Source organism: Aquimarina litoralis, assembly GCF_019295435.1.
GTDB lineage: Bacteria > Bacteroidota > Bacteroidia > Flavobacteriales > Flavobacteriaceae > Aquimarina > Aquimarina litoralis_A.
Map to the genome: position 1 here is coordinate 1 of NZ_WEKL01000042.1, position 45,220 is coordinate 45,220.

The 45,220-nt window shown below is 32.4% G+C and carries 43 protein-coding genes; 19 read left to right on the forward strand and 24 right to left on the reverse strand.

The genetic code is table 11. From position 1 onward, the window contains the following. Window positions 1-845: TonB-dependent receptor (locus GBO31_RS18185; RefSeq protein WP_219009893.1), on the reverse strand; the 845-nt coding region annotated here is incomplete at its 3' end. A 243-nt stretch (window positions 846-1,088) separates the two neighbouring features. On the opposite strand from GBO31_RS18185, the gene GBO31_RS18190 reads away from it, so the two are divergent. The 5 genes from GBO31_RS18190 to GBO31_RS18210 all read left to right on the forward strand — a co-directional run bounded on the left by GBO31_RS18190 (window position 1,089) and on the right by GBO31_RS18210 (window position 5,375). Beyond that, window positions 1,089-2,228 (forward strand): sensor histidine kinase, encoded by a 1,140-nt coding sequence (locus GBO31_RS18190; RefSeq protein WP_219009894.1) that lies wholly within the window; start codon window positions 1,089-1,091, stop codon window positions 2,226-2,228. Window position 2,229: 1 nt separating this feature from the next. Further along, window positions 2,230-2,988 carry a LytR/AlgR family response regulator transcription factor gene (locus GBO31_RS18195; protein WP_219009895.1) on the forward strand — a complete coding sequence of 253 codons (759 nt, stop codon included), beginning with the start codon at window positions 2,230-2,232 and terminating at the stop codon, window positions 2,986-2,988. A gap of 20 nt (window positions 2,989-3,008) precedes the next feature. Beyond that, a complete protein-coding gene (locus GBO31_RS18200; protein ID WP_219009896.1) occupies window positions 3,009-4,034 on the forward strand; it encodes an SDR family oxidoreductase in 1,026 nt (341 codons plus the stop codon). Window positions 4,035-4,128: 94 nt separating this feature from the next. Further along, a complete protein-coding gene (locus GBO31_RS18205; RefSeq protein WP_246615915.1) occupies window positions 4,129-4,665 on the forward strand; it encodes a DUF2306 domain-containing protein in 537 nt (178 codons plus the stop codon). Between the two features lie 239 nt (window positions 4,666-4,904). Further along, the gene (locus tag GBO31_RS18210; protein ID WP_219009898.1) at window positions 4,905-5,375 is read left to right on the forward strand and encodes a hypothetical protein; all 471 of its coding nucleotides are present in this window, start codon (window positions 4,905-4,907) and stop codon (window positions 5,373-5,375) included. Window positions 5,376-5,445: 70 nt separating this feature from the next. On the opposite strand, the gene GBO31_RS18215 is transcribed toward GBO31_RS18210, so the two are convergent. After that, window positions 5,446-5,877 (reverse strand): Hsp20/alpha crystallin family protein, encoded by a 432-nt coding sequence (locus GBO31_RS18215; RefSeq protein WP_219009899.1) that lies wholly within the window; start codon window positions 5,875-5,877, stop codon window positions 5,446-5,448. A gap of 211 nt (window positions 5,878-6,088) precedes the next feature. After that, on the reverse strand, window positions 6,089-6,490 hold the full coding sequence (locus GBO31_RS18220) for a TerB family tellurite resistance protein (RefSeq protein ID WP_219009900.1): 402 nt from the start codon (window positions 6,488-6,490) through the stop codon (window positions 6,089-6,091). A gap of 103 nt (window positions 6,491-6,593) precedes the next feature. Here GBO31_RS18220 and GBO31_RS18225 point away from each other — a divergent pair, with 103 nt between their 5' ends. Together GBO31_RS18225 and GBO31_RS18230 are read left to right on the forward strand one after the other, a co-directional pair. After that, window positions 6,594-6,860 carry a DUF1456 family protein gene (locus GBO31_RS18225; protein WP_219009901.1) on the forward strand — a complete coding sequence of 89 codons (267 nt, stop codon included), beginning with the start codon at window positions 6,594-6,596 and terminating at the stop codon, window positions 6,858-6,860. Window positions 6,861-6,938: 78 nt separating this feature from the next. Continuing rightward, window positions 6,939-8,546 (forward strand): class I SAM-dependent methyltransferase, encoded by a 1,608-nt coding sequence (locus tag GBO31_RS18230; protein WP_219009902.1) that lies wholly within the window; start codon window positions 6,939-6,941, stop codon window positions 8,544-8,546. A 50-nt stretch (window positions 8,547-8,596) separates the two neighbouring features. Here GBO31_RS18230 and GBO31_RS18235 read toward each other — a convergent pair whose 3' ends face one another. After that, on the reverse strand, window positions 8,597-8,929 hold the full coding sequence (locus tag GBO31_RS18235; protein WP_219009903.1) for a hypothetical protein: 333 nt from the start codon (window positions 8,927-8,929) through the stop codon (window positions 8,597-8,599). A 320-nt stretch (window positions 8,930-9,249) separates the two neighbouring features. Here GBO31_RS18235 and GBO31_RS18240 point away from each other — a divergent pair, with 320 nt between their 5' ends. Then, window positions 9,250-12,498, forward strand: a complete 3,249-nt coding sequence (locus GBO31_RS18240) for a S41 family peptidase (RefSeq protein ID WP_219009904.1) — start codon at window positions 9,250-9,252, stop codon at window positions 12,496-12,498. 195 nt (window positions 12,499-12,693) lie between these two features. On the opposite strand, the gene GBO31_RS18245 is transcribed toward GBO31_RS18240, so the two are convergent. The 8 genes from GBO31_RS18245 to GBO31_RS18280 form a co-directional block, all read right to left on the reverse strand. Then, entirely contained in the window at window positions 12,694-13,206 is a 513-nt protein-coding gene (locus GBO31_RS18245; protein WP_219009905.1) for a PAS domain-containing protein, read from the reverse strand. Window positions 13,207-13,302: 96 nt separating this feature from the next. Then, a complete protein-coding gene (locus GBO31_RS18250; RefSeq protein WP_219009906.1) occupies window positions 13,303-15,717 on the reverse strand; it encodes a TonB-dependent receptor domain-containing protein in 2,415 nt (804 codons plus the stop codon). Continuing rightward, window positions 15,698-17,059, reverse strand: a complete 1,362-nt coding sequence (locus tag GBO31_RS18255; protein ID WP_219009907.1) for an HTTM domain-containing protein — start codon at window positions 17,057-17,059, stop codon at window positions 15,698-15,700. The genes GBO31_RS18250 and GBO31_RS18255 overlap by 20 nt, the downstream gene beginning before the upstream one ends. A 20-nt stretch (window positions 17,060-17,079) precedes the next feature. Continuing rightward, window positions 17,080-18,195 carry an imelysin family protein gene (locus tag GBO31_RS18260; protein ID WP_219009908.1) on the reverse strand — a complete coding sequence of 372 codons (1,116 nt, stop codon included), beginning with the start codon at window positions 18,193-18,195 and terminating at the stop codon, window positions 17,080-17,082. Window positions 18,196-18,299: 104 nt separating this feature from the next. Next, window positions 18,300-19,532: a DUF4856 domain-containing protein gene (locus tag GBO31_RS18265; RefSeq protein ID WP_219009909.1), complete on the reverse strand. Its 1,233-nt coding sequence runs from the start codon at window positions 19,530-19,532 to the stop codon at window positions 18,300-18,302. Window positions 19,533-19,700: 168 nt separating this feature from the next. Then, window positions 19,701-20,159 (reverse strand): heme-binding domain-containing protein, encoded by a 459-nt coding sequence (locus GBO31_RS18270; RefSeq protein WP_219009910.1) that lies wholly within the window; start codon window positions 20,157-20,159, stop codon window positions 19,701-19,703. Between the two features lie 15 nt (window positions 20,160-20,174). Next, complete coding sequence (locus GBO31_RS18275) at window positions 20,175-21,041, reverse strand: hydroxymethylglutaryl-CoA lyase (protein ID WP_219009911.1); 867 nt, start codon at window positions 21,039-21,041, stop codon at window positions 20,175-20,177. Window positions 21,042-21,090: 49 nt separating this feature from the next. Beyond that, complete coding sequence (locus GBO31_RS18280) at window positions 21,091-21,717, reverse strand: LysE family translocator (protein ID WP_219009912.1); 627 nt, start codon at window positions 21,715-21,717, stop codon at window positions 21,091-21,093. A gap of 132 nt (window positions 21,718-21,849) precedes the next feature. Between GBO31_RS18280 and GBO31_RS18285 the strand changes: the two genes are divergently transcribed. After that, window positions 21,850-22,761 (forward strand): spondin domain-containing protein, encoded by a 912-nt coding sequence (locus tag GBO31_RS18285; protein WP_219009913.1) that lies wholly within the window; start codon window positions 21,850-21,852, stop codon window positions 22,759-22,761. On the opposite strand, the gene GBO31_RS18290 is transcribed toward GBO31_RS18285, so the two are convergent. Then, a complete protein-coding gene (locus tag GBO31_RS18290; RefSeq protein ID WP_219009914.1) occupies window positions 22,762-23,799 on the reverse strand; it encodes a quinone-dependent dihydroorotate dehydrogenase in 1,038 nt (345 codons plus the stop codon). It lies immediately after the preceding gene. 98 nt (window positions 23,800-23,897) lie between these two features. Between GBO31_RS18290 and pepT the strand changes: the two genes are divergently transcribed. After that, window positions 23,898-25,133, forward strand: a complete 1,236-nt coding sequence (pepT, locus tag GBO31_RS18295) for a peptidase T (RefSeq protein ID WP_219009915.1) — start codon at window positions 23,898-23,900, stop codon at window positions 25,131-25,133. A gap of 131 nt (window positions 25,134-25,264) precedes the next feature. Further along, complete coding sequence (locus GBO31_RS18300; RefSeq protein ID WP_219009916.1) at window positions 25,265-26,143, forward strand: mechanosensitive ion channel family protein; 879 nt, start codon at window positions 25,265-25,267, stop codon at window positions 26,141-26,143. 71 nt (window positions 26,144-26,214) lie between these two features. Here GBO31_RS18300 and yajC read toward each other — a convergent pair whose 3' ends face one another. From yajC to GBO31_RS18320, 4 genes are all read right to left on the reverse strand, one after another. Continuing rightward, a complete protein-coding gene (yajC, locus tag GBO31_RS18305; RefSeq protein ID WP_219009917.1) occupies window positions 26,215-26,514 on the reverse strand; it encodes a preprotein translocase subunit YajC in 300 nt (99 codons plus the stop codon). Window positions 26,515-26,519: 5 nt separating this feature from the next. Next, entirely contained in the window at window positions 26,520-26,999 is a 480-nt protein-coding gene (locus GBO31_RS18310; protein ID WP_219009918.1) for a DUF1573 domain-containing protein, read from the reverse strand. A gap of 49 nt (window positions 27,000-27,048) precedes the next feature. After that, on the reverse strand, window positions 27,049-27,960 hold the full coding sequence (nusB, locus tag GBO31_RS18315) for a transcription antitermination factor NusB (protein ID WP_246615916.1): 912 nt from the start codon (window positions 27,958-27,960) through the stop codon (window positions 27,049-27,051). Between the two features lie 162 nt (window positions 27,961-28,122). Next, a complete protein-coding gene (locus GBO31_RS18320) occupies window positions 28,123-29,220 on the reverse strand; it encodes a Glu/Leu/Phe/Val family dehydrogenase (RefSeq protein WP_219009920.1) in 1,098 nt (365 codons plus the stop codon). A gap of 141 nt (window positions 29,221-29,361) precedes the next feature. Between GBO31_RS18320 and GBO31_RS18325 the strand changes: the two genes are divergently transcribed. From GBO31_RS18325 to GBO31_RS18340, 4 genes are all read left to right on the forward strand, one after another. Continuing rightward, the gene (locus tag GBO31_RS18325; RefSeq protein ID WP_219009921.1) at window positions 29,362-31,119 is read left to right on the forward strand and encodes an ABC transporter ATP-binding protein; all 1,758 of its coding nucleotides are present in this window, start codon (window positions 29,362-29,364) and stop codon (window positions 31,117-31,119) included. Between the two features lie 78 nt (window positions 31,120-31,197). Further along, window positions 31,198-31,587: a PUR family DNA/RNA-binding protein gene (locus GBO31_RS18330; RefSeq protein WP_219009922.1), complete on the forward strand. Its 390-nt coding sequence runs from the start codon at window positions 31,198-31,200 to the stop codon at window positions 31,585-31,587. Between the two features lie 104 nt (window positions 31,588-31,691). Further along, window positions 31,692-34,205: a M14 family metallopeptidase gene (locus GBO31_RS18335; protein WP_219009923.1), complete on the forward strand. Its 2,514-nt coding sequence runs from the start codon at window positions 31,692-31,694 to the stop codon at window positions 34,203-34,205. A gap of 36 nt (window positions 34,206-34,241) precedes the next feature. Beyond that, entirely contained in the window at window positions 34,242-34,610 is a 369-nt protein-coding gene (locus GBO31_RS18340) for a hypothetical protein (RefSeq protein ID WP_219009924.1), read from the forward strand. Here the strand turns inward: GBO31_RS18340 and GBO31_RS18345 are convergent. Together GBO31_RS18345 and GBO31_RS18350 are read right to left on the reverse strand one after the other, a co-directional pair. Then, window positions 34,599-35,465 (reverse strand): alpha/beta fold hydrolase, encoded by an 867-nt coding sequence (locus GBO31_RS18345; protein ID WP_219009925.1) that lies wholly within the window; start codon window positions 35,463-35,465, stop codon window positions 34,599-34,601. The two genes, GBO31_RS18340 and GBO31_RS18345, sit on opposite strands and share 12 nt — an antisense overlap. Window position 35,466: 1 nt before the next feature. After that, on the reverse strand, window positions 35,467-35,931 hold the full coding sequence (locus GBO31_RS18350) for a DUF962 domain-containing protein (RefSeq protein ID WP_219009926.1): 465 nt from the start codon (window positions 35,929-35,931) through the stop codon (window positions 35,467-35,469). Between the two features lie 91 nt (window positions 35,932-36,022). Here GBO31_RS18350 and GBO31_RS18355 point away from each other — a divergent pair, with 91 nt between their 5' ends. Further along, a complete protein-coding gene (locus GBO31_RS18355) occupies window positions 36,023-36,580 on the forward strand; it encodes a thioredoxin family protein (protein ID WP_219009927.1) in 558 nt (185 codons plus the stop codon). Window positions 36,581-36,586: 6 nt separating this feature from the next. On the opposite strand, the gene GBO31_RS18360 is transcribed toward GBO31_RS18355, so the two are convergent. The 5 genes from GBO31_RS18360 to GBO31_RS18380 form a co-directional block, all read right to left on the reverse strand. Then, on the reverse strand, window positions 36,587-37,108 hold the full coding sequence (locus GBO31_RS18360; RefSeq protein WP_219009928.1) for a YfiT family bacillithiol transferase: 522 nt from the start codon (window positions 37,106-37,108) through the stop codon (window positions 36,587-36,589). A gap of 6 nt (window positions 37,109-37,114) precedes the next feature. Beyond that, window positions 37,115-37,840 carry a hypothetical protein gene (locus tag GBO31_RS18365; protein ID WP_219009929.1) on the reverse strand — a complete coding sequence of 242 codons (726 nt, stop codon included), beginning with the start codon at window positions 37,838-37,840 and terminating at the stop codon, window positions 37,115-37,117. Between the two features lie 338 nt (window positions 37,841-38,178). After that, a complete protein-coding gene (locus tag GBO31_RS18370) occupies window positions 38,179-39,111 on the reverse strand; it encodes a peptidylprolyl isomerase (protein WP_219009930.1) in 933 nt (310 codons plus the stop codon). Window positions 39,112-39,251: 140 nt separating this feature from the next. Then, the gene (locus GBO31_RS18375; protein ID WP_219009931.1) at window positions 39,252-40,049 is read right to left on the reverse strand and encodes a tetratricopeptide repeat protein; all 798 of its coding nucleotides are present in this window, start codon (window positions 40,047-40,049) and stop codon (window positions 39,252-39,254) included. Continuing rightward, window positions 40,046-40,612 (reverse strand): RNA polymerase sigma factor, encoded by a 567-nt coding sequence (locus tag GBO31_RS18380; RefSeq protein WP_219009932.1) that lies wholly within the window; start codon window positions 40,610-40,612, stop codon window positions 40,046-40,048. Before GBO31_RS18380 ends, GBO31_RS18375 begins: the two co-directional genes overlap by 4 nt. Before the next feature lie 103 nt (window positions 40,613-40,715). Here GBO31_RS18380 and GBO31_RS18385 point away from each other — a divergent pair, with 103 nt between their 5' ends. The 3 genes from GBO31_RS18385 to GBO31_RS18395 all read left to right on the forward strand — a co-directional run. After that, complete coding sequence (locus tag GBO31_RS18385) at window positions 40,716-41,282, forward strand: hypothetical protein (RefSeq protein WP_219009933.1); 567 nt, start codon at window positions 40,716-40,718, stop codon at window positions 41,280-41,282. Window positions 41,283-41,371: 89 nt separating this feature from the next. After that, window positions 41,372-44,050 carry a CHAT domain-containing protein gene (locus tag GBO31_RS18390; RefSeq protein WP_219009934.1) on the forward strand — a complete coding sequence of 893 codons (2,679 nt, stop codon included), beginning with the start codon at window positions 41,372-41,374 and terminating at the stop codon, window positions 44,048-44,050. Then, window positions 44,047-45,220 (forward strand): tetratricopeptide repeat protein (locus GBO31_RS18395; RefSeq protein WP_219009935.1); only part of this gene is annotated, 1,174 nt, incomplete at its 3' end. The genes GBO31_RS18390 and GBO31_RS18395, both read left to right, overlap by 4 nt.

The window sequence follows — 45,220 nt, forward strand, 5'->3', positions numbered from 1 at the left end:
ACTAGTGAATATCTTCCTGCCACTAAAAAAGAACCATTGTTTTTTCCTAAAGGTCCTTCTGCCATTGCTTCAATTCCAGTGAAGATTCCAACTTGTCCTGTATATTCGTAATCATCTTTATTTCCTTTTCTAAAACCAAGATCGAACACACCTCCAATTGCATTTCCATATTCTGAAGGAAAAGCAGACGTTATAAAATCAGAGTTTTTTAGCAAATTAGGATTTAAGGCAGATACAGGTCCGCCAGTAGTACCTAATGTACTATAGTGATTTGGACTAGGAATAGGTACTCCTTCTAATCTCCATAGTAATCCCGTTGGCGAATTTCCCCGAATCACCACATCATTCCTGCTATCATCTGGCGCTGAAACTCCCGCAAAATTTGCCGCTAACCTACCGACATCACTTCTACCGCCTGAAAAACGTGTTACTTCTTCTAAACTGAATTGCCTGGCAGATACCGAAGTAAGTTTATTAATTGCTCTTGACTTATTTGTATCCGAAGTAATAATAACTTCATCTAAGCTATCAAAGGCTTCTGTTAACGAAACATTTACCACAGCATCTTTACCTGAGGTTACTACAATATTAGGTAATGTAATAGACTCAAAACCGATATAGCTCACTCTAATTATTTGCCTTCCTAGTGGTACATTTTCTAATGTGAAATACCCATCTAGGTCTGTAATAACACCTTTAGTTTCTGATGTATTTAATAATTCTACAGTAGCTCCTATTAATGGTGTTTCGGATTGTTTATCAACTACAAGCCCTTTAATAGTTCCTGTTTGCGCACTGAGGAAGGAAATACATAAAAATGTATACAATAACATTAATTTTTTCATCGATTTCTATTTTTTTAATTGTCAGACAGAATTTGCTACTAGTTATAGCCTATCTCATAGTCCTTTTTGATTTTACTCAAATCTGCTAACTTCATTGCAATGACCAAAACCAAAATCGAAGAGTCGTTATTTTTACTTTTGAAGTGTGTAAAACCCACTTTGAAGTCATTTCTCAGGAATATTTACGCGATTTTTCAGGTAAAATGATGTTTACGACAATTCAGACTGTTTTTTGACAATTCGATGAAAACTGATCCCGTAATTGATCCTTTGTTATGTATCTTTAACCATACTATTACATTTTATATGCTCAAAACAACTACTATAAAGAAATTAGGAATACGCTTTCTTATCATCAATGTGATATACTTTTTAATAAAGCTTACGATCGTTCATGATGAAAAAGATTCCATTTTTGATGCGCCAGGCGTATTCTATTATTGTAGTGCTTTTTTTCTATTTATGCTTGCCTGGGAAAGCAATGATTGGTTAGTAAGAAGACAACAATCCAAAAATGGTGGAGGACTTGATTTTAAACAAGGAATACAAATATTAGTTGTTAATCTTGCTATATGTCTTCCCGTTTCTGCGCTGGTATATTATTTAGCCATTTTTCAGTTTGATCAGATTTGTCAAATCGATGCTGATGATCCATGGTTACGATTTAGAATTGACTTTTTCAGAGCTGCCATTCTAGGGTTTGCTCTCATTATCTTCAACCTCTTTTATCATTCTTTACAACAGAAAAAGGAAATGGAAAATAAAATGAATGATATGCAGAAAGAAATTATGACCTCTAAATATAAATCTCTAAAGAATCAAATTAGTCCACATTTCTTATTTAACAGCCTAAATACCTTAACTTCTTTGATGTATGAAGATAGAGATTTAGCCTCTGATTTTGTTTCCAGATTAGCTACTTGTTATCGCTATATTTTGGATAATCGCGAAGAAGATCTGGTAAGTTTAGAGAAAGAACTTAGTTTTTTGGACTCTTTTATATTTATGATGAATGTAAGACATGAAGGAGCTCTTAGCATTACAACGCATATCTCTGTAAATCCAAAGGATTTTGTAATTCCCACACTTTCGTTACAAATGTTAGTAGAGAATGCATTAAAACATAATTACTATTCCAAGGAAAAGCCTTTAGAAATAAGTATCATTTCTGTTGAGAATTCTAGTTTGGTTGTTCAGAATAATCTACATGTTAGAAAGCGAAAAGAAGAATCCACAAAATTAGGTTTAAAAAACATAGAAAAAAGATATTCTTTCTATACAAATCAAAACGTAAATATAGAAACTCAAAATGGGTACTTTAAAGTAACCATTCCATTACTACCCAAAGACATAAAAGAAGTATCTATTGTAAAAGTATCCTAAGATGACAGCTGTAATTGTAGAAGATGAAAATTTTGCCTCCAAACGATTGGCATCTTTAATAGAAGAACTGGCTCCAGAAATTAAAATTATTGGGCAGATTACTTCTGTAGAGAATGGACGACAATGGTTTGATAATAATCCAATACCAGATTTGATATTTCTGGATATCCAACTAAATGATGGATATGGTTTTGATATTTTGGATATGTTAGAAGATCATCCACCAGTTATTTTTACTACTGCTTATAACGAATACGCTATTAGAGGGTTTAAATACAATGGATTGGATTATTTATTAAAGCCTATTGATAAAAACGATCTCGGTAATGCATTAAATAAATATCGAAAAACAAAATCTTCTAATGAAACCATTTTTGATGAGCAAAAACTAGCAACCATCAAAAATCTATTTAATAAAGAATACAAAAAGCGATTTATGATAAAGGTCGGCAATCAGTTCAACACTTTTAGTGTAGAAGACATTGCTTACTTTAAATCAAATGAAGGACTGATTTTTTTGCATTCTCATACAGGACAACAATACCCCATCGAATATTCCATAGATCAATTAGAAGAAATCTTGGATCCTGTACATTTTTTTAGAATCAATCGAAAATTTATGGTTTCTGTAAAATCTGTCATAGAAATTCACAGCTACTTTAATAGTAGACTACTTTTAAAATTGAAACCTCAGGAAGATGAACAAATTATTGTTTCTAGAGAAAGAACCTCGAATTTTAAAAAATGGTTAGACCTCTAATTTTATAAAAAACATTCAAAATGAACACTAAAAAAGTATTGTTAACAGGAGTTACTGGATTTTTAGGATCACATACAGCTATACAATTATTAAATAGAGGTTATAAAGTATTAGGTACCTTAAGAAATTTAGAACGTGCCTCTGAAATTAGAGAAGTTATAGCCCAAAAAACTACTCATATTGATAATTTAGAATTCGCTGAGGCAGATTTGTTAGATGAAGAAGTATGGAATGACCTGATTAGCGAAGTACAAGATATCATTCACATTGCATCTCCTTTCCCAAGAGAGTTACCTAAAAATGAAAATGATCTTATTCTTCCTGCAAAGAATGGAACCTTACATATTTTAAAAGCAGCCTCAAAGCATGGATTAAGGAGAGTTGTTTTAACATCATCATCAGGAGCTATTATCTATGGAAAGGATAAGTCTGACAGAAAAAATATATTTGATGAAAATAACTGGACGGATATCAGCAATACATTAGATTCTACGCCTTATTTTAGAAGTAAAACCATTGCTGAAAAAGCAGCTTGGGATTTCATAAAAAATGATACTAGCGGTTTAGAATTAACAACAGTATGTCCTGGAGCAATATTAGGACCTATATTAGAAAAGGATTTTGGAACTTCTGCCAATATAGTCATTAAAGCTTTGGACGGTAGTTCTCCTGCTATTCCGAGAATAGGTTTCGATATGGTAGATGTTCGATCTGTTGCTGATTTACATATCAAAGCATTAGAAGCTCCTGAAGCTGCAGGCGAAAGATTTGTATGCTCTGCAGGCTACGTGACTTTTAAAGAAGTAGCCAATATCTTAAGAGAAAATTATCCTAATAAAAAAGTACCAAAATTTACTTTGCCGGATTTTGCAGTTCGTTTATTTTCTAATATTGACAAAACTATTAAACCTATCTTAATTGACTTAGGTACAGAACGTAAAGTAAGTAATAATAAAGCTATAAAACTTTTAGATTGGAAACCAATTCCAGTAAAAGAAGCTATTTTAGCGTGTGCCGAAAGTGCGATAAAACTCAGTTTGGTTTAATATGCAAAGAGGTATTAAAATTTTATTCATCATATGCTGTATTCTAATCGGCTTATACCCTTTTGCTTACTTTTTTGTAAATCGCGAATTTGGCTTGCTTAGTACTAAAAGCACAGAACTTTTATTAGATAACATATGGAATATTGCCTTTTATCTTCATATTATTTTAGGTGGGATCTCATTACTAATTGGATGGATACAATTCAGTGAAAAAATAAGAGCTACCAACATTAAATTGCATAAAATTTTTGGTAAAATCTATGTAATCTCTGCGTTGATCAGTGGATGTGCCGGAATATATATTGGCTTTTTTGCTACCGGAGGTTTGATTGCTTCTTTAGGTTTTATCAGCTTGGGAATCATATGGACAATGACTACTTATTTTGGATATGCACACATTCGAAAAGGAGCTGTCCAAAAGCATGAAAAGCTAATGTATTTTAGTTTTGGAGCTTGTTTTGCCGCCGTTACTTTAAGAATTTGGTTACCAATTCTTACTATTTCATTTGGTGATTTTATAATTGCCTATAAAATTGTTGCTTGGTTATGTTGGGTACCTAACTTGCTAGTTGCTTACTATTTGCTTTGCAAAAAAGAGCAAAAAAACAACAAAATCAACTTATCAATATAGGTTTGATTTTTAGTTATCTATAAGATTTTTCTTTCAATAAATTACGGGGAAATCTCACAAAATTATATACATATAAGACATACAACTTACTGATTAATTTACTAATTTAGTAGTTCACAAATCATACAGGTTTCAGTAACTCTTCGAAACCAAAACTATATCATTAAATTTTAGGGCTTAGTATTAAAATTACAGCTAATAGACTGTATATAAATTAGTATTAACATAAAACACCCCTAATGAAACTAATTTTACTATCCCTATTTACCAGTGTTTTTGCCATTGGTGAACCCAAAACTAAAATAGTGTCTAATGTAGAAGGCATATTTATTACTTCTACAGATCCTATTTCTGGTAGAACCCTAATGATAGAAGAAGATGAATATTCGGTTTGGGTATATGTATTAAACAAAGATAAGCAAGGAATCGATTTTGACGGATTTCTTTGTTCTGTAGTAGATCCTGAATCTATAACTATAAGTCCGCAAGAGGCTACCAAAAATGGAAATGCTCCTCCGCTAACTACTGATTATGCGAACAAGTTCAGTTACATTAAAAATTTGAAATCAAAAGATATCAAAGTCTATTGGAAACAAAATAGAATTGAAATCAAACTAAAAAAAGAAATTTATCTTATCATGGATTTAGAGGACAAAATAAGTTATTCTAAAGCATTATCAAAAGATTGTTATTACGGTAATAGTTTATAAAATACCAAAAACGCCCTCAAAATGGAGGGCGTTTTACGTAACATTAACTAACTAACTTAAGTCTCACAACTTATGAAATTTCTATTGAGCGCTTCGGCTGTACTTTTGCTTCTTCTTTTTTAGGGAGTGTTACCAATAATACTCCATTATCATAAGAAGCTAAGATATCAGTTACATTTACGGTATCAGGTAAATTAAATGATCTCTTAAATGTGCTATAACTAAATTCTTTTCTCGTGTAATTATCTTTTTCTTCTTTAGTCTCATTTTTTCTTTCTGAAGAAATCGTTAATACATCATTATCTAGTTCTATATTAAAATCTTCTTTCACCAATCCTGGTGCTGCTAATTCGATAACAAATTCGTTATCACTTTCTTTTACATTAACTGCTGGAGTATTGAACCCAATTTTGTGCTCGTTGATACTTCCTCCAAACCAATCTGTATTAAAAATGTCATCAAAAATAAATGGTAATCTGTCTGCTCTTTTTATTAAACTCATTGTATTTTATTTTTTAAGTTATTCTAGATTTAAATTCAATTAGTATATAGCAATTTGAGTTCCATTGTAATTTTTATGTCATTTTGTCATTTTCGTTATATTAAAAACTGTCATATTGACACCTTATCTTGTTCTGATATGACAAAAACACATAAAAAAACCTCCAGACTTTCATCTGAAGGTTCCTTATAAAGGTTGAGATTACTTTTTTCTAATTATAGAATCTTGTAAAAATAGCAATCAGCTCATTTGGAGGGATCACTTTATTGGGATATTTGTGCATTTCTTTTAAAACAGTATCTATTGCTTCTGGTCGTAGTCCCATATGCAATCCCATTTCTCTTATCTTATCTATTTCTGTAGGACTAGTTTCCTGATCCACATTCATCAATAATACTAATCTATGAAACTGAAGTATTCGTTGCGATTCTGGCTGTAAGTTCTTTTTCTTTGCATTATTTCTTACCAAATATCCAATTTCTTCTTCTGTAACATCCAATTGTGAGGCTACCGCCAAAATAAAATTATATTCTTCATCTTTAATTTCTTTATCTGCTTTTGCAAATTCAATCATTTCAGATAACAAGCTCAATTTCTCCTCCTTAGTATACATATTCTTTTCTAAATTTTAAGGGTACAAATATCTTATAATCATATTTGTTATGAAACATAAAGGATATTTTTCTTGAAGTCAATTAAAAAAGTACCTTTGCGCCATGGGTTTGACAAACAATGACATTTTCAAGAAATTACGAGTAGCTCATAAATTACGTGATGATGAAATCGTAAAAATTTGTGCTTTGGTTGATTTTAAAGTTACTAAAAGTGAGCTAGGTGCTATTTTCAGGAATGAAAATCATCCTAAATATATGGAATGTGGTGATCAGATTCTACGTAACTTCCTCAATGGATTGATCATTCATTTAAGAGGCCCAATGCCCGAAAAAAAATCCGGACCACATTCTCCTAACAAGAAAAGATAAGTTTCTTCTTATAAAATAAATGCTTAATTTGTATGTCTCGATATTATCAATGTACTCAACCATACCAATTAAATATTTATGCTCACAAAACAGGAAAAACAAACATTCCGAGAAGAATTGTTTAGACATTTAGATGGAATTGCCATTGCTCCAGTAGCCTATTCACTTCTAAAAAATGGAATCACGGATTATGTTAGTAATCATTCAGAAGTTTCTGTATCAGAAATCTCAGAACATTTCAAAGGCAATTCCGGATACATCAACGTTGCTTTAAGAATGCTATCATCTCAAGGATGGTTAGATTACAAAATAGCAGATGACATTCCAGTTGTTACTGTTAATGAGAATACGAAAATAGCATTTGATCATTTTCATTTATATGAAGGCGTTGTAGATCTTTTGGAATATTCTGGTAAGTTTCATCATCGAAAATTTGAGCTAGAGCCTTTTCGAAAATTAGAGAAATTATTTCATCAATATCAAAACTCTTTTGATATCACTTTTTCTAAAGATAGCCGCACCAAAACAATACAATCACAGATTTTAAAACATATTGAAGGCATTTTGGTAGGACCTACCATTGTTCATTTAGGTATGGGTGGTATGTTTCATAAATATTTTATGGAAGCATCATTTAGTGCTGATGAATACCATAAGTTTCCAGAAAGTTTCGATACTATTCTTAGTTTTTTAGCCCATTTAGGATGGTTTAGCAAGAATAACGAGAACTACACTTTTACCAGCAAAGGATTATTTTTCGCAAAAAGAGCCACCGCATATGGCGTAACTGTTTCTTACATTCCTATGTTTAGACGAATGGATGAACTTTTGATTGGCGATCCAAACATTTTATGGAACATGGAAAAAGACACTGACGAAACTCATGTAGATCGTGAAATGAATGTTTGGGGAAGTGGTGGCGCGCACTCTACTTATTTTAAAAAGATTGATGAAATTATTATCCGTTTATTTAATAAACCTTTAGATGAGCAACCAAAGGGAATTTTGGATATGGGTTGTGGTAATGGTGCTTTTCTAATTCATCTTTTTGATATCATTGCTACCAAAACATTGAGAGGAAAACACTTGGATGATCATCCTCTATTTTTAGTAGGTGCTGATTATAACAAAGCCGCATTAAAAGTTACAAGAGCTAACTTGATACAAGCAGATATATGGGCAAAAGTAATTTGGGGTGATATCAGTGATCCCGATCTGTTAGAAAAAGATTTAAAAGAAAATTACAATATAGCACTCAAAGATCTTTTGTCGGTTAGAACTTTCTTAGATCACAATAGAATCTGGAGTGAACCCAACACCTCATTAGATGCTCCAAGTAGTTCATCTGGAGCATTTGCTTATAGAGGAAAACTACTGTCTAATAATGATGTGGAAAGAAATTTAAAAGATCATTTCAAAAAATGGGAACCTCATATTGCAAAATTTGGACTCATTGTAATTGAACTACATACCATTCCTCCAGAAATTACTGCGCAACATATAGGAAGTACAGCTGCTACAGCGTATGATGCAACTCATGGGTTCTCGGATCAATATATTTTAGAAATCAGCTCTTTTCTTAAAATTATAAACGAAGTTGGACTGAAAAGTAATCAGGATTATTTTTCTAAATTTCCTAATTCAGATTTGGCAACTGTAAGTATTAATTATATTACTGGGAAATAAAAAATCCCGGGTGATGAATCCGGGATTTTTATTTTTCACATATGTAACTTTTAAGAAGCCACTACTCTCACTGGCATCGTATAAAACTTAATACCTGTAGCTGGCTTTGTCTCTAATTTTTGATAGTTTAATCTTTTTTTGATAAAACCTTCAACCATATTACTATCTGAATCTACAGAAAGCACTACGATCTCACCTTTATTATTTAAGGTAAAAGTAACACTAGCTTCAATTTCATCTTCAACCTTAAACGAAGGATTTTCTAATAATTCTTTAATTTCATTAGTAAAACCTGTTTCAGATTTTGTTGGTTTTGTACTGGCACTTGCAACACTACTGATTGCAAAAGCAACTGCTAACAGCATAACATTTAATTTTTTCATTCTATTCGTTTTTTAATGATTTATGCTAATAAGACGAACCTAAATCAGGGATTGTTACAGCAGTAAAATAGCTTTAACAACAGATTAACAAACTAACAAACAACAGTTTGCGGAATTTATAGTTTCATTAAAACTATTTTTATTGGTAAAAAAATCTGTATATAAGAACGCTAGGATCATATACTTTTATTCCCCATTCATTTTAAAAGGCATATACCGTTAATTATTTTAAAATTTGATTAACAAAATCCAACATATAAAAACTTAAATTCAGCAATTGTACATACAAATCACATAAATTATCATCAATCATAAAGCTTATGAAACAATTAAATTCAATCTTTTACACAGTATTCTTTTTAGCAATTCTGTATTCTTTTAAATCTTATGCCACAGATCCTAAGGATACAAGAATGTTGCATACACCAGCAATTAGTCAATCACATATCGCATTTATTTATGCGGAAGATCTATGGATTGCAAATTCTGATGGCTCTCAACCACGTAGATTAACCATAGATAAAGGAATAGAATCCAATCCAGTTTTTTCACCTGATGGTAAGCACATTGCTTTCAATGCAGAATATGATGGAAATGTGGATGTTTTTATCATTCCTGTAGAAGGAGGTATTCCTAAAAGACTTACCTGGCATCCTATGAGGGATACTACTTTAGGTTTTTCTCCTGATGGTAATGCTGTGCTATTTAATTCACAAAGAGCTATTCATACCAATCGATATTCTAAACTTTATACAGTTCCGGTTGCTGGAGGTTTTCCTACAGAACTAGAAATACCGAATGCTTGGCATGCCACCTATTCGCCTGATGGAAAATATATGGCATATACCCCTATCAGAGAACGTTTTCAGCAATGGAAAAATTACAGAGGAGGTACTACCGCTAATATTTGGTTATTCTCATTTAATGATAAATCAATTGTTAAAATCCCACAGCCAAAAGGAGGAAGCAATGATGTACAACCTATGTGGATCAATGGTAAGGTATACTTTTTAAGTGATCGTAATGGAGAATTTAACTTGTTTTCTTATCAAGTAGCTTCAAAAACAATCGAACAGCTTACTCAATTCGACAAATTTCCTATTATTAATGCAGATTTAGGAGATAACAAAATTATTTTTGAACATGCTGGCTACCTTCATACTTATGACATCAGTACAAAAGCAATTACTAAATTGACTGTAGGAATTGCTACAGATCTTTTAGAATTACGAGAACGATATGTAAATGGCTCTCGGTATGTTCGTTCTGCCGATATATCACCATCAGGAAAACGAGCTGTTTTTGATTACAGAGGAGAAGTGATAACAGTTCCTGAAAGTAAAGGAGATCCAAGAAATCTAACAGAAAGCCCTGGAAGTCATGAAAAATATCCTTCCTGGTCTCCTGATGGAAAACATATTGCCTATTTCTCTGATAATTCAGGAGAATATGAATTACATATCAAATCACAAGATGGTAAAGGAGAGCTTAAAAAATTCACGATATCCGGAACTGGATTTTACGCTTTTACTAGCTGGTCTCCAGACAGTAAAAAAATTAGCTTTTCTGATAATGGAAGAAATTTATACATATTAGATATTGCTTCTAAAAAAGTTTCTAAAATTGCTAATGATGAATACTATGTTCCAGGTCCTTTTAGAAACCTATTTGGTGATTGGTCGAATGATTCTAACTGGATGTTGTATACAAAGATCATCGATTCCAACTTTGAGCAGGTATTTTTATATCATCTAAAAGACTCAAAATCATATCCTATCAGTGATGGATTGAGTAATGCCTCCAATCCCGTTTTTGATCCTAGTGGAGATTACATTTATTTCTTTGCTTCTACAGATGCTGGACCTGTTGTAAACTGGTTTGATCAGTCCAATCAGGATATGAACGCTACTAGTTCTATATACTTAACTACACTTAGAAAAGATATCATTTCTCCTTTTGCCAAAGAAAGTGATGAAGAAGAAACTAAAGAAGAAGAAAAATCATCAGAAAGTGAAGAGGCAGAAAAATTATTAAAAATTGATCTAGATGGTATTCAAAATAGAATAATTGATCTTCCCATACGGGCTGGTAATTATTACGGATTAAATTCTGGTGAAACTAGTAAAATCTTATATGTTTCCTGGAATCCATTAGATCGTTCAGCACCTTCTTCACTTCATCAGTATGATCTAATAGAACGTAAAGATTCTAAGGTGATGGATCTAGATGATTATGTTATCTCTGCCAACGGTAAAAAAATGCTTTACCAAAAAAGAGATACTTGGGGAATCACAGATACAGGAAAAAAACCAAAAGCTGGAAAAGGCATTCTAAAAGTCGATGGCATCGAAGTAAAAATGAATCCAGCTAAAGAATGGAAAAACATATTTGAAGAAGCCTGGAGAATTAATAGAGATTATTTTTACGATCCAGGAATGCATGGTTCTGATTGGAAAGGAATGAAAAAGAAGTATGAACAATTTCTACCACATTTATCCTGCAGAAATGACCTGAATAGAGTAATACAATGGATGTGTAGCGAATTAGCTGTAGGACATCACAGATTACAAGGTGGTGGAGAAAAATTGAACACTCCTAAACAAATTCCTGGAGGTCTATTAGGTGCAGATTATGAAATAAAGAACAACAGATATAGACTTAAGAAAATTTATGGTGGTTTAAATTGGAATCCAAATTTAAGATCCCCTTTAACTGAACCAGGAATTTTAGTGAATGAAGGAGATTATTTATTAGCTGTAAATGGGATCAATCTAGAAAGCTCAACAAATATTTTTAGCGTTTTTGAGAATACTGCCGATAAAATTACAGAAATAACTGTTGGACCTAATGCTTCATATAAAGATTCTAGAATAGTAAAAGTCACTCCTATTGCCAGTGAGTATAGATTACGCAATCGAGATTGGGTAGAAGGCAATCTCAAAAAAGTGCATGAAGCCACTAACGGACAAGTTGCTTACGTATATGTCCCAAACACTGCAGGAGCTGGGCATGAATATTTTAAAAGATATTTCTTCCCACAGGCAAATAAAAAAGCTATTATTATTGATGAGCGTTTTAATGGTGGTGGTCAAATAGCAGATTATTATATCAATCTATTACTAAATCCTTATCAATCACATTGGAATTTTAGGTATGGGAAAGATTTAAAAACACCAAGTGCTTCGATTCAAGGTCCTAAAGTAATGATCATAGATGAAACTGCTGGATCTGGTGGTGATATGTTACCATGGATGTTCCGAAAATTCAAAGTTGGACAAATGGTAGGTAAACGAACTTGGGGAGGTTTAGTCGGTGTTTTAGGATTTCCAGAATTCATTGATGKTGCTAGTGTCACAGCTCCAAATGTCGCAATTTGGACAGAAGATGGCTTCATTGTAGAAAATGTTGGAGTTGCACCAGATATTGAAGTAGATCAATTACCATCTGAAGTGATTAAAGGAAAAGATCCTCAATTGGAAAAAGCTATAGAGGTAGTTTTAAAAGAGTTGAGAAATAATCCACCAAAAGAATATAAAAGGCCACCTTATCCTAAAAGAGCTAGTCATTAAACTGAAACTTTGAAACAAGAGTAGATTATTTATAAACTAAAATATAATAACCAAACTTACACTATTAACAATGTGGGTTTAGGGCAAAACATATTTGTCTTGAACTCACATTTTTATAATAACATATCGTATAATTACAAAAAGAATAATGCTAATAAAAACTAGTTAAACCTGATTGAAAATACCTAGAAAATTCTATGCAGCTTGCTCAAATGCTATATAATTGATTAATCTACCTTTTTTGTCACGTACCGGATATCCCTTGATATGGCATAAGTACGTAGATCTATCTTTTTTATAGTTAACAATGGAAACTTCAAACGGTTCTTCGTTGTCGATAGCAGCACGAATGGTTTTAGATATATTCCTGTCAGTTCGTGTCCCTTGAAACATTTTTGGTGAATTACCTATGACTTCTTCTGGAGTATAACCACTCATTTTCTCAATATTTCGAGTGGCATATACAATTTGTAAATCAGGATTCGTAATTACAATAACGGATTCTTTGTGTACCAACTCATTATGATATACATTCTCGAAATCCCACTTTTTAGTGATCTTATTTAAGTTATCAAGATCATTTTTATAATTATGTAAGCGCCAATTGTGCTCACTATAAAATTCCCAACTCGCAAGTGGCAAAATAAAAGATGGAACAGAATCATAATATTCTGCCATCATATTGTCATATCCTTCAAACTCCTTCATAATGTTGGTTTTGAGCAAATGTATCCATTAAATTGGTAATAGTTAATTGAACAAAAGTTAATTATACAAGTAAACAAACGTTAAATACACTATAAATTACCATTTAAATTGTAATGTAGTATACCATGTTAACGGTTCTGAAGGAATGATTCCTGGTCCAGGATAACCCGTAGCTCTTTGTGTAAAATAACTTTCATCTAAAAGGTTATTAATTCCTGTTTCCAGTTTAAACATTTTATAGGTATACGACAAAGAAAGATCTACAATAGAATATGCAGGTATTGTACCAATAATACCACTTGGACTAGGTGTTGTTGAGTTTTCAGCATCTGAAAACTGCTCTGATAAATATGAATACTGCATAGATGCAAGCAAGTTTTTCCAGCCGAATTTTAATCCTGTTTTTATATTTACATTTGGAACAAATTCTACCTCTCTATCGGTATTATTATATTTAGAATTAACTAGAGAAGTATTTAAAAACCAATTAAAACTTGTTGTTTCATTATTTTTCAATAACAACTTGTTTAGGTTTACATCTACTAAAGATTCTAATCCATACATAGTAGCATCTCCAACATTGGTTCTAAAATTTTTTACACTCCCGTCATCTTGTGCTTGTTGAATTACACCTATTCTGTCATTATAAAACAACCCAAAAAAGCCAATATCATAAGAAACTAAGCTATTTATTTTCCCTCTAAATCCTATATCTGCAGTAAATCCAGATTCATCAGTAATATCAGGATCTACTCTAAAAGAAGGATTTACAATATTAATATCTGAAAAGGTAACAGATCTATAATTTTCTGAAATGTTACCATATATTTCTAAACCATCAAATGGTTTGTAACTACTCCCTAAACCAAGCAAAACAAATGATCTTTCAAAAGTTCGATTATCGGGCATAATTTCATCTCTGATCACATTTCCTGCCAAATCGGTAACAATTGTTCTTGACGCTCCAGCTACTTCAGTTTTTATATACTCAAACCTAAAACCAGGTGTGATAGAAAAAGTATCTGAGAACTTAAAAATATTTTCTCCAAAAACAGCTATATTCTGATTAGGATAATCAAAATCTGATTGAATTGGATACGTTGGAAATTCATCATTCACAAATTCAAAATCCGGACCTGTTCCATTAGATCCTGGTCCTTGTCTTTCGGCATTCTCCGCTTGGTAATATTTTGCTCCAATTAAAAAAATTGACTCTTGATCCAATAAATTATAGCGTGACAAAAATCTAGCTTCTGCCCCAAAGTTCACAAATTCTCCTTCGATTAGATCTCTAGGACTATCCAATTGATCTGGCTGATCTACTCGATTCGTTCTAAAACCTAAAGCTGTTCTAGAAGCATCTAATCCAAATAGATTAATACTTAGATCTGTTTTTTCTGAAAACTTATGATCTAATCGTAAAGAAAATAATTTCCAATCTACTTTAAACCAATTTCGTGTTCTATTGCTTTGACTAGGATCTTCCTCGAATCTAATATCAGAAAGACCACCAGGCTGTTGCGCTAAATAATTTAGATAGGTAAATTCTCCCGTTAATTTCGTCTTATCAGTAAGTTGATATCCTAAATGACTATAAAAATTCCTGGAATCAAATTGAGTATTGGGTCTAAAACCTTCTCCTTCCTTATAATTAAAATAAGTATAATAGCTAAACTTCCCAACTGTTCCACTCAAGCTATTAAAACTATTAAACAAATTATAAGAACCAATGGTCTGACGTGAAACTATCTCTATCTTTTTATTAGGATTAGGTTCTTTCATTTTAAAATTAATCAATCCTCCAAACTGTGTTCCATATTGTAAGGAGGCTGCCCCACGAACTACCTGAATTTCTTGCAACGCTTCCGCAGGAGGTGTATAATAACTTTCTGGATATCCTAGAACATCAGCACTGATATCATATCCATTTTGTCTGGTATTAAAATTTGCTGTACGGTTAGGATCTAACCCTCTTCCCCCTATATTTAATTGCAATCCGCCTACGCTATTCTCATAGATGTTTAGACCTGCTACTTGTGCATAAATTTGTCTTGCATTATTGGAAGCTAAGTTACCTTGTACATTACTTAGTAGCACTACTTCGCTCTTTTTACCAGCATAAATAGCTGTTCCTTCTACGGGTTTTAACTGTTTAAGACCAAAAACTTTTTCTTTACGTTGTGTAACCACAACTTCAGATAATTCTTCTCCCAAAGGTTTTAAAACAAAATTGATTTCTACATTATCCGAAACAGTAATTTGACGTTCTAGAATTTCATAATCAAAACTAAAAACAGACAAATAACAGATACCTTCCTCAACCTCTATAAATTCGAAACTACCATCTCCTCTAGTAATTGTTTGATCTCCAGTAGATCTATTATATACTTCTGCACCTTGAACCGGTTGATTATCTTGATTTTTTACAACTCCTTTAATAGAATACTGCGCTGAAGCTACCGCTGCACTAAATAAAAAAAGCACAACTACTTTACAATCCCTTAATCTCATCCTTAAATGGAATAATCCACGTTTTATGTTTAAATGACTCTTTTTGTTTCCCTAGATCCACATTTGGATCAATATATTGACTGCTTAATCTACCATTAAGCGCTACATAACTTTCTACAAACACCTGTACATTCTGATGACCTTGACTTTCAAAATGTTCTTTGAGATAATGCGCATACTCCAAAATAAAATCAGGCTGTGTTGCCATTTGTTTTTGTTGAAATGGAGTTAAAAAATCATCATTATCTACATAAAATCGTTTCCCTGTCTCTTTATTTACAATCTTAAAATTGGCATATCCAGCTTTTTCCATCAACATTACTCTCCATGAAAAACGATACCCTTCTTCTGTCCAAAACAGTTCTCCTGGATATAGCATGTAACGAAACGGCAAAAGTAACTGGATTACAAAAAACAATCCCAAGATTGGGATTATTATTTTCATCATGTTTTGGGAATAAACAAAGGATTTAGCACTATCCAAATTCGATTTACTCACTGCAAATATTTTGGAGATCCAGCTTATTATCTTATGATGAATATTTGCATCAAAAAAGATGGTAGCCCCTACAATCATTATGTATGGGAACATTCCTATTGGGAAAAGCACTCTGGTTAGCACATGAAACAACACTACAAAACCAAAAGCAACAACTCTTGTTTTTCTATACAACAGAAGAAATGGAATAGCGAGATCATAAATAGCACCAAAATAACTAAATGCATAATGTACCCATTCTTGTTGCATTAGATCTCCAATCAACGGAATATCGTATTTAGAAGGCAACCATATTTTAAGAGGCATTGCATTTACCAACCAGTCTGAATTCAGTTTGGTCAAACCGGCATAAAAATACACAATCCCTAAAAGCAATTTTATAGCATCAACTGTCCAAGTGGGTATTTTTTGATAAGATATTCGGCTAATTTTAGCATCTAAAGAATAATAAGCATTAGCTGGTAAAAAAATCAACAAGAAGCTAAGAACACTTATGAAATAGTAATGATTAAGATAAGTTGTCTTATCCATCAATTCTATATAGGTAAAGCTTAAAAAAAAGGCAATGATCGCTATTCTATATTTAAACCCAAGGGTTATACAGATACTAGAAATAGCACATATAATAAAAACTAGATAGGTATAATTACCAATGGGTTTCACAAAATCGAAACCATAATATGAAAAGAAAAAAGTAGGTTTTACATATAACTTTTCTATCCATCCATAACTCCAAAAACGAATAATACTAATGAACATCATCAAACCAAAAAAAATACGAAAGACTGCAAGTGGTGCAGCCTCCGTATTCTTTTTAAAATATTCACTTAGTCGATAATTCATAGGGTATTCAGAGAATGAGTTTAATCTCCATCCGCATCTACAAAATCAACATTCACCGATATTGCTTGTAACATATCTACTTTAATCAGAACCACATTCTTTTGAAGTTCATCATAGGTGTTAAGCATTAAGCTATTATTTGTTCGAACTTGTTCTGAGAAATCGTTACTTAGATTGGTAGCCGTAGTTCTTGCTACATTAAATTGATTATTAATCAATGTGCTCAAATCCTCACCTTCTTTAATCGTATTTAGAAAATCCAAGTATGTTTTAAGACTTTGACCAGTAGCACTACTAGAAAAATGTTCTCCATTAAAAAAATCTTGTAATGCATCTAAATTGGCATTAAACAACATTTTTGAAATATCTCCCTTGTAAAAACCTTCTACTCTATCCTCTAATGGAGTTCCTGAAAACACACCTGCAGGAATACCAATTTTTCCAGCTCGAAGATGCTTTTCATAATGAAAGATAAAGTCGTTTACTATTCGATCTACAGAACTTGTTGCTGAAGATCCACTGTTATTTACAAAAGTATCTCTATAATTAGTTGTCCAATCTGTAACAACCTGAGATGTCAACGCATCCATTCTATCAACAATATCCGTTAGATAACTTTTATAAGTATCTCCATTCGAAACATCTGCAAATACGGCAACAATATTAGCATCAGAATCTGCAATTCCATTAATCAAATAATCTACCGCTCCAAATCCTTGCTCATCCTGAAGATTTATAGAAGAAAGATCATACATTCCTGAAGAAATATTACTTTCTATATTAGCAGTATTTACAGGATAAACATTCATAAAATTTCTATAGGATATTGCTTCTGCCATACCGATCTCGAACATACTTATTGACTGCCATGAAACAAAAGCACTAAGCCAAGCTTCTCTTAAAGCAACAAGATTAGTTTCGTTCGTGGTAGTTGTAAAATTAGATGCTGCTGTTTTAAAAGCAGACATATCAGAAGAAAAGTTTTGATATGCAGGTACTATAATATTATCTGCTAGATTTTCTAGCATAGCTTCTCTGTCAAAGTTATCTACTGTTACTCCTCCATCATCACTTGATGAGCATGCTACCATTATGAGTGCAAAAACAAACACTGATAAAAACCAAAACTTCTTCATCTTATTTTTATTTATTCTTAATAAATTTTTGCAAATGTAAAAAAAGAGGTTGAATAGTTATTTACGATTCACCTCTTTTTTTTATACTTTATGATTTGTTGATACTAATTTGTACTTCCTGCTTGTGCAACTGTAAAACTAAATTCAGCAGCAATTGTATCTGATAGCGTATCTAAGGTTGCTGGAGTTACATCCCAAAGACCGTTTGTAGCTCCCATTAGTTGATCCAATAAACTTTCTACTTCCGATTTACTAAAGTATGGCTGATTTGTAATCGGATTTCTAGTAAACTGAAGACTATATATGAAACCARATCCTTCTGATAAATCGTGGAAAACACTTGCATAATCTATTGTTCCAGCTTCTAAACCGTTTTTACCCTGCTGTAAGTAATACACTGCTCTTATCCCGATGATCTCAGAAACTTTTTCTCTTACGATCGCCGCTTGCGCATCTCTCACTGTATAATTCTTTGCTACAATCGCAGCTCTACCTAATTTTAATGCATCATAGATCTCAGCAGCAATCCCTTCAAAGTCAGGATCACCTTCTACTCTTCCAATATATTTATTTAGGAAACTATCAGCATCACCAATAGTAGGATTAGGATTTGCAGGATCAGCAGACGCTCCATATAAATATCCATATGCTTCGTCCCACTTATGTTCCATAGTTGTATACACTTGACCATCTGCTACAACATCATTATCATTGTTTGCCACATTATCAGCTTCATCCAAAACAGCGGTTCCTAAATAATTATTTAGTGCTTGGTCTGTCATTAAAGCTCCGATCAAACTTTTTGTAAATGCTTGATCATACTCTAATCCTTTCGCATTTACATAACGCTCTGATCCTCCACCAGCTTCTTGAAGAACACCAGCATTTCCAGAAGTAGCGGTTACTCCCCAATTTGGAAATACTTCATCAATCTGTCCTTTGATCCAAGCATCAAAATCTGCTTTAATTTCGGCTGCATCTGTAGCATTCGAAGAAAAATAATCTCTAGAAGCTGCTGTTTTTCCTCTTACACTTTTATCTGAAGCATTTAGTGCTGGATCATTAAAATCATCAGCATTTTCTTGATGATCAAACATAGCATCAACGATGGCTTCAGTAGTAGCTGTATTTTTAAATTGACCTATAATGGCTTCTGCCATTGCAATCCTTGTAGTTTGTCCGCTAAAGCTTACAGTACTTTGTCCATCACGTTCGAAAACATAGGTTGCTGGTGCTTCCACCTGAACAACTGAAGTATTATCATCATCTGAAGAACAAGAAGCTAAAACGATTGCCCCTGTTACACCTATTACTTTGGCTATATTTTTAAAATTCATTGCTTTTTATTTAGACTTAATTTAAATAGTTAATGTGGTGCAAATATATCCATCCAGAAATATTCTGCAAACTTTATTTGTAATAAATCTAAATAAAATTAAAGTTTTAACAATTTCGTAAAACTAGGCAGGTATTTTAAAAATATATTAGAGAACTAAAATTCAATACTAATTGGGTTTATATTTTTTCCTTAGGTTTTGAACCCAATTGATCAATATTTCTTTTTCGTCATCCTCTAAGTTTCCATGTGTCCAAGTGTATGAATCCAATGGCATTTCTCCTTCTTCTACTTCTTCAATGAGTTCGTCTAATTTATGATCTTTCTTTTTATCTGAATATTGCTCCCATTCAGATACATTAAAATGCTCTTTACCTTCATCAATATGGTGTGATAACCAATAGGATACTGGAGCAATATTTGCATACCAAGGATAGATGGTTTGGTTGCTATGACAATCATAACAGTTGCTTTTCAATATTGCTTGTATTTCTGGAGTTGGTTTTGTTTCTATTTCAAAATAAGCTACAGATTCGTATCCAGCTTCATTTCTATCTGGTCGTATAAATTGCATAATAACCAGTACAACCAATACTAATAGCCCTACTTTTTTTAAGATACTTTTCATTGTGTGATGTGTTAGTTAGTGGTATTTAGTAAATATTTTAGTTGCTTCATTATGAGAAGCTTCAAAACTCATTGTTTTTATATTGGTATCCGCTTTAGCCGTTGTAAAATAAGATAGCATCCTCTCGGTCGGCATGTTACCCGTTAGTTCATCTTTTGCCATCGGACAGCCTCCAAACCCTTGTATAGCACCATCAAACCTTCTACAACCAGCTTTATAAGCAGCATCTACTTTTTCATACCAAGTAGTTGGAGTTGTATGCAAATGTGCTCCAAATTCTATATCTGGGTATTTAGGAATAAGATTTGAATACAGATAATTAATAGTTTCTGGGTTCGAAGTTCCGACTGTGTCAGAAAGCGACAATATCTTCACTCCCATATGACTTAATTTCTCCGTCCACTCACCTACTATCTCCACATTCCAGGGATCTCCATAAGGATTACCAAATCCCATCGACAAATATGCCACTACTTCTTTATTCGCTTTATCTGCCAAGTTTAAAATTTCTTGTAAGGTTTCTACCGACTGTGCAATAGTTTTATGCGTATTCCGCATTTGAAAATTTTCCGAAATTGAAAATGGATACCCTAAGTAGTCTATCTCATTATGCTGAACCGCATCATTTGCTCCACGAACATTTGCAATAATTGCTAGTAATTTACTTTCTGTAGTAGAAAGATCCAATTTAGAAAGTACCTCAGCCGTATCTACCATTTGAGGAATTGCTTTTGGAGAAACAAAACTTCCGAAGTCTATCGTATCAAATCCGCAACGTAATAATGATTGTATATATTGAACTTTTTTTTCTGTAGGAATAAAGTCTTTGATGCCTTGCATAGCATCTCTAGGACATTCAATAATTTTTATTTTTTCAGCCATTTACGAGCCTCTATCTAAAAGAAATTCAATTAAGAGTATAAAAATATGATTATTTTTCAGAAAATAGTATAAAAATTCCAATTCCTATGAAGACAATGATCTGTAGCCATTTTAAGAACAGACCTACTTTGGAGTTATCTCTTACATAATCAGAAATATAGCCAGCTGCTATTGCTATTCCACCAAATACAAGAAAAGATACTAGAATGAATATAAATCCTAACACATAAAACTGAATAACATTGCTTAGCTCTTCACTAAATAAAAAACCAGGAAAAAAAGCCAAAAAGAAAATAGAAACTTTAGGATTCAAGACATTCATTATGAAACCTTGTTTAAATAATTGACCTAAACTTTTCTTTTCCACAGTACTTTCTGAAAACTGAATAGAAGCACTGCCTCTCCAAACTTTGTAAGCTAAAAAAAGAAGATACAAAGCGCCAGCTAACTTTATTATAAAAAATAACACTTCACTTTGTTGGATAATCACTGAAACTCCAAAAGCAACTAAGGTAGTATGCACTAAACATCCAGTCATTAAACCAGCTACAGTAGCTAAGCCATACTTTTTTCCGTTAACCATGCTTTGCATTAAAACGTAGATATTATCAGGGCCTGGAGAAATTGATAATGCTGCTGTTGCAATCATGAAAGTGTATAAAATTTCAAAATTCATTGATTTCGTGTAAGGTTTTGATAAAATAAACGACCCCTCAAAAATATATATTCTTCCAAACAATTTAGGGTAATTTACCATTCAACTGTTTAGAATATATAACACAAATCACTCTAACCAATAACCACACAAATGAAAAAGCTTATACTCAAAACTATTTTCCTATTATTTTGTTTTCACACTTTCGGGCAAACCTCAGCTACATATGATATTGTTTTTACTAGCAACTGGGAATCTCATGGAACACTTCCTGGCAGTGCGCACTTTACGGAATTGGTAGGAGCTACTCATAATTCTAGTGTTACTTTTTTAGAAATGGGAGGTTTAGCTACTCCAGGAATTGAGCAAGTAGCGGAAACGGGAGGTTTTAATGTTTTTGAATCAGAAGTTAATACTGCGATCAATGCTAATAATGCAGATCAATTTATAGAAGGTCCAGATTTATTTTTTAATGGACCTGGCAGAACGATTACGATTAGCAACTTAACTGTAAGTTCTGAGTTTCCATTAGTAAGTTTAGCTTCGATGCTAGCACCAAGTCCTGATTGGATGATTGCTGTAAATAGCGTTTCTTTAATTGATAATGGTGGCCAATGGATTCCAGAAATTACAATGGATTTATTTACTTATGATGCGGGTACAGAAGAAGGAAATGGCTACAGTTTAAATAATAGTCCAACAAATCCTCATGAGCCAATTTCATTAGTGGATCATTCTAATACTCCTCTAATAAACGAAAAAATAGGAACTATTGTTTTTACTCAAAAACAATTAAATGTTCAAGAGTTTAATAATAAAAAAGAGGCGATCACCATATCACCTAACCCAAGTAATGGTAATATTTCTATTCTAAGCGGAAGTTCCACCAATATAAAGGAAATAGAAGTATACAATGTACTCGGTAAACAAGTTAGGCGTTACGATTTTAAAAATAGTAACAATACTATCAATTTAGATTTAACGAATTTAAATTCTGGAATTTATCTAGTACGTCTATTTACCGAAGCTGGAAGAATAGAAACTCAGAAGGTTATCCTACGATAATTATAAACCTTTTGCAATTACTGCTTTATTGATATCTCTTATCAGTTTAGGTCCTTCATAAATAAAACCGGTATAGATTTGTACCAAGCTTGCTCCTGCTTGTAATTTTTCTACAGCATCGGCTGCGCTATGGATTCCTCCTACTCCAATAATTGGAAATGATCTATTACTTTTTTCTGATAAATATTTGATAACAGCGGTACTTTTGTCTTTTATCGGTTGACCACTAAGACCTCCGTTACCAATTTCATCTAATCGCTCATTTGAAACTTTTAATGCTTCTCTAGAAACAGATGTATTACTTGCTATTACACCATCAAGTTTAGTTTCTTGCACCAATTCAACAATTTCGTCTAACTGGTTTGTATTTAAATCCGGAGCGATCTTTAATACAATTGGCTTTTGAGTATCAAAAGTTCTATTTTTCTCTTGTACCGCTTCAATTAATTCTATTAAATAATCTTTATCATTTAGCTTTGCATGACTACTCACATTTGGGCAGCTAACATTTAGCACAAAATAATCCACATAAGGATGTAAAGCTTCAAAACACTGCAAATAGTCTTTTGTATAATCTTCTGGAGAAGTATCAGTATTTTTTCCAATATTTCCACCAATAATAAGCTTTCCTTGATTTTTCTTTAATTGAGTGATTGCAGCTTCAAGTCCTTCATTATTAAATCCCATTCGATTAATAATCCCTTTATCTTCTTTTAACCTAAACAATCTCTTTTTAGGATTTCCAACTTGTCCTTTGGGAGTAACTGTGCCTATTTCGATAAAACCAAAACCAAAATTGGCCAATTCGTTATACAACACAGCATTTTTATCAAATCCTGCAGCTAATCCTACTGGATTTTTAAATTTTAATCCGAAAACCTCTCTATGCAGTCCCGTGCCTTTCACAAAATATCGAGAGCGAATTAAGGAAGAGACAAAAGGAAGTCGAGAAATAAATTTTATCAAACTAAACGTAAAGTAGTGTACTTTTTCTGGATCGAATTGAAATAGAATTGGACGAATTAATGTTTTATACATTCCAATATAGTTTTGGCTGCAAAAATAACTTTATAAAGCTTCTTATAAAAGTATATGAATATGTATTTTTGAAATCTTCAAGTAAAAAATTCCTCGCTATGATTCCTAAAAAACATATTATTGATCGATTTATAAGTTACGTTACTATAGATACAGAAAGTGATCCAAATAGTGATACCACTCCTAGTTCTAAGAAACAATGGGATCTTGCGAATAAATTAGTTGAAGAATTGAAATCCATTGGGTTAAAAGATGTAACTATTGATGAAAATGCATACATCATGGCTACATTACCTTCTAATGTAGATCATGAAGTAGCAACAATTGGTTTTATTTCACATTTTGATACTACTCCAGATTTCACTGGAGCGAATGTAAATCCACAGATCATAGAAAGTTATGATGGTAAGGACATTGTACTAAATGAAAAGGAAAATATTATTCTATCTCCTGACTATTTTGAAGACTTAAAATTATACAAAGGACAAACGTTAATAACCACAGATGGAACTACTCTTTTAGGAGCGGATGATAAAGCTGGAATTGCTGAAATAGTATCAGCAATGGAGTATTTGATACAACATCCTGAGATCAAACATGGAAAAATCCGAGTAGGATTCACTCCTGACGAAGAAATTGGAAGAGGAGCTCATAAATTCGATGTTGAGAAATTTGGAGCGGAATGGGCTTATACTATGGATGGAAGTCAGATTGGAGAATTAGAATATGAGAATTTCAATGCGGCTGGAGCAACGGTTACTATAAAAGGAAAAATAGTTCATCCAGGATATGCAAAAGGAAAGATGATTAATAGTATGTATATCGCTCAAGATTTCATTAACTCTTTACCTCGATTAGAAACTCCTGAACACACCAGTGGTCGCGAAGGATTCTTCCATTTACATACTATGAATGGAGAAGTAGAAGAAACCAAGCTACATTATATTATTAGAGATCATGACAAAGAGCATTTTGAAGCTCGCAAGGAAATGATGTCTAAACTTGGTGATGAATTGAATAGACAATATGGAAAAGATGTTATCAATGTTGAGATTAAAGATCAATATTATAACATGAAAGAAAAGGTAGAACCTGTGATGCATATTGTAGACATTGCTGAAGATGCAATGAAACAACTTGGCATCACTCCGCTTATTAAACCAATTCGTGGCGGAACGGATGGTTCACAATTGAGTTATATGGGATTACCATGTCCTAATATATTTGCTGGAGGTCATAATTTTCATGGACGATATGAATATGTTCCTGTTGAAAGTATGATAAAAGCAGTAGAAGTAATTGTAAAGATAGCAGAGCTTACTGCAAAAAGATAATTCGTACTTTATCGGAATTTTATTTCTTTTGACGATTTTACCGTTTTTTCTGATTTCAAAATAAAAAGTAAATACTGTACATAGTAGTAGATTTATGTGATAACTATTTAATCACTTTAAAAACATAAATCATGCAAACTACAGAAAAAGTAGTAGATACAGCCGTATCTGCTACAACTGAAACCGGAGGTGCCATTATGGATTCTTTAGGAGGTTTTTTTACTTCCATACAAGAAGGAATTGGTCAATATGGATTAAAAATTGTTGGAGGAATTGTTGCTTTAATTATTGGTCTTTGGATTGTAAAAATGATCATGAAAGCCATTAAAAAAGCCTTTGATAAGAGCAATGTAGATAGTACTTTAAAGCCCTTCTTGGTAACTTTGGTTAATTTCTTACTAAAGGTATTATTATTCATCTCAATAGCTGGAATTGTTGGGATTCCTACTGCAACCTTTGCCGCTTTATTGGCTGCTGTAGGTTTGGCTATTGGAGGAGCTTTTAACGGCTCTTTAGGCCATATGGCAGCTGGAGTAATGTTACTTATTTTCCGTCCTTTCAAAGTAGGCGATCTAATTGAAACTGGAGGGAAACTAGGTTTTGTAAAAGAAATTTCAGTGTTTGTAACCATCTTAGAAACTTTCCAGAACAAAACAGAGATTATACCAAATGGTTCGATTACCGCTGGAACTATCACCAATCTTACTACTATCGGTAATTTAAGGGTAGATATGCCATTTGGTATTCAATATGGGACAGACATTGAAAAGGCAAAACAAATTGTATTAGAAGTCATGAAGAATGACGCTAAGGTAATGGAAGATCCAGCACCGAGAGTTGCTGTTAATAATTTGGGAGCCAATGGAGTTGAATTGCTAGCACTACCCTATTCTACTTGCGACGATTATTGGGATGTATACTGGGATACCCGTCAAAAAATTGTTGAAGCTTTAGGAAATGCAGATTATGCTGCTCCTTTACCACAACGAATTGTTACTATGAAATCATAAATTATAGCACTTATGCATAAAAAAAGCGTCGTATTCGAAAATACGACGCTTTTTTTATGATATAACCTTTATTATTTCTTCTTTTCTGCAGGAGGTGCATTTAACTTCTGGCTCATTTCTAAAGAAATAGCAGATTTATCAAATGTTAATTTACCTGATCCTGTTTCAATAATAACGGCATTATTTTTTTCACTGAAGTCAAAAACTTTTCCATGAAGACCACTTTTAGTAACTACGCGATCTCCTTTTTTTAATTCTTCAGCAAATTTCTTCTCCTTTTTAGCCTTTTGCATTTGTGGTCGTATCATAAAAAAATACATAACCACAAATATCAGAAGTATAAAAGGTAACTGTCCTCCTAATGCTTCCATAAATATTACTCACTTACCGGAGTTCCGCTAACTGGTTTAGCTTTTGGAGTTACCATTGCCTTAATTTTAAGGATTTCTTTTCCTGCTTCCGTGTTAGCAGTAATAGTAACTTGTTTGTTTTGAGCATTTGGCTTACCGTTAGAGTTAAACTTCACTAACATTGATCCTGTTGCTCCTGGTGCTACTGGTTCTTTAGTCCACTCTGGCACTGTACAACCGCAACTACCTTTTGCATTTACGATTACTAAAGGAGCTTTACCAGTGTTTGTAAATGTAAATGTATGCTCTACCACATCACCTTCATTGATAGTTCCAAAATCGTGCTCTGTTTCAGAGAAAGTCATTACAGGAAAATCTGTGTTCTTTGCATCACGATCCGCAGCATCTGCTACATTTTCTTCTTTAACTTTTTCTGCTGCATTATCTTTACAAGACATAAATGTCAAAGCAAAAACACCAGCTAAAATTAAGATTCCTTTTTTCATTACTTGGGTTTTTAATTAATTGAGGGTTAAAAATACTATTTTTTTTGAACTACATAAGTCCACGGCCAACTTTATTTAATTTACCGTTTTCTTGATATTCTTTTGATATTTTATCAAGAATTCCATTGATAAATATACTACTCTTTGGAGTACTATATTCCTTTGCAATCTCTAAATATTCGTTAATTGTTACTTTTACAGGTATAGATGGGAACTTTTGGAACTCACAAATGGCCATTTTAATCACTGCTTTATCCAATTCGGCAATTCGATCTTTATCCCAATTTGGAGTCTTACCTTCTATCTCTTTGGCGAATTGAACTCCATTCAACGCAGTTTTTCTAAAAATATCCTTGGCAAATTTTTTATCATCTACATCCTTATAAAGTTTTGGTAACGACATATATTCATCATGCGTTTTCTTTACTTTTCGGAGCATTTTTATAATTCCTGTATTTATTAGAGGAATATCATCAATCCATGTTAGGTTTTTATCCTCTACATACTCATACAACTTTTCATTTGGAGCAATAATCTCTTTGAATACATCTTGAATAAAATCTTTATCTTCTTTAAAAGAACTCATTTTCGTACCCATATAATCAGCATACAGTTCACTACTCTTGATTTCTTTCCAAAGTATCTTTACATATTCATCATCGAGATCCCAACAATTTAATTTTTTGCGATCCATTTCCTCTTTTAATTCTAGATTTTTGTCTAGCAATACAAGGACTTCATTATTAATGAATTTTAAATTAGGATTTTTTTCTTCGGAAGTAGCTAAATGTTTTTTCTGGCTTTTTTCTAAAAACTCAGCGGCATGCTTTCTTATTTCTACCAAAAGCTGAAGGTTTATAAGAAATAAATCATACATCTGATCAATACTAAAAAGCAAAAACTTTTCTTCTTTATCTAAATTATCACTTTGCGTCTGCTCCATAGCGTAGAGTGACTGCATTACTTTAACTCGAATATGTCTTCTGGTTAACATAAGAAATTACAAAGAACATTAATAAAAAGGGGCGAAAGTGGTGTTCACTTTCGCCCTGCAAAAATACTATTATTTTTAATCTACAAGTCCTAAAACTTACTTTATTAAATTGTAAATTTTTGAATCTTATTATTTGTTGTTTTTTCTGGCAGCTATTCTTTCTTCAGCAATGCTCATAGCAGCTGCATTTGTAGTCATTCCTGTAGCTTTTGCTTTATTTAAAATATCTAAAGTAGTATTATAAATATTTTCAGTTTTGGATTTAATTTGTTCTCTACCGTATCCTTCTATCTCTGCATATACATTAATAATACCTCCTGCATTGATTAAAAAATCCGGTGCATATACAATTCCTTTTTCCTGTAATAAAGGTCCATGAATATTTTCCGTCGCCAACTGATTATTTGCAGCTCCAGCAATAACTTTAACTTTCAACTTATGAATAGTATCATCATTAATAGTAGCTCCCAAAGCACAAGGTGCATAGATATCAGCTTCTTCCGCATATAAATCTTTTCCATTATAAATATCTACTCCATAAGCAGCACTTACTTGTTCTAATCGCTCTTGATTGATATCTGAAATAATAACATTAGCACCTTCTTCCGCTGTTAAGCGAACAAGTTCCTCACCTACATGTCCGATTCCTTGTACTAGTATTTTCTTACCTTCAAGATTATCGGTTCCATATGCAAATTTAGCAGAAGCTTTCATTCCCATATATACTCCATAAGCAGTTACAGGTGAAGGATTACCTGCACCTCCTTTTTCTTCAGAGATACCAGTTACATACGGTGTTACTTCTCTAACCGTATCCATATCAGAAGTCTCCATCCCTACATCTTCTGCAGTATAGTATTTTCCACCTAAAGTATGCACAAACTCTCCAAAACGTCTCATAAGAGCTGGAGTTTTTAGAGTCTTAGGATCTCCAATAATAACAGCTTTACCGCCTCCTAAATTTAAACCAGTGATGGCTGCTTTATAAGTCATACCACGTGACAATCTTAAAACATCATTTAGAGCATCCCATTCTGTTTGATAATTGTACATTCTAGTACCTCCCAAAGCAGGTCCTAAAATTGTGTTATGCACACCAATTATTGCCTTTAAACCAGTATCTTTGTCTTGACAAAAAACAACTTGTTCGTGATCATTAAAAGACAATTGGCCAAATACAGGAGCCTCTTTTTTTAATTGATTTGCAGTAAGCACTTCAGTTATCATTATTCAGAAATTTTAAATTGTTATTATTATATAATAGTCAAAATTGAAGCGCTAAAATAATGTATTTTTACGAATTTAAAATTTTTTGTTGTTAAATTTTAAGAATTTGTTAATAATTGAACTTCTAAAAACCAATACTTTATGCGTGCATTACGGCATTTGAATAAGTACTTTTTAAAATATAAATACCGTCTTCTTATTGGGTTGTTCATTACTATAATTGCAAGAATTTTTGCGGTTACAGTGCCTACTTTTATAGGTGATAGCATTGATTTAGTAAGACAATATATATCTGGGCAGATTTCGGATTCAGATGAATTCAATTATATGATGATAATGAATCTCTTATTACTTTTGGGATCAGCAACATTAGCCGGATTTTTTACTTTTTTAATGCGGCAAACATTTATAGTTGTTTCTAGATTTATAGAATTTGATTTAAAAAATGAAGTATTTGAACACTATCAGATTCTGTCTCTTAATTTTTACAAAAAAAATCGTACCGGTGATTTAATGAACCGCATTAGTGAAGATGTTTCTAAAGTAAGAATGTATGTAGGGCCAGCTATCATGTATAGTGTAAACACTATCACGTTGTTTGTAGTAGTTATTGGTTATATGATTAGCATAGCTCCACAATTAACACTATATACTGTTGCGCCTTTACCAATTCTTTCTGTTTCTATTTATAAACTTAGTGTTGCTATACATAAAAGAAGCACTATAGTTCAACAGTACCTCTCAAAATTAACCACATTTACACAAGAATCATTTAGTGGTATATCTGTAATCAAGGCGTATGGAATAGAACCCCAAACCCTTACCAATTTTACTGAGCTATCAAACACCAGTAAAGAAAAAAATATTGATTTAGCAAAAGTTCAAGCCTTGTTTTTTCCATTAATGGTATTACTCATAGGAGTTAGTAATCTTATGGTCATCTATATAGGTGGTAAACAATATATCAATGGTACTATAGAAGATCTTGGAATCATTGTAGAGTTTATCATTTTTGTAAACATGCTAACTTGGCCAGTAGCTACAGTCGGCTGGGTTACTTCTATTATACAACAAGCAGAAGCATCTCAAGTACGAATTAATGAGTTTTTGAGTCAAGAACCTGAAATTACCAATACAATTACAAAATCGACTCCAATAACTGGAAATATTGTCTTCGATAATGTTTCTTTTACATATGATGATACAAATATAACTGCATTAAAAGATATCAGTTTTACCATAAATTCAGGACAAACTATAGCAATTGTAGGGAAAACTGGATCAGGAAAATCCACCATTTTAGATTTACTAGGAAGACTTTATGATGTAAGTGATGGAATAATTAAAGTAGATGATATTCCAATAAGAAAATTAAATCTTATAGATTTAAGATCTTCCATAGGATACGTACCTCAGGATGCATTTTTATTCAGTGATTCTATTAGTAATAACATCAAATTCGGAAAAACTAATGCTACTGATAATGATGTTATTGAAGCTGCTAAAAACTCCGTAGTACATAAAAACATTATTGATTTCAGTAAAGGATATGATACCGTGTTAGGAGAAAGAGGAATCACTTTATCCGGTGGACAAAAACAACGAGTATCCATAGCTCGAGCTATAATTAAAGACCCAGCCATCCTTCTTTTTGACGATTGCTTATCAGCTGTAGACACAGAAACTGAAGAGGAAATACTAAATAATCTTAATAGAATTTCTAAAAATAAGACCACTTTTATCGTAAGTCATCGAGTTTCGACCGCTAGAAATGCAGATAAAATAATAGTATTAGAAGAAGGAAAAATAATCCAACAAGGCACTCATAATCAACTATTAGAGATGGACGGGTACTACAAAGAATTGTATTTAAAGCAGCTTAGCGAAAAAGAAATTTGATATTTTGTTGTACGATTAACAATTTTTTTGGATTTTTGATTCCATCGTAACAGACTAATTAATTAAGAAATAAGGATTATGAGCGATAATGAAATGTTGGATAAAGAGGAAATTTTCTCAAAAGTTTTAAGAGCTGGTAGAAGAACATATTTCTTTGACGTAAGATCAACAAAAGCGGGAGATTATTATCTTACTATTACAGAGAGCAAAAAATTCACTAATGATGATGGATCTTTTCATTACAAAAAACACAAGATCTATTTATACAAAGAAGACTTTAGTGGATTTACAGAAATCTTAAATGAAATGACAGACTTTATCGTGAATGAAAAAGGCGAAGAAGTTATAAGTGAAAGACACCAAAGAGATTATCAAAAATCTTATGATCAAAATCCTGTATCAGCAGTTAGTGAAGAAGTAACTGCCTCTACAGAAAGTTTTACAGATGTAAGCTTTGATGATATATAAGGAATTATAAGTTTTGTTAAACTTATGCAAACCGCTTCAGTCTCTGAAGCGGTTTTTTTTATTTTCGACAGCAAGAAACTCAACAATCGCAGAAACGCACTAATATGAAGTACTTATTTTCTCTCATTCTCTCACTTTTATCACTTTTTTCCTTTTCTCAAAACAATCTTTCTTTAGATTACTATTTACCAAAAGATGTGTCTTATGACCCAAACATCCCTACTCCTCAAAGTGTCTTAGGTTTTGTTCCCGGAAAATGGCATGTTACCCACGATAAATTGGTAGAGTATATGAAAGTTTTAGCAAATGCTTCACCTAGAATTAGCATTGAAGATCGTGGAAAAACTTTTGAAGATAGACCGATTATTCTTTTGACAATAACATCTGAAAGAAATCACCAAAATCTTGAAAAAATTCGAACGCAACACATAGAACTCACTAAAAGTAGTGTTAGTGCTACTGATATTAATTCTATGCCTGCTATAGTATATCAAGGACTTTCTATTCATGGTAACGAACCCAGTGGGGCCAATGCAGGTTTAGTAGCTGCATATTATCTGGCTGCCGCTCAAGGCGCTAAAATCGATGAGCTATTGGATAATACAGTCATTTTATTTGATCCCTCTTTAAATCCAGATGGTTTACAGCGATTTTCTTATTGGGCAAATACTAATAAAAGTAAAAACATAAGTACTGATCCTCAAGATAGAGAGTATAGTGAGGTATGGCCTGGAGGAAGAACCAATCATTATTGGTTTGATATGAACAGAGATTGGTTACCAGCTCAATTACCCGAATCAAGAGCCAGAATAACAACATTCCATAAATGGTATCCTAACATTCTTACTGATCATCATGAAATGGGAACTAATAGCACCTTTTTCTTCCAACCAGGAATACAATCCAGAACACACCCCTTAACACCAAAATTGAATCAAGAACTTACCAAAAAAATCGGAAATTATCATGCAGATGCATTTAACAAAATAGGATCTTTCTATTATACTGAAGAAAATTTTGACGATTTCTATTATGGTAAAGGATCTACTTTTCCGGATATAAATGGAGGAATTGGTATTTTATTTGAACAAGGAAGCTCTCGTGGTCATGCTCAAGAAAGTGACAACGGAATACTTACTTTTCCTTTTACCATTAGAAATCAATTTACTGCAATACTTTCCACCTTAGAAGCTGCGAAATCAATGCGTATAGAATTATTACAATACCAAAATAACTTTTATACTAATGCTCGCAAAGAAGCTGAAAATGGAGCTTATATTTTTGGAAACGAAAAAGATGCCGCTACTACATATCATCTTGCTGAAATCCTAAAAAGACATCAGATATCATTTTATGAATTAAAAAACAACATCTCTTCTGGCGGTAAAAAATTTAAAAAAGGATATAGTTATATAGTACCAAAAAATCAAAAACAAAGCCGTTTGATCAAGGCGATGTTCGAGAAAAGAACCAAATTTCAAGATAGTCTATTTTACGATGTATCTGCATGGACATTCCCCTTGGCTTTTAATCTAGATTACACAGAAAAGATTTCGAATACAGAATTAGGTCCTAAAGTGGTAAACTTAGAATTTAGAAAACCTAAAAATATTTCAAAAAGTAATTACGCATACCTAATGGAGTGGCATGAGTATTATACTCCAGCTGTTTTATATAAAATACTCGACAAAGGTTTAAGAGCCAAAGTAGGAATGAGACCTTTTTCTGTAGAAAATAAGAATTATGATTATGGAACGATTATGATTCCTATTCAAAATCAAAAATTAAATACTGATGAGATTCATTCTTTTTTACAACAACTTGCATCTGAAAATCATGTAGACATCACAGGAGTTTCTACCGGCTTAACCTCTGGAATCGACTTAGGAARTAATCAATTTAGAGCATTGAACTTACCGAAAATAGCATTATTAACAGGAAATGGTATAACCCCGTATGATGCTGGAGAAATATGGCATCTTATGGATCAACGTTACAATATTCCGATCACTAAATTAAATACAGAATCTCTTGAAAGAAGGAGTTTATCAAGGTATACACATCTTATTTTACCGAATAGCTGGAATCAAAGTATGGGTAAAAATGTTGTTGACAAAATAAAAACATGGATCAGAAACGGCGGAACATTGATAGGTTATAGAAATGCAGCTCGATTCTTTAAAAATAATGAGCTTATGAAAATCGAATTTTCGAAACCAGAAAATGATGCCAAAAATATTTCTTTTGAACAAAAAAGAGATTTCTTTGGCGCTCAAGTAATTGGAGGTGCTATTTTCGAAGCAAAAACGGACAGATCGCACCCTATAAATTTTGGTTATAAAAACGAGAAAATTTCCCTTTTTAGAAATACTACATTATTCATCAAAGCAGACAAACAAAGCTATAACAACCCTATCCAATACACTAAATCTCCTTTGTTAAGTGGATATATTAGCAAGAAGAATTTGGATTCATTAGCCAGTACTGTGCCTTTTAGACATCAAAGCCTAGGAAGGGGAAATACAATTTTATTTACAGATAACACCAATTTTAGAGCATTTTGGTACGGAACCAATAAACTACTAATGAATGCAATTTTCTTTAGTGATGAAATGTAATAATTTACTTATCTTCAACACATTAAAACTAAACAAATGAAGAGTAAACTTTTTATAGGATTATCTTTTATTTTTCTATGCGTTGTTGCAATGATAGTTGCTAGACCTGTTCCTATTGTATCTGAAAGTGAAGCGCTGATAGAAGAAGGTATAGTTACTAATATTTATGAAGGTGGAGTAAAAGATATTGTATTTAAACTAGAAAATAATGATAAGATCTTTTATATCAATCGTGGATTAGAACAAGGGCTTGATATTGCATCATTAAAAGAAAAATTAATCGGTAAAAATGTAATTTTTAAATATCCAAAACACTGGACTCCGCTGGATTGGGATAATACTACTAAGCATATCTCTAAAGTTCAAACGAATAATGAGGTTATATTTAATGAATTAAAAAAGTGATACTATAAATTCATTATAATAATGCAAAACCTCATCTGGAGCTTCTGTTTGAGGGTAATGACCTATAGTTTCTAAAATTATTACATCTGCTTTCGGTATGTTTTCTTTATAAAACTCTGCCATATGCTTTCCTGAAATTGGATCTACTCCTCCATCGATTAATCTTTTCGGAATATCAGTATATTGTATAGCTTCTCTCCAACGAATTTTATGGACTTTTCTTTCTTTTAAATATTTAATAAGTTTAGGAATCACATTTTTGCCAGAATTATAAGCTATCGTTTCCCAGAATTCGTCTATTTCTTGTTCACTAGCTTGTGTCTCTTTTCCAAATATTTTTTTAAAGTTTTTAGCCAATGTGTGTCGCCCCATAAAGTGCTTTAACAACTCACCTAAAGGCGTTAATAACATTTTCTGTGTAAACGTCGGAAAGTTTGTTTCTGGAAACATCCCTCCATTCAAAAAGCAAACAGAATTGATATTTAATGGATACGTATTATTCTCCTTTGTTCTAGCTAACATTTCCTGTACAACAGTATCACCATAATCATGTGCTAGGATATGAATTGAAGAGATTTCTTGTGCAAGTAAAAAAGCTTCCCATACATCTACTTGTGCACCAATCGTATAAACAAAATCATTAGGCTTAGAAGAAAAACCAAAGCCCAACATGTCAATTGCATAAACCTCATACCTTTCGGTTAAAGAAGTCCAGATTTTATGCCAATCCCAAGAAGAAGTTGGAAATCCATGAACCAGCACTAAAGAATCTCCTTTTCCCTCTTTTTTATAGAAAATTTGATAATTTTTAAAAGTAAAATATGATCCTGAATTCTTCCAATCCTGTAAATTCATATTATTTTTTTCCAAACATTTTTTGGATCACCCATCCAGGTCCGATCAATAAAAATTGAAGATCTTTAAGAAAAGAAGGTTTTTTTCCTTCTAGTTTATGACCATAAAACTGACCTAGCCAAGCCGCTACAAAGATTCCCAAAGAAACCATCCATAAAGGAGCATATAAGCTTATGTAATAATTAGCAATGATACAGAAGGCAGAAAAAATCAAAATCTGTAATGCCATTTTAATAGATAATCGTACATAAAAAAACAATACAAATAAAAGCACTACAAATGCCCAATTTTCGATAAACTGATTATTTCCAGGAATTATTGAGGCTAGAAAGCCATTCGGAATACTCATTAGAAGTCCTACAATAGAAAAGTAAATTGCTGGAACACAGATAAAGTGAATAAGAATGTTTGTTTTATTTTGGTGGCTCACAGCATACTCAGCAAACCAAGTTTCTAAAGTTCTCATAATTTTATTTTTTGAAATGTAACTAAGATAAGAATTTTTAGACTGATACAGTATAATATTGTAATTTCGAAACTACTAAAAAAATAAGATTATGGCTCGTACACCTTCCAATATGTTACCATTAGGTACTGCAGCTCCAGATTTTAAACTAGTTGATGCTGTTACTAATAATGAAGTTTCACTTAAAGATATTAAAGGTGAAAAGGGAACTGTTATTATGTTTATATGTAATCATTGCCCTTTTGTAATTCATGTAAACGAAGAAATCGTACGAATTGCTAATGATTATCGTGTACAAGGTTTTGGTTTTGTTGCTATAAGTAGTAATGACATTGAGAACTACCCACAAGATGCACCAAAATTTATGTGGAAAACCGCACAAAAAAACAACTATTCATTCCCATATTTGTTTGATGAAACACAAGAAATCGCAAAGGCTTATGACGCTGCTTGCACTCCTGATTTTTATCTTTTTAATGCCGAACTAAAACTTATTTACAGAGGGCAATTAGATGATTCTAGACCTGGCAACGGAATTCCTGTAAATGGTCGAGATCTACGTCAAGCACTAGATGCAGTATTAAGAAATGCTACCGTTTCCGAAATTCAAAAACCTAGTATTGGCTGTAATATCAAATGGAAGGAATAACGAACTCTAGATTGCCTTGTTAGCCACAATCTGAAGGTGTGCTAAATGATGATTACTATGCCACGCATAAATACCTATATCCTCTGCGAGAGAAATCTCCACATCTCCTTCTGGATGGATAAATGATTTTTCTAAATCTTCGCTAGACAGTCCTTTTAAAAAATACACCCATTTAGCATGTAATGCTTTAATTAAATCTAGTGATAGCTCAATCGGTGCGGATTTGGTATCAAAAAGTTCTGCCCATCGATCTTCATAATACGCTTTAATAACCGGCATATCTTCTGTTAGCGCCCATTTAAACCGAATATACCCGTTATGATGACTATCATGGATATGATGAACAACTTGTCTTGCTGTCCAACCACCAGGTCTATAAGGAGTTTCTAACTGTTCTTCTGTAAAATCAACGACTAGTTCTTCAATTTTATTCGGAAGCTCTTCAATATCTTTTATCCAATTAACAATATGTTCTTTTGTGATTTTCTTGGGGCATTCAAATTTTCCGATAGGATATTGAAGATTCATAGGAATTTATTCGACTTTTTTGTAAAAAACTAAATCCGCAGATGCTAATTGTAAATCTTTAACTACCAACTCATTAGCATTTAAAGATTCAATTTCATATTTATAGATATATTGATCCTTTGGAGAAGAGCAATACATCACATTATCTTTTATTTTTACTTTAAGTCTTTTCAGAAATTTCCCATCTCTGAAGTTAAAACGTATGGTTTCCTCAAAAATCATATGCTCTTCCGGAAATTGAACATTCACCCACTTTCCTTGTAATGCTTCGTAAGTATTTCTATTCTTGAATTTATTATCCAGCAAAGACTTCATTCGTAAACTATAAGAGACGAATGTATCTTCGGGTTTTATATTTTTTACTGCATTACCCAAAACTGTCTTCTCAATTTCATTTCCTTTGTCAAAATAATGATTCGATTCATATTTGGTAAAGGCATTCGAGTAATCCATCACCACGAGACCATCTGCATTCTTAGTCTCCATATACTGACGTTGTTTATAATTTACATGAATGAGTTGATCATTCCAGAAATAAAAAACAGTAATAACCATAGCATTAGGCATTCCTATTTTTCTGATAATCTTCTTTAAACGTTCATGCTCATAGTATCCATTAAGTTCAGCGCCATGATCTGCAATTTGATCTAAAAATTCTTCCGGATCCAATGAAAACACATCAGACTCCATATAACTATCTATGATTTCTATCTGATCTTTGATAGCTGCCATTGCAGCGTCATTTTTCTGGGCAAAAGAATAATTTATACAACAAAATGTTAAAAAAACTATTAGTATCCACTTCATAACTATCCAAAATCGGGGTTTCTTTATTGGTTTATTACCTCAAAAAGGGTTGTAAATATCTAAATAATAGACGGGAAAGTTTACTTTTTTTGGTAAAACTTCCAAATTTTAGAAAATAAATTAACATTTGACGCCTAAATTCAAGTGTTAATTATGAGTTAAAGTAGTTTTTTTATGTAGGGTAACCAGAAGGTAGTATATAAAAAAAACCTCTGAACTATTTACTCCAGAGGTTTTTTAATATACTATATTTTAAGAATGCCTTATTTCACTCCCATTAGTTCTACGTCAAATATTAATGTTGCGTTTGGAGGAATAACACCACCTGCTCCATGCTCTCCGTATCCTAATGATGGTGGAATTACGAAACGAGCTTTATCTCCTACTTGCAATAGGGATATTCCTTCATCCCATCCACGGATTACTTGCCCAATACCTAATGAAAAATCAATAGGCTGATTACGCTTATATGAAGAATCAAAAACAGTACCATCTGTCAAGCTTCCTTTGTAATGAACTGAAACAGTTTTACCTTTTTCTGCTTGTGTACCATCACCTTTTTGAATGATTTTATATCGTAATCCGCTCTCAGTTTTATCAAATCCAGCTGCAATCTCTTCTAGCAATTGTTCTGCTGCTTTTTTTGCCGCAGCTTCTCTCTCTGCTTTTGCACCATTAAATTGTCTAAAAGTTTCTACAGCATTAAAGTTTTCTGCCTCTGATCCTACTCTTAGAATTTCCAAAGAATCTATACTATCTCCTTGCGCAATTGTATCTACCACATCTTGTCCTTCCACAACTTTCCCAAAAACAGTATGCTTACCATCTAACCAATCAGTTTTTACATGCGTAATAAAAAACTGACTTCCATTAGTTCCAGGCCCTGCATTTGCCATAGATAATACTCCTGGACCATCATGCTTCAAATCTGGATGGATTTCATCATCAAATTTATATCCAGGACCACCAGCTCCTGTTCCTTGTGGATCACCTCCCTGAATCATAAAATCAGGAATCACTCGGTGAAATTTCAATCCGTTATAATAAGGTTTTCCTTGTGGAATAGCTTGATTTTCCAAGTTTCCTTCTGCCAAACCAACAAAGTTCCCTACAGTTCCAGGTGTTTTTTGATATTCTAAGTTTACCAGAATACTTCCTTTTGTAGTATTAAATTTTGCGTATAATCCGTCTTGCATAACTGCGTATTTTTAAGCTTGTTAAATTTTGAGCTGCAAAGATAGGTAATTGCTTACTGTTTAAGGCATAAAAACAGCTGATTGTTAAGGACTCAAAAGATATAAAGAAGAGGTGAGAAAGCTAAAAACTATTGTTACTATTAATCAATAGCATCGAGCAGTTCTTTGGCCTCTTGGTATTTATAATTACTGCTATTTGCGGTAATCGTATTTAAAACAGTTTTAAGAGCCACTTTGTTCTTTTGTTTTAAAAACACCAAAGCTTTATACCAATCCGCTTTCTTTGCTTGTAGTGTATTGGATTTTTTTAGCAATTCAAATTGTTTCAAAGCATTGTCAAATTTACCAAGCTCAATATAGGAGATTCCATTGTAGATATAACTTAGTGGATCAATAGAAGTTTCTTTTTGATGGTATTCTGAAAAAGACTGTACAGCCTCATTATATTTTTGAGCTTCAAACAATAATTGTGCTTTTTCTAATAAGGTATGATTGTCCTCTCCTCTTGTTACTAATGAAGGTATTTCGTCTAAATGAATATAAGAAGCATACAAATCATCATAGTTATTATCTTTAAAAACAAACAAAGAAACAGTTAACAATACAGCTATGGATGCTGCTATGCCAATAAACCAATACCGCTTATAACTGCTACTAGCATGATTTTCAACCACTACTTCTTGTATCGTAGCTTTTAAGTTAGCGGATTCATCACCTAGAAAAAACGTTTTTAGCTGTTTTGCTTTATCTGTATTTAATATATCAGTATCTTCTTCTACCCATTCTTCATCTCCATAAATTGCAAGCATTTCTTTTTGCAATTTAAACTCTTTTGCGAGTTCGGTATCTGTGCGAAGTCTTTCCTCGAACGCTTGCTGTTCTGATATTGACATATTACCACTTAGGTAATCATCAATTTCTATGGGATAATCCTTCATAATTCTTTAATTTGGTTGAATCTAGTATCTTTTTTGATCAATTTTGTTAATTGCGATTTACAATTAAAAATACGTTGTCTTACTACATTATCATTATTATATCCTAGTTTTTCTACAATTTCTTTATAGGGTATTTTTTTAAAAAACATTTGTAATAATTGCTTGCAATTATCAGATAATTCAGCGAGTTTTTCCTGAAACAATTCCCATTTCTCTTGTTCTAGAGATGCCATGGTCATGTCTTCGGCTTCTTTGTTACGTTCTATAAGTTCATCATTTGTTACTATGCGTTTTTGTTTATTTAATTCTCTACGCCATAAATTTCTACAAACCGCATAAAAATAACCACTAAAAGAACCCTCTATAACAAAGGCTTTTACTTTATATCTGGCAATTAACTGTAACAAAGCTTTCTGAAAAATATCTTCAGCATCACTAACAGTACCACTATTACTTAATATAAAACTCCTGATTTTTGGAAACTGATGTATATACAAATCTTGGATCACTGTTTTATCACCAGAAACAAGCAGTTTTAGTAGGTCTTTTTCATTTTCAGACATTAAGATATCTTTAACTTTTTATTTTTTTTTACTTTCGCGTAGTAACATTTATTAGGTTAGGGAAACATACTAATAAATAATGAAAACAAAAAACATTTTAAAAATGAAAAAAATCGCGTTACTATTAGTAGCCGCAGTCTTTGCAATTGGAATACAAAGCTGCTCCACAGAAGAAGATGTATTAATCGAAGAAAGTTTATTAAAAGAAAAGTTTAGCATCCCAGAAAATGCAGTGCATTTTGGTGAAAAATCTATTAGTAAAAGCCCTGATACTATAGAATATTACGTACGCTTGTTTGTACGCTATCCATTCGGAACTGGGATCCAGGAACAACTAAATCACGCCGCTACTGTAGGTACTCAACATTTTGATGACTTTTATGTAGTGATGTTAAATGGATGCCCTTATATAAATGAATGGTACATAAAGGTAAAAAAGCCATGTTACACCCCTATCAATTGTTATCCATACGACAATGACAAATCAAAAGTAGCTGAAGCCGAAGAAGTTGGTGATGTTGTTATAAGTGATTCAGATATTATCCCACCTGGAGGTAATAACCAAGGTTATCGTGATTGTTCTGAAATTCCAGTACATTCTGGAGAAAGTATTTCTATATTGGATAATGACGATAATATTGACAAACCACGTTGTGTAATTTGTGAGTAAGTATGAGCAAACTGAATAACCATATTATTAAAAACAAGAAGAGACCAATTATACGGTCTCTTCTTTTATTTTTCTTAATACTACAACCGATGAGTTTGTCGGCGCAACAAATTTCATCAGCTTTAGACTCAATTCATCAGTTGAATCCAAAAAATGATTATGGCAATATTCATTTATATGATTCTCTACTTACACATTATAAAAAAACAAAAAATTATACTCAATTAGGATCAGATGCTCATCAATTATCCAAATGGTYAGTCCGTGAAAACAAATTAGAAAAAACTATAGAGGTATTAGAAACCGGAATCGCTGCACGAAAAAAGGCTATACCGTTTAACCCAGAATTGTTAAAAAGAAGTTATGTCAACCTTGGCAATTATTATGCAGTTCAAAAAAACTATACAAAAGCCATACAAGCCTATGAAAATATGCTTGACATAAAAGAAAGTACGATTTTCAATGGATTATCTTATACCCGACTTGGTACCATTTATAAGATACTGGAAGATCCTTACCTAGCTGTTAAATATTATTCTACAGCATTTGATTTGTATGATCCAGAAAAAGATAAAAAAAGAATTATAACAAATCATATACGAATATCTGAAGCTTATTCTAATCAAAAAATAGCAAGTAATGCTAATAAAACATTATATCATTTATTGGCTGCAGATTCTTTGATTAAAACTCAAAAAAAACCTAAATTGATCGATCTATGTTCTGTTAACCTCAATTTAGGAGCAGTATATAGTAGAAAGTTCTTCCTCGATCACGAAAAAGCCTTATACTATTTCAAAGAAGCCCTAAGATATGCCTTGGAATTAAATAATCATAGGTTTATTGGATTAAGTTATACAAATATGGGGTTTGCAAATCTAGAATTAAATAACATTGAGGCTTCCAAAAACTGTTTCGTAAAATCTCTAGACTATCTAGATAATAACATAGATTTAAGAGCTTCCTATTTCTTGGGGTTAGCATCTATAGCCTCCAAACAAGAAAATTATGATCAAGCCCAAAAATATTATCTACAATCACTCGCGGATATATTAAATTATCAAGGATCAATTGAATCCTGGACTCCTGAGTCTAAAGCATTGCAAACTTCCAATAATAAAGAAGATATACTAGAATTATTCTATTATAAAATAGTAGACTATTTAAAACAGGTAAAAATTGAAAATAATTCAGATATCTATACGCAAATACTTAAAACGGTTCGATTAAGTGATTCTTTAATTAACTATATGACGGTTGAAGATTTCTCTTATCACACTAAATTATTAGCACGAGATATAGAATCGGAAATAAACATTATGGGATTAGAAGCTTGTTATCAAACTAATGATTTAGGGACAGCTTTTTATTTGATGGAAAAAAGCAAGGCAGTTTTATTAATGCATACGATTAAAGATCAAAACACATCATTTCCTCCTGAAATATTATCTTCTAAAATTAATCATGAGAATGATATAAAAGAACTACAAAGTAAAGTATTGATTGCTTTAGATAAACGTAAAGATTCGTTAGCCAATTTACTCAAAATCAAAAAAGAAGAATTTAATGAGTTTAAAGATTCTGTAAGCATTAAGTATCCTAATTATTTTTCGAACTATGAAATACCTAGAATCTTGGAGTTGTCTAAAATAGAAGTTCCAGATAATGAGATTCTGATTCAATACGCGATGGCAGAAAGAACGACAGGAGAGCTTCCCCATGCTTATATTATGGTTCTTTCAAAAGACGGTCAAAAATTATTTAAAATTCGAGATATCCAACAATTAATTGAAGATATCAAAACCCTCAGAAAACTAGTAAACCAACCGTTTAAAACAGCTGAAGATATAGATATTTATAAGAATACGGCACATCATATCTACCAAAGCTTATTTCCAAAAGAGATACGAGCTAGTCTTACCAATAAAAAAGTAACCATCATACCAGATCATATGTTGGGTATGATTCCTTTTGAAGCTTTGGTTACTGATATAGATGATAACCACTATTTGATTGAAGATTGTGAAATCAATTATGCATTTTCACTTACTTTCCAGCAACAGAATAAGAAAATAACACGAGAAGCTGATCAGGATTTTCTAGGTATTGCACCTGTTGATTTTGCTCAAGAGTTGACATCTTTACAAAGCAGCGGTAAAGAAATCACCAATGCTAATGAATTTTATAATGGAGATTTATTACTAGATCAAGAAGCTACCAAAGAAAACTTTATCAAAAGGATCAAAGAGTATAAAATCCTACATCTTGCTACACATGCAGATGCGTCAGATTCTATAGCGCCATGGATTGCGTTTAGAAATTCTAAACTAACAGATCTCGAACTAAATTCCTTACAAAGTCAAGCTGAGTTAGTGATGCTCAGTGCTTGTAATACATCCTTGGGAAAAATAAGTCGCGGAGAAGGAATTTTAAGTCTTGCCAGAGGATTTTTTAAATCTGGAGCCAATACGGTGATTCCTTCTTTATGGAGTACCAATGATAAAGCTACAGCTACGATTACTGCTGATTTTTATAGAAACCTAAGCGAGGGACAAACCAAATCTGAGGCCTTACGCACTGCAAAACTTAATTACTTACATAACAATACAGACGCAGAAGCATCACCGCATTATTGGGCATCCTTAGTATTGATTGGTGACACAGGAACGTTGCTACCACAATCTAATAATTTGTGGATGTTATGGGTTGGATTAGGGATTGGATTAGTAGTATTCTTAGGATACTTTTTAGTTAAAAAATTGAAATGAGTTTCCTGATAAAATATCATACCTCTCTATTCTCCCTATTTTTTAGTCTAGTTTCGATTTCTGTATTAGGTCAAGGAATTTCACATCAATTAGACTCCATACACAACCTTCCTGGAACTGATTTTGAAAAGTTGAGTATTTATCAAGACCTTTTGGATACATATACTGAACAAGAAAATTATACTCAATTTGGCTATGATGCTACTAGACTTGCCAAATGGATTTACATGGAAAAAAAATGGGATGAAGCCATAAACCTTGTAAAAGCTGCTTATAAAGCAAGAGAAATTGCTACTCCTCTCGATACAAAACAATTAAAAATAAGTTATTACAATTACGCTAGATATAACAAAAGAAAAGGAAATTTAAATATTGCAATAAGCTTTTTTAAAAAAATGCTGACTCTCGATGAAAGCGAATACCTTAAAGGAAGAGCTCTTTACTATATTGGTAGTTCTTATAATCTTTTAGGAGATTATTATAAAGCTGTAGAGTATCAAAAAATATCTTTTGAACATTTTGACCCAACGAAAGATTTAAAATATATAATACGTACTCATAATGCTATAGCGGTATCCTATAGAAATATTAGAAACACTCCAAGTGCAAGAAAAGGTATTTATCATCTACAAATTGCAGATTCTCTTTTAGCACAAAATAAAAAACCAAACAAAATAGATCAGTACTCTGTATATAATAATTTAGCAGCTTTTTATACCGAAGAGATAAATCTAAAAGATGTTCCAAAAGGAATATCTTATTTTAACAAAGCACTTAAGATTGCACAAAAAGAAGGCTTTAAAAGTTTTTTACCCGAGATCTATTTTAACCTAGCTATTGCTCATTTAGAAGTTGATAGTTCTATATCTCAGCTGTATTTTGATAAGGCATTGAAGCATTCAGAAAATCTACCTTCTTTAATTCCTGACATTTATTTTGGTTTAGCTATCAAAGATGTAAAAGAGCAACTATATTTGGAAGCACAGAAGGATTTTGCTATTACTTTTTCTTATTATTTTGGGATGGATAAACCTAATATTTATTGGTTGCCAAAAGAATCCCATATGAAAAATATAGTTGATAAAGCCTATTTTTTACAGATTCTAAAGGAAAAATTAAAAGCCTGGATACTATGGGCACAAAAAGAAAACAACCCTACCTATTTTAATG

Excerpts from the sequence above, each read along its gene's own strand:
- GBO31_RS18285 (WP_219009913.1), top strand. The coding sequence starts at position 21,850 with ATGAAAAAGCTTATACTCAAAACTATTTTCCTATTATTTTGTTTTCAC.
- GBO31_RS18365 (WP_219009929.1), bottom strand. The coding sequence starts at position 37,840 with ATGGCAGCTATCAAAGATCAGATAGAAATCATAGATAGTTATATGGAG.
- GBO31_RS18325 (WP_219009921.1), top strand. The coding sequence starts at position 29,362 with ATGCGTGCATTACGGCATTTGAATAAGTACTTTTTAAAATATAAATAC.
- GBO31_RS18370 (WP_219009930.1), bottom strand. The coding sequence starts at position 39,111 with ATGCAAGACGGATTATACGCAAAATTTAATACTACAAAAGGAAGTATT.
- GBO31_RS18310 (WP_219009918.1), bottom strand. The coding sequence starts at position 26,999 with ATGAAAAAAGGAATCTTAATTTTAGCTGGTGTTTTTGCTTTGACATTT.
- GBO31_RS18270 (WP_219009910.1), bottom strand. The coding sequence starts at position 20,159 with ATGAAAAGTATCTTAAAAAAAGTAGGGCTATTAGTATTGGTTGTACTG.
- GBO31_RS18380 (WP_219009932.1), bottom strand. The coding sequence starts at position 40,612 with ATGTCTGAAAATGAAAAAGACCTACTAAAACTGCTTGTTTCTGGTGAT.
- GBO31_RS18190 (WP_219009894.1), top strand. The coding sequence starts at position 1,089 with ATGAAAACTGATCCCGTAATTGATCCTTTGTTATGTATCTTTAACCAT.
- GBO31_RS18300 (WP_219009916.1), top strand. The coding sequence starts at position 25,265 with ATGCAAACTACAGAAAAAGTAGTAGATACAGCCGTATCTGCTACAACT.
- yajC (WP_219009917.1), bottom strand. The coding sequence starts at position 26,514 with ATGGAAGCATTAGGAGGACAGTTACCTTTTATACTTCTGATATTTGTG.
- GBO31_RS18195 (WP_219009895.1), top strand. The coding sequence starts at position 2,230 with ATGACAGCTGTAATTGTAGAAGATGAAAATTTTGCCTCCAAACGATTG.
- GBO31_RS18330 (WP_219009922.1), top strand. The coding sequence starts at position 31,198 with ATGAGCGATAATGAAATGTTGGATAAAGAGGAAATTTTCTCAAAAGTT.
- GBO31_RS18210 (WP_219009898.1), top strand. The coding sequence starts at position 4,905 with ATGAAACTAATTTTACTATCCCTATTTACCAGTGTTTTTGCCATTGGT.
- GBO31_RS18255 (WP_219009907.1), bottom strand. The coding sequence starts at position 17,059 with ATGAATTATCGACTAAGTGAATATTTTAAAAAGAATACGGAGGCTGCA.
- GBO31_RS18355 (WP_219009927.1), top strand. The coding sequence starts at position 36,023 with ATGGCTCGTACACCTTCCAATATGTTACCATTAGGTACTGCAGCTCCA.
- GBO31_RS18275 (WP_219009911.1), bottom strand. The coding sequence starts at position 21,041 with ATGGCTGAAAAAATAAAAATTATTGAATGTCCTAGAGATGCTATGCAA.
- GBO31_RS18245 (WP_219009905.1), bottom strand. The coding sequence starts at position 13,206 with ATGAAGGAGTTTGAAGGATATGACAATATGATGGCAGAATATTATGAT.
- GBO31_RS18290 (WP_219009914.1), bottom strand. The coding sequence starts at position 23,799 with ATGTATAAAACATTAATTCGTCCAATTCTATTTCAATTCGATCCAGAA.
- GBO31_RS18225 (WP_219009901.1), top strand. The coding sequence starts at position 6,594 with ATGGGTTTGACAAACAATGACATTTTCAAGAAATTACGAGTAGCTCAT.
- GBO31_RS18220 (WP_219009900.1), bottom strand. The coding sequence starts at position 6,490 with ATGTATACTAAGGAGGAGAAATTGAGCTTGTTATCTGAAATGATTGAA.
- GBO31_RS18340 (WP_219009924.1), top strand. The coding sequence starts at position 34,242 with ATGAAGAGTAAACTTTTTATAGGATTATCTTTTATTTTTCTATGCGTT.
- pepT (WP_219009915.1), top strand. The coding sequence starts at position 23,898 with ATGATTCCTAAAAAACATATTATTGATCGATTTATAAGTTACGTTACT.
- GBO31_RS18345 (WP_219009925.1), bottom strand. The coding sequence starts at position 35,465 with ATGAATTTACAGGATTGGAAGAATTCAGGATCATATTTTACTTTTAAA.
- GBO31_RS18250 (WP_219009906.1), bottom strand. The coding sequence starts at position 15,717 with ATGAGATTAAGGGATTGTAAAGTAGTTGTGCTTTTTTTATTTAGTGCA.
- GBO31_RS18235 (WP_219009903.1), bottom strand. The coding sequence starts at position 8,929 with ATGAAAAAATTAAATGTTATGCTGTTAGCAGTTGCTTTTGCAATCAGT.
- GBO31_RS18230 (WP_219009902.1), top strand. The coding sequence starts at position 6,939 with ATGCTCACAAAACAGGAAAAACAAACATTCCGAGAAGAATTGTTTAGA.
- GBO31_RS18320 (WP_219009920.1), bottom strand. The coding sequence starts at position 29,220 with ATGATAACTGAAGTGCTTACTGCAAATCAATTAAAAAAAGAGGCTCCT.
- GBO31_RS18385 (WP_219009933.1), top strand. The coding sequence starts at position 40,716 with ATGAAAAAAATCGCGTTACTATTAGTAGCCGCAGTCTTTGCAATTGGA.
- GBO31_RS18200 (WP_219009896.1), top strand. The coding sequence starts at position 3,009 with ATGAACACTAAAAAAGTATTGTTAACAGGAGTTACTGGATTTTTAGGA.
- GBO31_RS18215 (WP_219009899.1), bottom strand. The coding sequence starts at position 5,877 with ATGAGTTTAATAAAAAGAGCAGACAGATTACCATTTATTTTTGATGAC.
- GBO31_RS18350 (WP_219009926.1), bottom strand. The coding sequence starts at position 35,931 with ATGAGAACTTTAGAAACTTGGTTTGCTGAGTATGCTGTGAGCCACCAA.
- nusB (WP_246615916.1), bottom strand. The coding sequence starts at position 27,960 with ATGCAGTCACTCTACGCTATGGAGCAGACGCAAAGTGATAATTTAGAT.
- GBO31_RS18360 (WP_219009928.1), bottom strand. The coding sequence starts at position 37,108 with ATGAATCTTCAATATCCTATCGGAAAATTTGAATGCCCCAAGAAAATC.
- GBO31_RS18375 (WP_219009931.1), bottom strand. The coding sequence starts at position 40,049 with ATGAAGGATTATCCCATAGAAATTGATGATTACCTAAGTGGTAATATG.
- GBO31_RS18260 (WP_219009908.1), bottom strand. The coding sequence starts at position 18,195 with ATGAAGAAGTTTTGGTTTTTATCAGTGTTTGTTTTTGCACTCATAATG.
- GBO31_RS18280 (WP_219009912.1), bottom strand. The coding sequence starts at position 21,717 with ATGAATTTTGAAATTTTATACACTTTCATGATTGCAACAGCAGCATTA.